The sequence below is a fragment of the Burkholderia sp. AcTa6-5 genome, assembly GCF_017815075.1.
Lineage (GTDB): Bacteria > Pseudomonadota > Gammaproteobacteria > Burkholderiales > Burkholderiaceae > Burkholderia > Burkholderia sola.
The window spans coordinates 114,839-171,103 of the sequence record NZ_JAGIQE010000011.1 but is presented as its reverse complement, the minus strand read 5'-3'; the positions used below and the strand labels follow the sequence as shown (position 1 = coordinate 171,103).

Genomic DNA, 56,265 nt, shown 5'->3' with positions numbered 1-56,265 from the left:
CTCCAACAGCGGGCCGCGCGCGACGCCGAGACGCTGCTCGCCAGCCTGCGGCCGCCGAAGCTCGACGGCAAGTCGGGCTGAGCGCCACGCGCCGGACCCTATAATGGCCGCCCGTTTCCCCGCACGCATGCCGATGATGACCGACGCACCGCATTCTTCCTCGTCCGCCGAACCGCTCGAACTGGGCGGCGAGCTGTGGCTGCGCGCCGGCGAACAGACGCTCGGCGGCGCGACGCGCATCGCGCTGCTCGCGGCGATCGGCGACACCGGTTCGATCACGCGTGCGGCGAAGGCGGTGGGCCTCAGCTACAAGGCCGCGTGGGACGCGGTCGACACGATGAACAATCTCGCCGGCGAACCGCTCGTCGCGCGTTCGACCGGCGGCAAGGGTGGCGGCGGCACCACGCTGACGCCGCGCGCGACGTCGCTGATCGCCGCGTTCCGCGCGATCGAGCGCGAGCATCGCCGTTTCATCGAGGCCGCGAGCGCGGCCGTTGCCGGCTTCGACGTCGACTGGGCGCTGATCGGGCGGATCGGGATGAAGACGAGCGCGCGCAACCAGTTGTTCGGCAAGGTCGCATCGATCGTGCGCGGCACCGTCAACGACGAGGTCACGCTTGCGCTGCCGGGCGGGCAAGCCGTCGTCGCCGTGCTGACGCACGAAAGCGCCGAGGCGCTCGGGTTGCGGGAAGGCGCGGACGCGTGCGCGCTGGTGAAGGCGTCGTGGGTCGTGCTCGCGGTCGACGAGGGCGGACCCGACCTGAAGGTATCCGCGCGCAACCGGCTGCGCGGCGGCGTCGAAGCCGTCACGGCGGGCGCGGTCAACAGCGAGGTGACGCTGGCGCTCGACGGCGGCGGGACGCTGACGGCCGTCGTAACCAACGACAGCGTCGATGCGTTGCAGCTCGACGCCGGTCGGCGCGCGATCGCGCTGTTCAAGGCGTCGAGCGTGATTCTGGCGGTGACGGGCTGACCCGCGCGGTAGCGCGGCTCGCGTTGGCCGGCGGCCGTCGTGCGGGGCGGGGCGAAGCCGGTGCAGCATGCGTGCGCATCGCACCGGCTTCGTTTCCGCGTTCAGCATGTGCCGCGACGCGGCTGCTCCCAGGCTCCAACATGGCGACCGGCGCCACGCTCACGACCACGGCGTCGCGCGCTCAGGTGACGCGCGTCGGCCACTCGGCATGCGGCGAACTCGCCTGCACGCGTCCTTCGCTCAACTGCACGACCTGATCGCCGAACGCGGCGACGTCGTCGGGGTCGTGCGAGATCAGCACCATCGGGATGTCGAGCCGCGCCTGCAGCTCGGCGAGCTCGTGGCGCATGCGCTGGCGCATCGCGCCGTCGAGCGCCGCGAACGGTTCGTCGAGCAGCAGGATGCGCGGCTGCGCGACCAGCGCACGGGCGAGCGCCACGCGCTGCTTCTGCCCGCCCGACAGTTGCGACGGATATTGCCCCGCGAGCGATTCGAGATCGAACGCGCGCAGCCAGTACGCGACCTCCGGCGGCGCCGTCTTCGCGCGCGGGTTGCGCAGGCCGGCCGTGAGCCCGAACGCGATGTTCTGCCGCACGTTCAGATGCGGGAACAGCGCGTAGTCCTGGAACAGGTACGCGACACGGCGTTCGCGGGTCGGCACGTCGATGCGGCGCGCGGCGTCGAACAGCGGCTCGCCGTTCAGCGTGATCGCGCCTGCGTCGGGCGTCAGCAGCCCGGCGATCGCCTGCAGCGTCATGCTCTTGCCCGCGCCCGACGGCCCGAACAGCACGACGCGCTGCGTCGTCGCCGTGAACGACACGTCGAGCGTGAAGCGGCGCTCGGCGTTCGCGTAGGTCTTGCGGATATCGACGACGACGCTCATGCGGGCCTCCGCCGAAGCGGGCCGGCTGCCGGACGACAGACGTGATACGGGCAGCGCAGGTGCTTCATCAGAATTTGCTCCGAGAAACCCCGTCCTTCAGGACGGGGAGGAGAGGCGTGCTGTTGACAGGCAGCTTCTTCCACGGGTTAGGATCACCTGCATGATCCTTGTCTATCGCTACCGGGTGAAATCGCTCAACGGACTGCTTAACAAGCAGAGCCGCGCGGTGAACTACGTCTGGAACTTCTGCAACGACACGCAGAAGCACGCGCTCAAGTGGAGCAAGAAGTGGCCGACGGGATTCGATCTGAACGTGCTGACGACGGGGAGCAGCAAGGAACTCGGTATTCACTCCGGTACGGTCAACGCGACGTGCGAGCAATACGCGAAGTCGCGCAGCCAGCGCCGTCGGCCCTACCTGCGCTATCGCGGCAGGAAATCGCTGGGCTGGGTGCCGCTGAAGGGGCGTGACCTGAAGCGCGAGGGCGGCGCGTTCCGTTTCGCCGGCAACACCTTCCGCGTGTTCAACAGCCGACCGCTTCCCGAAGGCAAGATCAAGGATGGAACCAGCTTTGCGCAGGATGCACGCGGCAACTGGTTTCTCAACATCGTGATCGAGATGCCGGATGTTCCGGCCCGACCTATCCGTTCCGGCGTCGGCATCGATCTCGGCCTGAAAGACTTCGCCACACTTTCGACCGGCGAGAAGCTGCCTAACGATCGGTTCGGTCGATGCGCGGCCGAGAAACTCGCGAAAGCGCAGCGAGCACGAAAGCACAAGCGGCATATCGCGAAGCTGCACGCCAAGGTCGCGAATGCGCGTGCCGATTTCCAGCACAAGCTCGCGCTCGATCTGGTGCGGCGTTTCGATTACATCGCGGTCGGCAACGTGTTGGCCGCAAAACTCGCCAGAACCAGAATGGCGAAAAGCGTCTACGACGCATCCTGGTCGTCCTTCCGAAACAAGCTCCGCTACAAAGCGATCGCGCACGGCGCCACGTTCGAGGAAGTCGACGAAAGCGGTTCTACCCAGTCCTGTTCGTCGTGCGGGTCGCAAGCCAGCACGACGCGGCCGAAAGGTATCGCGGGACTGCGAATAAGAGAATGGGCCTGCAGTGGATGTGGTGTCGTGCATGATCGTGATATCAACGCTGCGCTGAACATTTTCCGATGCGGACGTGCATCGCCAGGTGTGGGAATCCTCTCCCTTTAGGCGGAGGAGGACGTCAAGTCAACTGGCTCCGCCGGGCGCGCGACGGCACGAGCCAGCCGGTCGCGAGCAGCACGAGCACGCAGGTGATCGACGTCACCAGCACGAGGAAGTTGGCCGTGTTGTCGTCGCCGGCCTGCACGGCCGCGTAGATCGCGACCGACAGCGTCTGCGTGCGGCCGGGCAGGTTGCCGGCGATCATCAGCGTCGCGCCGAATTCGCCGAGCGCGCGCGCGAACGCGAGCAGCGCCCCGGCGAGAATCCCGCGCGTAGCGAGCGGCAGCGTGACGCGGAAGAACACCGCGGCTTCGCCGAGCCCGAGCGTGCGCGCGGCGCGCTCGAGATGCGGATCGACGCCCTCGAACGCCGCGCGCGCCGATTTCAGGATCAGCGGAAACGCGACGACCATCGACGCGATCACCGCGCCTTGCCACGTGAACACCAGTTCGATGCCGAACGTGTCGAGCCACGCGCCGAACACGCCGCGCCGGCCGAGCAGCACGAGCAGGTAATAGCCGAGCACCGTCGGCGGCAGCACGAGCGGCAGCGTCAGCACGGAATCGACGACGTCGCGCAGCGGCGAGCGCCAGCGCGCGAGCATGAACGCGGCCGCGACGCCGAGCACGATGTCGAGCGCGGTCGCCCAGCCGGCAACCTTCAGCGACAGCAGTAGCGGGACCCAGGCGTCTTGCATCGCGATTCGCTCACTTGGCGGGCTTGAAGCCGAACGTCGACAGCACGGCCTGGCCCTGCGGCGACGCGACGAAATCGATGAACGACTGCGCCTGCGCGGCGTGGCGGCTGTCCTTGACCACGGCGATCGGGTAGGTGATGGCCGTCTGGGTCGGCACCGTCAGCGCGATTTTCACGCGGCCCGGCATGATCGCCGCGTCGGTGCCGAACACGAAGCCTGCGTCGACCTCGCCGCGCGCGACGTAGTCGAGGCTCTGGCGCACGTTGGCGGCCAGCACGCCCTTCGCGCTGACCGCATCCCACACCCCGGCCGCGCGCAGCGCGCCCTCGGTGTAGCGGCCGACCGGTACCGACGCCGGGTCGCCGTACGCGATGCGCTTCACGCCCGGCGCGGTCAGGTCGTTCAGCGACGTCGGCGCGGCCGCGCGGCTGTCCGCCGGCACGATCAGCACGAGCGAGTTCGCCGCGAAATCGCGGCGCGTGCCGGGCACGATCACCTTCTCGTTCACCGCCCGATCCATCGCCTTCTGGTCGGCCGACGCGAACACGTCGGCCGGCGCGCCCTTGGCGATCTGCTGCATCAGCACGTCCGATGCGCCGAAGTTGAACAGCACCCTGGTGTCCGGATGCTGCTTCTCGTACGCGTCGCCGACGGCCTTGAACGCGTTCGTCAGGCTGGCGGCCGCCGACACGACCAGTTCGTCGGCGGCGCAAGCGGGCGCGCTGAGCGCGATCCCGGCGGCGAGCGTGGCGATCGGCAGTAAGCGAAGCAGGACGCGGCGAAGCGGACGGACGGTTGAGCGCATGGGAGTTCGTCGTGAATGGGTGGAAACCGTCATCGTAATATAGGGCGGGTTATAACGCTCGACATACTGCTCATGCGGCGGTGCGCATGAAATGATCAGACGTGAAGATCAGACGTGAAAACGGGCGGTGAAAACGGGCGGCCGGGCGGCCGGTCACGCGTGAAGCACAGGCGGCGCCGATTCGGTGCGCTGCAGCGACGACGGCTGCGACGCGGGATGGTAGTTCGGATTGGCCTTCCAGCGCGCGCGGACGAACGGGCGCTCGTGGCCCGACAGTTCCAGCGCGACCTTGGTGACCCAGCGATGCGACGGCACCGTGAGGCCGTGGAGCGCGACGGTGACGAGCGCGAGGCTCGCGACGACCGCCGGCACCGACCAGCGGTGCGGCGCCGCGCGCCACGAGCCGGCGATGAACGCGAGCGCGGCGATCGCGCCGACGATGCAGCCGGTGATCGATTCGGACGGCGAATGCGCGTCGAGCGCGACCCGCGACACGCCGACCGCGACGCCGGCCGCCAGCCCGAGCGCGATGCCGGCGATTCGCACCGGCGTGCGCGTGCGGATCAGCGCGAGGAAAATTGCGACCGGATACACCGACGTCGACAGCATCGCATGGCCGCTGAACCCGGTGAAATCCCACGCGCGGATGCCGATGCCCCAGCCGAGGAACGCGATCTTCGTGAGCGCCACCACGCCGATCGCGGCCGCGAGCACGCCGAGCCACGCGGCCGCGCGCTGCCACGAGTAGCCGAGCGCGAGCCAGACGGCTATCGTGATCGCGAGCGGCAACGTCAGGCCGGCGCCGCCGAACGCGGTGATCATGATCCACAGGTGAGCGGGCAGGTCGAACATCGGGAAGGGGACGAACGAAGGCGGGACAATGCTTAAATCAACGCGCGAGCCGGGAAGAACGACTACAACGGATACAAGCGACCAAACCCCAGTATAGCGCCGCGTCCGCATGAGGCCCGTTTTTTGCGCTGCCGGGCACGCTCGGCGAGCAGGAAAAATCCTGGAAACAATGTTATGGTGCATTGCACAAAGTCAAACGATGCATCCGTTGCGGCGCCTTCATCGCGCCCCTATTTTTCCTGACTGCGAGCCCGATCGATGACCAAAAGTCTGACCAAGGTGTGGCTGGGCGGCATGAAACGCATGCTGTCCCCGGTCGCCAAGCGCGCGGCGCGCGACGCGCAGCGCATCACGCGCGACGCACTCGAGGCCGCGGCCTCTCCCGCCGTGTCCGATCCGTCCCCGCCACGCGAATCGCGCGTGCGGCCGCGCGCGGCCGCGTGGGCGGCGGGCGAGTGGACGCGCGGCGAACATCCGATGGCGCCCGCGCTCGGCCGCCTCGTCCAGAATCTCGCGTACGGGCTTTACGTACCGCCCGGCCGCCGGCGTGGCGCGATGCCGCTCGTCGTGATGCTGCACGGGTGCCAGCAGTCGGCGGACGAATTCGCGCAGGGCACGCGAATGAACCTGCTGGCCGACAAGCACGGCTTCGCGGTGCTGTACCCGGAACAGTCGCCGCGCGCGCACGCGCATGGATGCTGGCACTGGTATGAAGACACCGACCGCGCGGGGCGCGGCGAGGCGGACACGGTGGCGGCGCTGGTCGACGCGCTGGTCGACGCGCACGGCTTCGACGCGTCGCGCGTCTACGTCGCGGGGCTGTCGGCCGGCGCGGGGCTTGCGTCGCTGCTTGCGCTGCACCACCCGGACCGTTTCGCGGCGGTCGCGTTGCACTCGGGCCCCGCGTTCGGCGAAGCGAATTCCGGCATCACCGCGATGGACGTGATGCGCCGCGGGCTGCGGCAGAACCCGGCCGCGGCGGTCGACGCGCTGGTCGATGCCGGTGCGTATCCGGGCATGCCCGCGCTGATCGTCCAGGGCGACGGCGATCATGTCGTCGCGCCGAAGAATGCCGATCAGCTGACCGTCCAGTTCATGCGCCTGAACGGGCTCGCCGACAGCCGGGGCGCGCTGCGCGGCGGCGAGCGCGTCGAGACGCGCAAAACGGGCGTCCAGATTACCGACGTGTGCCGCGACGGCGAGCCGGTCGTGCGGCTGTGCCACGTGAAAGGGCTCGATCACGCGTGGGCCGGCGGCGACGAAGCCGTGCCGTTTCACGCGGCGGTCGGCCCCGACGCCAGCGCGATGATCTGGGCTTTTTTCGAAGCCCATCGCCGCACTGTGGCGACCGAACGACGCACCGTTTGATCGACGCTGGTCAAAGACTAGGGTTTTCCCTATAATTCGGGAAAACCCTAGTCCAGAACCTTTGAACAGCGAGATCGACCATGTACCTGCTGAGCCACCTCTTCCTGATGCTGACCAAGAACGCTGAAAAGGCCGCGAAAGAGCGCGCCGACGCGTACCTGGCCGAAGCCACCGACATCTACGATCTCGAATTCCGCATGCGCAAGATCGATCGCGACGCGGCAATGAACCGTCCGTATTCGATCGGCGCGCGCTAAGCGGCGCACGCGGGCCTGCCGGCCCGCCATTTCGACGAATCGCGCAAAAGGGCGCGTGCGGCATGGAGCCGCACGCGCCCTTTTTGTACTCTACTGAAGCCGCAACCTGCGTCGCGTCAGACGACCGTCAGGCGCACCGGCACGTTGTTGCGCGTGGCGTTCGAATACGGGCACACGTGGTGCGCCTTGTCGACCAGCGTTTGCGCGTCGTTCTTGTCCAGCCCCGGCAGCGACACGCGCAGCTCGATGTCGAGCCCGAAGCCGCCTGCGTCGTTCGGGCCGATGCCCACTTCCGCGGTGACTTGCGTATCGGCCGGCAGCGTCTGCTTGTTCTGGCCCGCGACGAATTTCATCGCGCTCAGGAAACAGGCCGAGTAACCTGCGGCAAACAGTTGCTCCGGATTCGTGCCTTCCGCACCCGTGCCGCCGAGTTCGCGCGGCGCGGCCAGCTTCACTTCCAGCTTGTGGTCGGCGGATACCGCGCGGCCGTCGCGGCCGCCCGTGCTCGTGGCGCTGGTCTTGTACAGAATGTTCATCGTGCAGCTCCTGTCGGGAAGAGAGGGAGAAAGCGGTCCGGTTGGACGGGATGTCGCCGGCCATGACCAGAATATAGAACACAAATGATTAGTGTGCAAATCAAATTTTTAAAAAAACCGGCGGCGCCGGGTAGGTCGGTCCGAGTTTCAGCGTGCGAGCGTCAGCGTTCGTTGGCCACCGACAACGCGTCGCGCAACTGCTGGAGATCGGCGCGCAGCCTGATCAGGAAGTCGGGTGTCTGTTGCATCGCGCAAAAGAGGTCGGCGGGCACCGAGCGCGCGCGGTCCTTCAGCGCACGGCCTTCCGACGTCACGCGCACGTTGACGACGCGTTCGTCCGCCGCGCTGCGCACGCGCTCGACGTAGCCGAGCGCTTCCAGCCGCTTGAGCAGCGGCGTGACCGTGGCCGGATCGAGGTCGAGCCGCGCGGCGATGTCCTTTACGGCCAGGTCGTCGCGCTCCCACAGCACGAGCATCGCGAGATATTGGGGATAGGTCAGCGACAGCTTGTCGAGCAGCGGCTTGTACGCCTTCGTCATCGCGTGCGAAGTCGAGTAAAGCGCGAAGCAGAGTTGCTCGTCGAGCGTCTGGGGCAGGGAAGGCGGGCGATCCATGATTCGGGAAGCGCGTCGGATGCGCGAACGATTTGTACGCAAATTATTTTGCGCGCAAAAGATCGGGTTGAACAGAGGGGCCCGAAGCTTTGGATACCGGAAAAGGGAGAGATCAGAAGCGCGCGGGGCGACGACCCGGTGCTGGAAACAGCGCGGCGGCGCTGACGACGCGCGCCGGCCGGGAGAGGGTCAGCGGCCCGACATCGTCGTCGTCGCGCCCGGTTCCTGTACGCCGAAGCAGCCGCGATAGGTCGCGTAGAACGAGCAGTACAGCATCGTGACGATGATGATCGTCACCGGCATCATGATCGTCAGCGCGTACGCGCCGGCGCCGAGCGCCTGCAGCAGCAGCGACAGCGCGAGCGACGTGCCGAGCGCGACGGCGAACCACAGCACGCCGTACACGACGAACGCGCCGCGATTGCGCCAGCAACTGACGACGCTGAAGAACAGCGCCTTCGCGGGCGGAACGTCATGCCACGCGACCAGCACCGGCGCGAACCAGAACAGCATCGCGACCGGCAGATAGAGCAGCGTCGCGAAGAACAGCGCGCCCAGCGTGCCTTGCGCGGCGAGCGTCTCGGGCGTCGTGTTCGCTTCGTCGGCCGCGCCCATCATCACGTGGAACAGCGCGCCGCCGTCCACGAGCGACGACGCGGCGAACACCAGCACCATCGACGCGACGTAGATCACGCCGAGCACGAGCAGCCGCTGGGTCGCGACGGTGCCGTACGAGCGAAAGCCGTCGACGAGGATCGTCGGCATCACGGTCTTGCCGGCCACCGTGTCGCGGCACGCGGCCATGAAGCCGACCGCGATGCCGGGAATGAACACCAGCGGCAGCGCGGAGCCGATCACGGGCACCATCGACACCAGCGTGATCGCGAGCAGATACGTGAAGAACAGCGTGATGAACGCGAGCGGATTCCGGCGGAACAGCCAGATGCCTTGACGGAACCAGACATAGCCCGTTTTCGCGGGCACTTCAATCAGTTGCATGCGGTTTGGATCTCGGGAAGCGCGGGCGTATGCGCGATACGCTCACGCAGGATGCGTTCGAAATGGCCGGGGTCGTGCGGCTTGAGCATCTCGGCCGCGCGCGGCAGGTAGAAGTCGTACAGGCGCGACACCCAGAAGCGGTACGCGCCCGCGCGCAGCATGTCGCTCCAGTGGCGGCGTTCCTCGGCCGTGAACGGCCGGACCGTCTGGTACGCGCGCAGCAGCGCATCGGCGCGCGCGACGTCGAGCACGCCGGTCGCGAGGTCGACGCACCAGTCGTTGACGGTGACCGCGACGTCGAACAGCCACTTGTCGCAGCCTGCGAAATAGAAGTCGAAGAAGCCGCCGAGCCGCACGTCGTGGCCGGTGCCGGGCGCCGCGTGCGCGAACAGCACGTTGTCGCGGAACAGGTCGCAATGGCATGGGCCGGCCGGCAGCGCCGCATAGTCGTCCGACGCGAAGAAGCCGGCCTGGTGCGCGAGCTCGCCTTCGAGCAGCGTGCGTTGCGCGTCCGTGATGAACGGCACGATCGCCGGCACGTTCTCCTGCCACCACGGCAGGCTGCGCAGGTTCGGCTGGCTGCGCGGATAGTCGCGGCCCGCGAGGTGCAGGCGCGCGAGCATCTGCCCGACCTCGATGCAGTGTTCGACTCCGGGCGCGAGTTCGGCCGCGCCGTCGAGTTTCGTGACGATCGCGGCCGGCTTGCCGTGCAGCTCGCCGAACAACGCGCCGTCGTCACGCGGGACCGGGTCCGGCACCGGCACGCCGTGGGCGGCCAGGTGGCGCATCAGGTCGAGGTAGAACGGCAACTGCTGCGCCGTGAGCTTTTCGAAGATCGTGAGGACGTATTCGCCGCGCGTCGTCGTCAGGAAGAAATTGCTGTTTTCGATACCGGACGGAATGCCGCGGAACGCAAGCACGTCGCCCAGTTCGTAGTGGCGCATCCATTGCGCGAGATCGGAGTCGGAAACAGCGGTGAAAACGGCCATGCGGGATGCGTCAGGTCAGGGTGTCGGCACGCGGGCGGCGTGCGGCGCGACAGCGGGTGAAGGGGCGGGGCGGCGCGGTCGGGGCGCGGCGCCTCGGAATCAGTAGCGCAGGTTCAGCGACGGCAGGCGCGTGATCGGGATGCCCGCGTCGTGCGGCTTCGGCGACGTGTCGGGCGTCGAGCTCATCTGGTAGCGCGTGCCGAAGTTCGACTTCACGTCGATCTCGACCGGCTTGCCGCGGTCGCGGTACTCGGTGACTTCGGTGCCGTTCTTGCTCTTTTCGTGGAAGCTCGGCGTGCGGCGGATGTCGGCGAAGTCGACTTTCGACGTGACTTCGGCGCCCGGCCGGTTGATCTTGCGGAGATCGGGCAGGCCGGCGGCTTCGTTGGCCTCGGCCCGGGCCTGCGCAGCGGCGCCCGGCGCGTCGGCGTCAGGCGTGCCGCCGGCGGCATGAGCGACGCTGGCGGCGGCAAACGCGACGGCAGCGGCGACGAAAATGAGCGGCTTCATGATGAGTCTCCAGTGAACCTACCGATTTTAGCAAATACTGCGCGCCATCCGGCCCCGGCGTGCGCAGGGGCGGCCATAAGCGCGACCGGGTTCCGTGGTAATGTCGTCGGATCAGACGAGGTAATGACGATGAAGAACGATTTGAGCCGCCGGCACCGTGTGCTGTCGCCCGAAAGCCCGTCGATCGAGGCTTTCGACGATCCGATCGCTGCCGTCGCGCGGCTGTCCGCCATTTACGACACGAATACGGGCTTCTTGCGCGATGCATTTGCGCGCTATCGCCGCCACGAAGCGATTACCGAGCACGTGCGCGCGTGCTATCCGTTCGTGCGGATCCGCACCGACGTCAACACGCACGTCGATTCGCGCCGCTCGTACGGCTTCGTCGCGGGGCCGGGCGTATTCGAGACGACGGTCACGCGCCCCGATCTCTTCGCGAACTACTACCGCGAGCAACTGCGCCTGCTGGCGAAGAACCACCATGTCAAGATCGAGATCGGCGTGTCGTCGCAGCCGATTCCGATCCATTTCGCGTTTCCGGAAGGCATCCATCTCGAGGGCGAGCTCGATCGCGACCGCCTGCTCGCGATGCGCGACATCTTCGACACGCCCGACCTGTCGTATCTCGACGACCGCATCGTCAACGGCACGTTCGAGCCGGCGCCGGGCGAGCCGCATCCGCTCGCGCTGTTCACGGCCGCGCGCGTCGACTTCTCGCTGCATCGGCTGCGCCACTACACGGCGACGTCGCCCACGCATTTCCAGAACTACGTGCTCTACACGAACTACCAGTTCTACATCGACGAGTTCGTGAAGCTCGGCCGCACGATGATGACGGAAAGCGACGATCCCGAGGTGCGCGCGTACCGCAGCGAGTACAGCGCGTTCGTCGAGCCGGGCGACGTCGTCACGTACAACGCGAACCTCGGCGGCGAGCCGGCCGAGGGCACCGCGCCGCCGCGTCTGCCGCAGATGCCTGCGTATCACCTGAAGCGCGCGGACGGCAGCGGGATCACGATGGTCAACATCGGCGTCGGTCCGTCGAACGCGAAGACGATCACCGATCACATCGCGGTGCTGCGCCCGCACGCGTGGGTGATGCTCGGTCACTGCGCGGGGCTGCGCAACACGCAGCGTCTCGGCGACTACGTGCTCGCGCACGGTTACGTGCGGGAAGATCACGTGCTCGACGCCGACCTGCCGCTGTGGGTGCCGATCCCGGCGCTGGCCGAAGTGCAGCTCGCGCTCGAGCGCGGCGTGGCCGAGGTCACGCGGCTCGAGGGCGTGGAACTGAAGCGCGTGATGCGCACGGGCACGGTCGCGAGCGTCGACAACCGCAACTGGGAGCTGCGCGACCATCGGGAGCCCGTGCAGCGGCTGTCGCAGAGCCGCGCGATCGCGCTCGACATGGAAAGCGCGACGATCGCCGCGAACGGTTTCCGCTTCCGCGTGCCGTACGGCACGCTGCTGTGCGTGTCGGACAAGCCGCTGCACGGCGAGCTGAAGCTGCCGGGTATGGCCGACACGTTCTATCGCGGACAGGTCGACCAGCATCTGCAGATCGGGGTGAAGGCGATGGAGATCCTGCGCACGAACGGGCTCGACAAGCTGCATAGCCGGAAGCTGCGGAGCTTTGCGGAAGTGGCGTTCCAGTAACGCGCATGACTGGCAGGCGGGGCGATGTGCTGCCGGGCTTTACGGCGGCCGGCGCGCGCCTGCCCTGCGTCACCCATCCGGTCGCCGGGACACTCGTCGTGGCCGCAATGTGGCCTTCGTACTCGGACGCGACCATTTTCTCCAATTTGGAAGTTGTCCTATAGTTTTGTCCTTGTCATCGAGAATATGCTCTCCTGCGTGGCGTTCTCCGACGCCCGCACGAAGGAACGGCGAACAGCCGATCCAATTGATTCCTATAATATTGAGAGTAGACATATCCGATGAAAATCAAAATCCTGCTGGCTTCCCTGATGCTCACTGCTTCGCTATCGGCCATGGCTCAAGCGGTGATCGGTCCATCCAAGCCGCAGCCGCCTTGCGAAAGAGAAGCGGTGCTCGGCCCGTCCGATCCTTGCAAACCTGTCGCAGTGGTCGGCCCGAGCAAACCCAAACCGTGTTGGTGCTACATCGTTAAGTAAGCCGTGAAACAGGCGCGCCCATCCTTGGGTGCGCCTCGTTCGCAGGTTGAAGCGCGACAGGGAAGGGAACGCGTCGATGGCGCGACGGAGCGGCCTCTACTGCGCAAGCCCGGGGGAGACACCGGCAGCCTGGAGATTTCATCGTTCATCAGCCGTCGGCTTTTTCCCGTCATTGTGATCGCTACGGTCTCCGTTCTGAGCGGCGCCATGAAGGCGTGCCCGGCACGGAGGATCGATTGAAGGCGGTGACGGTATTCGTCTGCGTCGCCGTCGGCGGCGTCAGTTGGGTGCGTTGAACTGCATGTGCTCCAGTGGCGCGGGCCGCACGTTCCGTTGTCTTCGCGCAGCGCACGCCTTCAACCGGGTCAGCTCCCCGCATCGCCGTTACCACTGCACCGGTTCGACCGTTCGATTGAACGCGACCTCGAGCAACGCGTTTTCAGCGTCGTCGAGCGTCAGATCGAGCGCCGCGAGCGCATCGTCCAAGTGATGCGGCTTCGACAGCCCGACGATCGGCGCGGTGACGCCGGGCCGGTGCAGCGCCCACGCCAGGGCAATCCGCGCGGGCGGTAGCCCATGCGCCTGCGCCACCTGCCTGACCGCATCGACGGTCGCCGCGACCGCGTCGCGCCCGTCGTACCAGGACACCATTTGCCGGTCGGTTGCGGCCCGCGTCGTCGCCGCATCACGCGAGCCGGCCAGTAGCCCGCGGCCGAGCGGGGACCACGGCGTGTAGGCCATCCCTTCTGCGATGCAAAGCGGCAGCATGTCGCGCTCGTCGTCGCGGCAGATCAGGCTGTACTGGCTCTGCATCGACACGAATCGGGCGAGTCCGTGATGCCGTTGAAACGCGAGCATCTTCATGAATTGCCATGCATGCATCGACGACGCGCCGAGGTAGCGGACCTTGCCGCTCCTCACGAGGGTATCGAGCGCATCGAGCGTTTCTTCGATCGGCGTGTCCGGATCGAACCGGTGGATCACGTAGAGATCGACGTAATCCGTCCCGAGGCGCTGCAGCGACGCATCGATGCTGGCGAGCAGATGCTTGCGCGACAGCCCGCGCGCATTCGGCCCGTCGCCGGTCGGAAAGAACGCCTTGGTTGCGATCACCACGTCGTCGCGCGTCGCGAAATCGCGCAGCGCGCGCCCGAGAATGCGCTCGCTCTCGCCGCCCGAGTAGATGTCGGCCGTGTCGAAGAAATTCACCCCCGCATCGAGTGCCGTGCGAATGAAAGGGCGAGCCACCTCTTCGGTCGCGACCCACGGGCGCCATGACGGGTCGCCGTAGGTCATGCAGCCCAGGCACAGCGTCGACACCTTCAGCCCGGACGCTCCCAGTCTCACGTATTCCATCGGTTCTTCCTCCGTGGCAGTGCCGGTCAGCGCATGCCGCCGATCGTGTAGCCGCCGTCGACCAGGAGCGATTCGCCCGTCACGAAGCGCGCTTCGTCGCTGCAAAGCCAGACGGCCGCGTCGGCCACGTCTTCGGGCGTGCCGATCCGCCGGGCGGGCGTGAATGCGGCGAACGGGCGGAACATCTCGTCGTCGCCGAAACGGCGCGCCATCGGCGTATCGATGATGCCGGGGTTCACGTTGTTGATCCGGATGCCGTGCGGGCCGCCTTCGAGCGCCACCGCGCGCACCAGCGCATCGAGCGCGCCCTTGCTGGCCGAATAGGTCGACGAGCCGGCAAGCGCGCCTTTCGCGAGCCACGACGACGTATTGACGATCGCACCGCCGCCGTGCGCGAGCATTGCCTCCATTTCGTATTTGATCGACAGCCACGTACCCTTGAGATTGGTGGCGATCACCGTGTCGAAGTCGGCCTCGGTCTGTTCCACGATCGGCGCGAACGCCCCTTCCGTACCCGCATTGTTGAATGCCGCATGCAATGCGCCGTAGCGTCCGATCGTTGCGTCGACGAGCGCACGCACGCCATCGGCGGAGGCGACGTCGATGGTTATCGCGAAGGCTTCGCCGCCGCGCCCGGTAATCGCGCGCACGGTTTCGTCGAGCGGCGCCGCGCGCCGTCCGGCAACGACGACGCGGGCGCCTTCACGCGCGAATGCGAGCGCGGCCGCCCGGCCGATGCCGGTGCCGCCGCCGGTGACGAGCGCGACGCGTCCGTCGAGCCGGGGCCGCGTCGCGGCGGAAGAGGTTGACAGGCTCCGTGAATCGGACATGACGAGTTGCTCCATGTGAAGGGAAACGAGCCGGCCGACTGGCCGGGGGCAGGGTCGAGGTGCTTAGTCCTGGCGGTCGGGCACCGTCAGGGGCGCGCCAGGCGTACCGGCGTAGAACACGATCAGTTCGGCGCGCTCGTCGCCGGTCTCGCCGCGATGGGCGCCGTCGATCATTTCCGGCACCACGTCGCCGGGACCGAGCGCCAGCCGCTTGCCGTCGCTGCGGCGCACGGCGGTGAGGTGGCCCGACAGCACGTAGCCGATGTTGATCGACGGATGCGTATGCCACGGCAATACCGCGTGCGGCGGAATCGTGTAGCGTACGACCGTGATTTCCGGTTGTCCTGACGGATAGGTGCGATATCGCGAGCCGTCCCACGCATGCGTGGTTCGCAGCAGTACCGTCTCGGTCACGCGGCTGCCCGCGTCCGCTTCCTGTGCGATTGCTCGCGGCGAACCGGCGACGATCAATGCGGCCGCGAAGACGGTTCGCGAAACGACTGAAAATGAAAATGTGTTCATGGCGACGGGCCGTTTGGCCCCGGGTATCCAGACAGCGCCATTGTGCGAAGCAGGGTGCCGCGCGAATAGCACCTGACCGGTTGAAACCGATTCAACCGATCGGACAGGCGTTACGATGCCAGGGACGATCGCCCGGGCGTTCCGGGCTTGACGGGAGCTGCGAATGGATCGGTTGAAGGCGCTGACGGTATTCGTCCGTATCGCGGCCGCGGGCGGTATCAGCGCGGGCGCCCGCGAGCTGGGCATGACGCCGCAAGCGGCCAGCAAGCAGGTCGCGGCGCTGGAAGCGCTGTTGAACGTGCGGCTGCTCCAGCGCTCGACGCGCGGGATCGTGCTGACGCTCGAGGGTGAGCGTTTGCTTGCACAGTGCCGCGGCGCTGTCGGGGAACTGGAGAGCGCGCTGCGCATGCTCGACGACGATCGGGCGCACGCGGCCGGCACGATCCGTGTTGCGGCGCCGTATTCGCTGGCTCGGCGCTTTCTCGCGCCACTGCTCGGCGAATTCTGCGACCGGCAGCCGGGCGTCACGGCCGAGCTGATCGTCAGCGACGACATGGCCGACATCGTCGAGCAGCGGATCGACATCGCCGTGCGGACCGGCAATCTGCCCGACAGCGGGCTCGTTGCACGACGCATCGCCGATCTGCAATTGATCGTCTGCGCGGCGCCCGCGTATCTGCGTCGACACGGCGAGCCGCAGACGATCGACGCGCTGCGCGATCATCGTTGCACCGCGTTCCTGTATCCGCGCACCGGCAAGCCGTTTCCGTGGGAATTCCTGGTTGATGGTCGGGTCGACACACGACAGATCGCCCCGTTCATCGCGACCAACGACATCGATGCGGAACTCGACACGGTACTGAGCGGCGCCGCGATCGGCCAGTTCTTCGGCTATTCGGTTCACGCGCACATTCGCGAGGGGCGTCTCGTGCCGCTGCTGATCCGGCACGTGACCTGCCGTTACGGCCTGCACCTGTGCATGCCGCAGCGCATGCATCTGCCGCGGAGGAGCCGTTTGCTGATGGATTTCCTCGCCGCCCGGCTTGGCGCGCATCCGGATCTCGCACCGCTTTCGTTTGCGGAGGTGTCGGCATGACACACGCGTGATCGCGGGCGAGCCTCCGTGCGGCTGCGCGTCGTCGCTCCGCGCTCGCCCATCTTCAAGAGCCCCGGCTGGCAATGACAGTCGTCATGGTCGCGATCGGCGCGTTCGTCGGGCCGTGCGACGTCGTCACGGCCAATGCGAACCCTGGTGGCGAGTCGGGCGAGGTCGCCGCGCCGTTGCGTGCGCCGCAGATGCCCGCATCACCTGAAGCCGGGTTCGGGCATCGGGAGGCGGTACGCGCTCGCCGAGCATCAGTTCGCGAGCTCGGCGGTGCGAGCGAGCGACAGGTCTTGATGCGTCTCGCGCATCGCGGCGAGTGCGGCTTCGAGCATCGCGATCGCATCCGTGCGCCGCTTGATCGCCAGCCGCTGTTCTCCGAGCGCCCGCAGCGGTGCGCCGCCGAAATAGTCCATGATGTCGGGCAGGCGGCGCACGACGCCGCGGCTGCCCCAACAGCCGTCGTCGATTTCCGATGGAAAGACCCACACACGCGCCGCGATGGTGGCGATCGGCACGCCTTCCGCGCGAGCCACAGCGGCGGTCACGTCCGCAATCAGCCCAGCACGCGCGGCGTCCGTGTACTGCCCTTCCGGCACGGTCGGCACGATCCGATAGATCGGCGCGGGCGCGACCGCCCCGGCGCGATACACGGCCGCCGGCCGATGGACGAAGATCCATGTCACGTCCCGCACGCGCGGATTGTCGGGATCGAGTCCCTCGTGGCGGATCAGCGTGTCCGTCAGTTCTTCCATCAGTTGTGCTTCGGCATCCGGTGCGAGCGCGCCTTCGGGAATGTATACGTCGATCATCGGCATGATGGTGTCCTGGTTCGGTGGAGAGGGTGCCGCTCCGAGGCGGGGCGACGTGAATCCAGTGTACGAACCTCATGCTGACGCGCAGAGTGGCGAAACTGCCATTCGACGATGCCATTTCCGCCATCGTTTCCGATGCCGGTTGCGCGAGGTTAGGGCGTGAAGCGACGGCGATATTCGCCGGGGGAGATGCCGGTCTCGCGCTTGAACAATTGCCGAAAGCCGCTGATGTCCGCGTAGCCGACGCGCTCGCAGACCGTGTCGATCGCGAGCTTCGTTTCCGCGAGCAGCCGCTTCGCGACTTCGATCCTGAGTGTCTGCAGATACCTGAGCGGCGGCGCGCCCACGGCGTCTCTGAAGCGGCGGTGGAGCGAGCGTTCGCTCATCGCGACGTGATCGCTCAGCCGGGCGAGGCTGAAGGGTTCCCGCAGGTGCTTTTCCATCCAGCGCTGGGCGCGCGCGATGGTTGGATCGTCGTGCCCGCGATGGCCCATCCGGTCGAGGTCGATGAACGAATCCTGCGAGACGCGGTTCATGTCGATCAGCATGAGCCTGGCGACCGACGCGGCAAGGCGCGCATTCGCCAGTTTGTCGATGAGTCGCAGCGCGAGATTCTGGTACGAGGTGACGGCGCCGCCGCACAGGATGCCGTCCTGCTCGGTCAGGATGTCCGACGCACGCAGCGCTACGTCCGGATAGCGTGCGCGGAAGCTCGATGCTTTCGACCAGTGCGTCGTGGCAAGGCGGCCGTCGAGCAGGCCGGCCTCCGCGAGCAGGAATGTGCCGGTGCAGTACGTCGCGATCAGCGTGCCGCGTGCGTGTTGCCGGCGCAGCGCGTCGAACAGTGGCGCGAGCGTTGCGGGCCGATCGAGCAGCCGCTCGAGATCCGCGACGAACGGGCTGGTCAGCCAGATCGCGTCGGCGGGACTGCTGCCGTCGATCGCGCCATCGACCGGGATGATCAGGCCGGAGGTCGTTCGCACCGGCCGTCCGCCAATCGATTCGACGCGCCAGCGAAACGGTGCGCTCGTGCGGCCCTGCGAAGTCGTCGAGGCGAGATGGTTGGCCGCCGCGAGCATGTCAGTCGGCGCGGCGACGCCGGATGCAAGGGCCTGATCGACGACCCAGATTCGGATGAGCGGCATGAGTGGCGGAAATGGCCTCGGAGAAGGGCGATACTACCACCCGGTGCCGAGCGATTTCGCGGGTCGTCAGGCCGTCGATTCATGCGGTCGGCGCTCGACGATCAAAAGGCCGCCCGGCGCCGAAGCGCCCGGGCGGCCTTGCGTGCATCGAGCGACCGCGCCGTGCCGGTCAGCACTCGCCTTTCTTCGCATGTCCCGGCGGGCAGTGATAGCCGCGGCGATCGTCACGGCCGCGATAGCGCTGGTGATCCTCCCACTCGCGGCGTTCCCAGTAGCGGCGGCCGTCCCAGTAGCGGTCGCCATGCCAGCCGATAATGATCGCGGGCGCCGGGGCGACCACGACGGGCGCGGGCGCGACGACGACCGGTGCGGGCGTGCCGATGTTGACGTCGACGTTGACGGCGTGGGCGAGGCCGGACAGCGAAAGGCCGAGGCCGGCGAAGGCAAGGGCGATCAGCGAGCGTTGCATGTTCTTTTCCGTGAGGTCGTTATAAGAGGCCGGCGCGACACGATGGAAGCGAGGGGGACCGTTCCACCGGGGGGAACGCCGCGCCGACACAATGCAGTGTGCTGGTACGCGACGAAAAAGGCGAGGCGTGTTTGTTACGGCGGATTGGCGGCCGGCAGGCGCATGGGAGCGGATACCACGCCGAACCGTTTGACAATGGCGGGCTGCGGGCAGGGCGGGCCGCGCTGTGTCGCACGGCGCCGGCTGCGCGAATTTGACATTCGGCGGCGCGCGGCTGCGGCGCGGGATTAACAGCGCGTTACAAAGTGACACACGGCAGGTGGCGGGATCGCCACGCGTGCCGTGCGGGAAGCCGTCCGCCGTCCGCCGGCCGTCGGGCCGGTGGACGTCACGGATGGATTACAGATAGAACATCCGGTCTTCTTCGGGGCGCGGCGGATGGCCGTCTTCGTCCGAACCTTCTTCCTCGCCGCTGTCCTCGTAGAACGCGAGCACCGCGTCGAGCACCTGGTCGGGGTCGTCGATCACCTGCATCAGATCCATGTCTTCCGGATTGATCAGGCCCATCGGAATCAGTTGATCGCGGAACCATTGCAGCAGCCCCTTCCAGAACTCGCTGCCGACGAGGATGATCGGCACGAGGCGCGATTTTTTCGTCTGGATCAGCGTGAGCACTTCGGACAGCTCGTCGAGCGTGCCGAAGCCGCCTGGCATCACGATCACCGCATCCGAATTCTTCACGAACGTGACCTTGCGCGTGAAGAAGTGGCGGAAGCGCAGCGAGATGTCCTGATAGTGGTTGCCGGCCTGCTCGTGCGGCAGCTCGATGTTCAGGCCGACCGACGGCGCCTTGCCGGCGTGCGCACCCTTGTTCGCGGCTTCCATGATGCCGGGGCCGCCGCCGGAGATCACCGCGAAGCCGGCGTCCGACAGCTTGCGCGCGATCTGCGCGGCGAGCTTGTAGTGCGGCGTGTCGGGTTTGAGGCGGGCAGAACCGTAGATGCTGACAGCCGGGCGGATCTCCGACAGGTACTCGGTCGCCTCGATAAACTCTGCCATAATCGTGAACATCTGCCACGATGCGCGCGCCTTCTTGGCCGTCGCGCGCTCTTGATCTGCGAGCGAACGCAGACTCGGAATCACTTTTCTCTTGTTCATAATGCCTGAAGAACGAAATCTGGAAGGTAAGACCCTGCTATTGGTTGACGGTTCGAGCTATCTGTATCGGGCTTACCATGCGATGCCTGATTTGCGTGGCCCTGGCGGGGAGCCGACCGGAGCGCTCTACGGAATCATCAACATGCTGCGCCGTATGCGCAAGGAAGTCAGTGCAGAGTATAGCGCTTGCGTGTTCGATGCAAAGGGCAAGACGTTCCGCGACGACCTTTATGCCGACTATAAGGCAAACCGTCCGTCGATGCCGCCCGACCTCGCGTTGCAGGTCGAGCCGATCCACGGCGCGGTGCGCGCGCTCGGCTGGCCGCTGCTGATGGTCGAAGGCGTCGAGGCCGACGACGTGATCGGCACGCTCGCGCGCGAAGCCGAACGGCACGGGATGAACGTGATCGTGTCGACGGGCGACAAGGATCTCGCGCAGCTCGTGACCGACCGCGTCACGCTCGTCAACACGATGACCAACGAGACGCTCGACCGCGACGGTGTGCTCGCGAAGTTCGGCGTGCCGCCCGAGCGCATCATCGACTACCTCGCGCTGATCGGCGACACCGTCGACAACGTGCCGGGCGTCGAGAAATGCGGGCCGAAGACGGCCGTGAAATGGCTGTCGCAATACGACAGCCTCGATGGCGTCATCGAACACGCGGCCGACATCAAGGGCGTGGTTGGCGACAACCTGCGCCGCGCGCTCGACTTCCTGCCGCTCGGCCGCAAGCTCGTGACGGTCGACACCGCGTGCGATCTCGCACCGCATCTCGACTCGATCGAAGCGTCGCTGAAGAGCGACGGCGAGGCGCGCGACCTGCTGCGCGACATCTTCGCGCGCTACGGCTTCAAGACCTGGCTGCGCGAAGTCGAGAGCGCACCGGCCGAAGGCGGCGGCGCCGACGCGCCGGAAGGCGAGCCGGCTCCGGTGATCGCAGCCGACGTCGTGCGCGAATACGACACGATCCAGACTTGGGAACAGTTCGATGCGTGGTTCGCGAAGATCGACGCGGCCGCGCTGACCGCGTTCGACACCGAGACGACCGCGCTCGATCCGATGCTCGCGCGGCTCGTCGGCCTGTCGTTCTCGATCGAGCCGGGCAAGGCGGCCTACCTGCCGGTCGCGCACCGCGGCCCCGACATGCCCGAGCAGCTTCCGCTCGACGAAGTGCTCGCGCGCCTGAAGCCGTGGCTCGAATCGGCCGATCGCAAGAAGGTCGGCCAGCACCTGAAGTACGACGCACAGGTGCTCGCGAACTACGACATCGCGCTGAACGGCATCGAGCACGACACGCTGCTCGAATCGTACGTACTCGAATCGCACCGCACGCACGACATGGACAGCCTCGCGCTGCGGCATCTCGGCGTCAAGACGATCAAGTACGAGGACGTGGCCGGCAAGGGCGCGAAGCAAATCGGTTTCGACGAAGTGGCGCTTGAGCAGGCCGCCGCGTATGCAGCCGAAGATGCGGACATCACGCTGCAGCTTCACCAGGCGCTGTATCCGCAGGTCGCGCGCGAGCCGGGCCTCGAGCGCGTGTACCGCGAGATCGAGATGCCGGTGTCGCTCGTGCTGCGCAAGATGGAGCGCACCGGCGTGCTGATCGACGACGTACTGCTGCAGGCGCAAAGCACCGAAATCGCGACGCGCCTGATCGAACTCGAGGGCGAGGCGTACGAACTGGCGGGCGGCGAATTCAATCTCGGCTCGCCGAAGCAGATCGGGCAGATCTTCTTCGAGAAGCTGCAGTTGCCGGTCGTGAAGAAGACGCCGAGCGGCGCGCCGTCGACCGACGAGGAAGTGCTGCAGAAGCTCGCCGAGGACTACCCGTTGCCGAAGCTGCTGCTCGAGCATCGCGGGCTGTCGAAGCTGAAGTCGACCTATACCGACAAGCTGCCGCGGATGGTGAACCCCAGCACCGGCCGCGTGCACACGAATTATGCGCAGGCAGTCGCGGTGACGGGCCGCCTTGCGTCGAACGACCCCAATCTTCAGAACATTCCGGTGCGCACGGCCGAAGGCCGGCGCATCCGCGAGGCGTTCATCGCGTCGCCGGGCCACCGGATCGTGTCGGCCGACTATTCGCAGATCGAACTGCGGATCATGGCGCACATCTCGGGCGACGCGTCGCTGCTGCGCGCGTTCTCGCAAGGCGAGGACATCCACCGCGCGACGGCCGCCGAGGTGTTCGGCGTGACGCCGCTGGAGGTCAATTCCGACCAGCGCCGGATTGCGAAGGTGATCAACTTCGGGCTCATCTACGGGATGAGCGCGTTCGGGCTCGCATCGAATCTCGGCATCACGCGCGACGCGGCGAAGCTCTATATCGACCGCTATTTCACGCGCTATCCGGGCGTCGCGCAGTACATGGAAGACACGCGCGCGATCGCGAAGGAGAAGGGCTACGTCGAAACCGTGTTCGGTCGCCGCCTGTGGCTGCCGGAGATCAACGGCGGCAACGGTCCGCGCCGCCAGGCGGCCGAGCGCGCGGCCATCAATGCACCGATGCAGGGCACGGCGGCCGACCTGATCAAGCTGTCGATGATCGCGGTGGACGACTGGCTCACGCGCGACCGGCTTGCGTCGCGGATGATCATGCAGGTGCACGATGAACTGGTGCTCGAGGTGCCCGACAGCGAGCTGTCGCTCGTGCGCGAGAAACTGCCGGAAATGATGTGCGGCGTCGCGAAGCTGAAGGTGCCGCTGGTCGCCGAAGTGGGCGCCGGCGCGAACTGGGAAGAGGCACACTGACGCACCCCGTGCGATTCCCCGCTTCCCGCGGCATATTGTTGCAGGGATGCCAAATATCGAGATGGTTTGCTTGTGGTCAACGCGCAAGCTCCCGGACAATGCATGTCAGTCATGTCATTGACGCGGGGCGGCGCGCTCCGCGTGCCGGATCGGTCGCATCGTAGTGCTTTGAACTGCACATCGATGATGTCCGAACCGGTTAATCCACCGGGCGGCGCGCGTGCATCGCGTTTGCTTCATCCGGCGGCAGCCGTTTCGACTCGCAAAGGGGGAATCAGATGCATCGGATCATCATCGTAGGCGGAGGCGCGGGCGGCCTGGAACTGGCGACGCGGCTCGGCGACCGTTACGGTGCGCGCGGCAATCGTCCCGCGCGTGCGCTCGTCACGCTCGTCGACCGCAATCCGACTCACATCTGGAAACCGCTGCTGCACGAGGTCGCGGCCGGCAGCATGGACCCGTTCACGCAGGAACTCGAATATGCGGCGCAGGCGCGCTGGCACGGCTTCGAGTTCCAGCAGGGCGAGTTGACCGGGCTCGACCGCGCGGCGAAGCGCGTGACGCTGTCGCCGCTCAACGACAGCGACGGCGAGGAACTGTTGCCGGCGCGCGAGCTGGAATACGACACGCTCGTGATCGCGATCGGCAGCACGACCCACTTCTTTGGCGTGCAGGGCGCGCCGGAAAACGCGATCGCACTCGACACGGTCGGGGAGGCCGAACGCTTCCGCAAGCGGCTGATCGCGGCATGCATGCGCGCCGAGCACCAGGCACCGGCGCCCACCGTGCCCGGCGAGTCGGCCGAGCCGCGTATCCAGGTCGTGATCGTCGGCGGCGGCGCGACGGGCGTCGAGCTGTCCGCGGAGCTGCGCAATACCGCGCAGGTGCTGTCCGTGTACGGGCTGCACAAGCTCGATCCGCGCCATGACGTCGGCATCGTGCTGATCGAGTCGGGGCCGCGGATCCTGCCGGCACTGCAGGAGCGCGTGTCGACGGCGACGGCCGAACTGCTCGAAAAGCTCGGCGTGCGGCTGATGCTCGGCGAGCGCGTGACCGAGGTGGCGCCCGGGCTCGTGCATACCGCGAGCGGCAAGGCGGTGCGCGCGGACCTGACGGTCTGGGCGGCCGGCATCAAGGCGCCGTCCGTGCTGTCGCACCTCGACGGCCTTCAGGTCAACAAGCTCGGTCAGCTCGACGTGCGCCGCACACTGCAGACCTTCACCGACGACAACGTGTTCGCACTCGGCGATTGTGCGGCCTGTGCATGGCCGGGCAACGAACGCAACGTGCCGCCGCGCGCGCAGGCGGCGCACCAACAGGCGAGTTTCCTGCTCAAGGCGATCGGTTGCCGGCTCGAAGGGCGCCCGCAGCCGGAGTTCACGTATCGCGATTTCGGTTCGCTCGTATCGCTCGGTCACTTCAGCGCGGTCGGCAACCTGATGGGCGGGCTGATCGGCGGCAACATGCTGATCGAAGGGCTGTTCGCACGCTTCATGTACATGTCGCTGTACCGGCTGCACATCGCGGCGCTGCACGGTTATCCGCGGATGATGCTCGACACGGTCGCGCACTGGCTGCGGCGCACGACGCTGCCGCGCGTCAAGCTGCACTGATCGCGTCGTCGCGCGGAGCGGGCGGGGAATGCGCATGTCGTGCGTGTTCGCCGCCCGTTTTTCTTTTCGATTCGCGAGGATTCGGTCGCGCGCCGAAGCGCGAGACGTGCCGCCGCGCGTCGTAATCGAGTCTTACACATCCGACAGTTGACGCGACAACGGATTATTGGGCATCTTGTCCGGGTTTTCGTTTGCGGCGGGGTGCCAACCGCCGCGACTTCCGCGCCGCGCGCCGGTGCGATGCCCCGTCATGCCGTATCCGCGATCGTGACGGCGGCGCCCAATCGAGGAGTGCATTCATGTTGAAACCCGAAGTCGACAGCCTGGTCCCCCACGTCCCGTTTTCGCGCCGCAAGTTCATGCAGGCTGCGCTCGGCGGCACCTTCGCGGCGGCCGTGCTGCCCGTGTCGGCGCAGACGGTCACGACCGACAGCGCCGGGCTGGACGTCGACACCATCGAGATCCGCTCGGGCGATGCGAGTATTCCGGCGTATCGCGCCCAGCCGATCGACAAGACGAACCTGCCGGTCGTGATCGTGATCCACGAGATCTTCGGCGTCCACGCGCATATCGCCGACGTGTGCCGGCGCTTCGCGAAGCTCGGCTATCTCGCGATCGCGCCCGACCTGTTCGCCAGGCAGGGCAATGCGGCGAAGTATCCGACGATGAAGGAGCTGTACGACCACATCATCAGCAAGGTGCCGGACCGGCAGGTGACGGAGGATCTCGATGCGACCGCCGCATGGGCCGGCAAGAACGGCGGCGACCTGTCGCGTCTCGGCGTGACGGGGTTCTGCTGGGGTGGCCGCCAGGCATGGCTGTATGCGGAACACAATCCGCACGTGTTGGCCGCCGTCGCGTGGTACGGGTTCGTCGAAGGCAAGACCGACGAGATGACGCCGTTCAATCCGGTCGACCATGCGTCGTTGCTGAAGGTGCCGGTGCTCGGGCTGTATGGCGAGAAGGATCAGAACATCACGCAGGCGTCGCTCGCGGACATGCGCAAGGCGATCCAGGCGAGCGACTCGAAGCGCGCGCGCGAATCGGAGATCGTCGTGTATCCGGATGCCGGTCACGCGTTCTTCGCCGACTACCGGCCGAGTTACGTGAAGGGCGATGCCGAGGACGGCTGGAAGCGCGCGATCGAATGGTTCCACAAGTACGGCGTGATGTAAGCGACGAGCGGCGGCAATGGCCGCCGCATCATCGTCGTCGCGCCGCGCGGGTGCTCAAGGATTCGGGCCGGTCGCGATCGGCCGCGACGGATCGGCGCTCCATTCGCTCCACGAGCCCGGGTACAGCGACGCGCCGTGCAGGCCGGCCACTTCCAGCGCCAGCGCGTTGTGGCATGCGGTGACGCCGGAGCCGCATTGCAGGATCACGCGGTTCGGCTCGGTGCCGGCCAGCACGGTGGTGAATGCCTCGCGCAATTCATGGCCGGTCTTGAAGCGGCCGTCGGCGGTCAGGTTGTCCTTGAAGAAGCGGTTGCGCGCGCCCGGAATGTGCCCGCCCACCCGATCGATCGTTTCGTTTTCGCCGCGATAGCGATCCGGTGCGCGGGCATCGATCACGACGCGCGCGGGCGACGACACGTTCGCGAGCACGGCCGCCGCATCGACGGTCGATTCGAGCGGCGTGGCCGAGCGGAAGTCGCCGGCGGCCGGGTGCGGCACGTCGGTCGCCAGCGGCTGGCCGGCCGCTTCCCAGGCCTGCAGGCCGCCATCGAGCACGGCGACCGAATCGTGGCCGAGCCAGCGCAGCAGCCACCACAGGCGCGCCGCATAGGCGCCGCCTTGCGCGTCGTACGCGACGACCTGCTGACCCTGCTTGAGGCCGCGGCTGGCGAGCAGCGTCGCGAGCGCGTCGCGGGTCGGCAGCGGATGGCGGCCGTTGGTGCCCGTCTTGCGGCCTGACAGGTCGCGATCGAGATGAAGATAGTGCGCGCCGGGGAGGTGACCGGCCGCGTAGGCGGCTTCGCCGGCGCCGGGATCGGCGAGATCGAAGCGGCAGTCGAACAGCGCGACGCTGCCGGGCGCCGCGGCCAGGCGCTCGGCGAGATTGGCGGCGGAGATGAGCGTGGTGTAATGAGTGTGTGGCATGACGACTCCCTGGAGTGCAAATGGCCTGACACTCCAAGTCTAAACAAAAAAAGACGGGCCGAAGCCCGTCTTTTCGTCTGCCGGATGCCGCGCGGCGTCAACGCGCCGCAGCCGCTGTCAGAGGCCGCCGAGGTGGCGGCGCAGGAACTCGTGGAAGTGCTGCATCCCGTCTTCCATCGGGCTCTGGTACGGGCCGACCTGCGACTCGCCACGGGCCATCAGCGCACGGCGGCCCGCGTCCATCCGCATCGCGATCTCGTCGTCCTCGACGGCCGTTTCCATATAGGCGGCACGCTCGGCCTCGACGAATTCGCGTTCGAACAGCGCGATTTCCTCGGGGTAATAGAACTCGACGATGTTGGTCGTCTTCTGCGGCCCGCGCGGAATCAGCCACGACACGACCAGCACGTGCGGATACCACTCGATCATCAGGCCCGGGTAGTAGACCATCCAGATCGCGCCGAACTCCGGCGGCACGCCGTTGCGGAACTTCAGCACCTGCTCGTGCCATTTCTGGTAAGTCGTGCTGCCCGGTTTCGCGAGGGCGTTGTGCACGCCGACCGTCTGCACGCTGTACCAGTCGCCGAACTCCCATTTGAGATCGTCGCACGACACGAAGCTGCCGAGGCCGGGGTGGAACGGGACGACGTGGTAATCCTCGAGGTAGACCTCGATGAACGTCTTCCAGTTGTAGTCGCACTCGTGCACTTCGACGTGATCGAACTGGTACTCGGCGAAGTCGAAGTGATGCTTCGTGCCGAGGTTCGCGAGATCGCGCGCGACGTTGCGGCCCTCGGCCTCGAACAGCAGCCCCTGCCAGTTCTGCAGCGGGCTCTTGCCGAGGTTCAGGCACGGCTTGTCGGGGAAGTGCGGCGCGCCGAGCAACTGGCCTTCGAGGTCGTACGTCCAGCGGTGCAGCGGACACACGATGTTCTGCGCATGGCCGCGCCCGTTGAGCATGATCGCCTGCCGGTGGCGGCACACGTTCGACAGCAGCTCGATCTGGTTCGTCTGGTTGCGGACCAGCACGCGGCCTTCCTTCTCGGACGGCAGCGCAAAATAGTCTCCCGCCTCGGGCACCATCAACTCGTGCCCGACGTAACGAGGACCTTTCTTGAAGAGGGTTTCGATCTCGCGCTCGAGTAGCGCCTCATCGAAATATGCAGTGACTGGAAGCTGGCTGTGGGCCGACTTCAACTGAAGCGCATCGCTCAGATTGGACATTCCCACTCCCGGTGTTAGCGTGAAAGCAGTGAACAACCCAACCATCGAAAAATCGATTTAGGGAAACGGACAATTATACCCGGTTCGCCCCGCAAGGCTAGGATTAAGTGCCTGATTTGTGTCAATTTTTTGTCGGGCGACCGTCCCAAGGCGCACACTGTGCGTCGTAGATGGGGCCGGAATTGTGCGCGGGCGCCCACGACGGCAGGTCGGAAAATTCTCTTTTGCCGTAGAATGTCCGACTTGTTTTGAAATTTGACACCTCGTCCATGGCGAAAACCGCATCCCCAGGCGCCACGCCGCCCGGCAACGGCACCGAACCGTTGCCGGACAATTACGAGATGGCGCTCGCGGAACTCGAGACGCTGGTTGCCCGGATGGAAGGCGGCGCGTTGAGCCTCGAGGATTCGCTGGCGGCGTATCGCCGCGGTGCGACCCTCGTTGCGTTTTGCCAACAGCAGCTCGAGAAAGTGGAGCAGCAGGTTCGCGTGCTCGACGGCGCGACGCTGAAGCCGCTTTCGTCCGGAACGGCCGCCACGGACGGCGAAGACGACGATCTATGACATTCGAACAATGGATGCGGTCCGTGCTTGACCGTGTCGAGGACGCACTCGGCCACTATCTGCCGACTGAAACCGCGACGCCCGCGAAACTTCACGAGGCGATGCGCTATGCGGTCCTCGGTGGCGGCAAACGCGTTCGCCCGCTGCTGTGCCATGCAGCAGGCGAACTGACCGGCGCGACCGAAGCGGCGCGCAACGCGGCGGCGGCGGCGCTGGAGATGATCCACGTCTACTCGCTCGTGCACGACGACATGCCGTGCATGGACGACGACGCGCTGCGTCGCGGCAAGCCGACCGTGCACGTACAGTACGACGAACCGACGGCGCTGCTGGTCGGCGACGCGCTGCAGTCGCAGGCGTTCGTCGCGCTGACCGACGCCGATGCGCTGTCGCCGGTGCAGCAAGCGGCGCTGGTGCGCGAGCTGGCGCTCGCGAGCGGCTCGATCGGCATGGCCGGCGGGCAGGCGATCGACCTGGCGAGCGTCGGCCTGAAGCTGACGCGCGAACAGCTCGAGACGATGCACCGGATGAAGACGGGCGCTTTGCTGCGCGCGGCCGTGCGGATGGGCGCGCTGGCCGGCGAGACGCCGTCGGCGGAAACGATGGCCGCGCTGGATGTTTACGCGGGCGCCGTGGGCCTGGCCTTTCAGGTCGTCGACGACATTCTCGACGTCACGACCGATTCGGCGACGCTCGGCAAGACGGCCGGCAAGGACGCGGCGAACGACAAGCCGACCTATGTATCGATCCTCGGTCTCGAGGCGTCGCGCGAGCTGGCAGCGCAGCTGCGCGCCGAAGCGCACGACGCGCTGAAACCGTTCGGCGCACGCGCACAGCGTCTCGCCGAACTTGCCGACCTGGTAGTGAACCGGGTCAGCTGACGCGAAAGCCCGCCGCCGCGCACACGCTACGGTGCGTGCAAAAGAATGCGGGCGCGTTTGATTTCCTACAATGGAACGACGATGTACGACTTGCTGAAAACCATCGACGACCCGGCGGATTTGCGCCGCCTCGATCGTCGCCAACTGCAACCGCTCGCGGATGAACTGCGCGCGTTCGTGCTCGACAGCGTGTCGAAGACGGGCGGCCATTTGTCGTCCAACCTCGGGACGGTCGAGCTGACGATCGCGTTGCACTACGTGTTCAACACGCCGAACGATCGCATCGTCTGGGACGTGGGTCACCAGACCTACCCGCACAAGATCCTGACGGGCCGCCGCGACCAGATGCACTCGCTGCGTCAGCAGGACGGCATCTCGGGTTTCCCGCGCCGTTCGGAGTCGGAATACGACACGTTCGGCACCGCGCACTCGAGCACGTCGATCTCGGCCGCGCTCGGGATGGCGATCGGCAGCCAGCTGAATGGCGACGACCGCTTCTCGATCGCCGTGATCGGCGACGGCGCGATGACGGCCGGCATGGCGTTCGAGGCGATGAACAACGCGGGCGTGTCGGAAGATGCGAAAGTGCTCGTGATCCTGAACGACAACGACATGTCGATCTCGCCGCCGGTCGGCGCGCTGAATCGCCATCTCGCGCGCCTGATGTCGGGCCGCTTCTATGCGGCCGCGCGCGCGGGCGTCGAGCGCGTGCTGAGCGTGGCGCCGCCGGTGCTCGAACTCGCGCGCAAGCTCGAGGAGCACGCGAAGGGCATGGTCGTGCCGGCCACGCTGTTCGAGGAATTCGGCTTCAACTACATCGGCCCGATCGACGGTCACGATCTCGATTCGCTGATCCCGACGCTGCAGAACATCCGCGAACTGCGCGGCCCGCAGTTCCTGCACGTGGTGACGAAGAAAGGCCAGGGCTACAAGCTCGCCGAAGCCGATCCCGTGCTCTATCACGGCCCCGGCAAGTTCAATCCGGCCGAAGGCATCAAGCCGTCGACCACGCCTGCGAAGAAGACGTACACGCAGGTGTTCGGCGAGTGGCTGTGCGACGAAGCCGAGCGCGATACGCGCGTGGTCGGCATCACGCCCGCGATGCGCGAAGGCTCGGGCATGGTCGAATTCGAGAAGCGCTTCAAGGATCGCTACTACGACGTCGGCATCGCCGAGCAGCATGCGGTGACGTTCGCCGGCGGTCTTGCGACCGAAGGGCTGAAGCCCGTCGTCGCGATCTACTCGACGTTCCTGCAACGTGCGTACGACCAGCTGATCCACGACGTCGCGCTGCAGAACCTGCCGGTCGTGTTCGCGATCGACCGCGCGGGCCTCGTCGGCGCGGACGGCGCGACGCATGCGGGCGCGTACGATCTCGCGTTCATGCGCTGCATCCCGAACATGACGATCATGGCCGCATCCGACGAGAACGAATGCCGCCAGATGCTGCACACGGCGCTGCAGCAGCCGAACCCGACCGCGGTGCGCTATCCGCGCGGCGCGGGCACGGGCGTGGCGACGGTGAAGGAATTCACCGAGATCCCGCTCGGCAAGGGCGAAGTGCGGCGCCGCACGTCGCAGCCGGAAGGCAAGCGCGTCGCGATCCTCGCGTTCGGCACGATGGTGGCGCCGTCGCTCGCCGCTGCCGAGGAGCTCGATGCAACGGTCGCGAACATGCGCTTCGTGAAGCCGATCGACGCGGCGCTCGTGCGCGAGCTCGCCGAAACGCACGACTACGTCGTCACGGTCGAGGAAGGCTGCGTGATGGGTGGCGCGGGCTCGGCCTGCGTCGAAGCCCTGATGGAGAGTGGGGTTATCCGACCCGTACTACAATTGGGCCTCCCTGACCTGTTCATCGATCATGGCGACCCCGCGAAGCTGCTGTCGCAATGCGGCCTCGACGGCGCGGGCATCGCGAAATCGATTCGCGAACGCTTTCTGAATCCGGCGGCCGATGTCGCCGGTCAGGCGAAGCGCGTCGCGTAAGCTGACGCCGCCCGCGGGCGGCGTCGGTGCGACTGGCGCAACCGGTCTTCATTGATGCGGAAAACATGGGCCTGCGGGCCCATGTTGCTTTTCCGGCCGCCGCATGATGCGGCGTGCGCGTCGTCGGACGCGCGGCTTACAAGGATTGAACAAATGAACCAGATGAATCCCGCCTTCGTGATGCCCGACGTGCAGAGCACGGTGGATATCCGTCAGATCCCGATTCAGCGCGTGGGCGTGAAGGCGGTTCGGCATCCGTTGACGGTGCGTACCGAAAGCGGCGACGTGCAACCGACGGTCGGTGTCTGGAACCTCGACGTCCGTCTGCCGGCCGATCAGAAGGGCACGCACATGTCGCGCTTCGTCGCGCTGCTCGAAGAGAATCGCGCGCCGCTGACGGTCGAGCGCTTCCGCGCGATGCTCGCATCGATGCTCGTGAAGCTCGAAGCCGAGGCCGGCCGCATCGAAGTCACGTTCCCGTACTTCGTGAACAAGACGGCGCCGGTGTCCGGCGTGCAGAGCCTGCTCGACTATGAAGTGACGCTCACGGGCGAAAGCCGCAACGGCGACACGCGCGTGTTCCTGAAGGTGCTCGTGCCGGTGACGAGCCTGTGCCCGTGCTCGAAGAAGATCTCGCAGTACGGCGCGCACAACCAGCGCTCGCACGTGACGATCGATGCGGAGCTGGCCGCCGATCTGCCGGTCGAGGCGCTGATCCGCATCGCGGAAGAGGAAGCGTCGTGCGAACTGTGGGGGCTGCTGAAGCGTCCGGACGAGAAGTTCGTCACCGAGCGTGCCTACGAGAACCCGAAGTTCGTCGAGGATCTCGTGCGTGACGTCGCGCAACGTCTCGATGCGGACGAGCGCGTGATCGCGTACGTGCTCGAAGCCGAGAACTTCGAGTCGATCCACAATCACAGCGCGTATGCGCTGATCGAGCGCGACAAGCGGTTGACCGCATAACGCCGCGGCGTTATGTCGCGCCAATGACGAAGGCCGCTCGAAACCGAGCGGCCTTTTCGTTTTCCTGCCTGGGGCGTCGCGTGGCGCGATTCAGCTTGCGAGCGACGCGAGATCCCAGCGCGGCTTCACCGTGAATGCGTAATCGGCATTCGCCTGTTCAGGCCAGCGGCCGAGCCGCAGCGCACCCGCGAGCGCGATCATCGCGCCGTTGTCGGTGCACAGTGCGAGATCGGGGTAGTGCACGTCGAAGCCGCGCTTGGCCGCGGCCGCCGACAGGGCGGCGCGCAACTGGCGGTTCGCGCCGACGCCGCCCGCGACCACGAGGCGCTTGAGCTTCGTCCGCTTCAGCGCGGCGAGCGACTTCGCGACGAGCACGTCGACGGCCGCATCGACGAAGCCGCGCGCAAGATCGGCCTTCGCGCGTTCGAGTGCTTCGCCGTCGAGCTTCGCCGCTTCGAATTTCTTCATCTGCGTGAGCACGGCCGTCTTCAGGCCGCTGAAGCTGAAGTCGAGATCACCCGAATGCAGCATCGGGCGCGGCAGCACGACCGCGCCCGGCGTGCCCGTTTCGGCGAGCTTCGATACTTCGGGGCCGCCCGGGTAGCCGAGGCCGATCAGTTTCGCGGTCTTGTCGAACGCTTCGCCGGCCGCGTCGTCGAGCGTTTCGCCGAGCGTCTCGTACACGCCGACGTCGGTCACGCGCATCAACTGCGTGTGGCCGCCGGAAACCAGCAGCGCGACGAACGGGAACGGCGGCGGCGCGTCGACCAGCAACGGCGACAGCAGGTGGCCTTCGAGATGATGGATGCCGACGGTCGGCTTGTTCCACGCGAGCGCGAGCGCATTCGCGATGCTCGCGCCGACCAGCAGCGCGCCCGCGAGGCCGGGGCCCTGCGTGAACGCGATCGCGTCGATGTCGTCGCGGCGCGTGCCGCTTTGCGCCATCACTTCCTCGAGCAGCGGCAGCGCGCGGCGGATGTGGTCGCGCGATGCGAGCTCGGGCACGACGCCGCCGTATTCGCGATGCATCGCGATCTGCGAATGGAGCGCGTGCGCGAGCAGGCCGCGCTGCGTGTCGTAGAGCGCGAGGCCGGTTTCGTCGCAGGAGCTTTCGATGCCGAGAACGAGCATGGGTGAGGGCAGGGCGCGCCGGTTCGGACGCGCCGCGGGTAGGTCAACGTAACCCGAAATTATAGCAGGCAGGGGCTGGCCGCCGCCGTGCGCGGCCCGGGCCCGAGGCCGGGCAGGTACAATCCGCGCCATGGAAACCTATGACATCGCCGTGATCGGCGCGGGCGCCGCCGGCATGATGAGCGCCGCGGTCGCCGGCCAGCTCGGCCGCCGCGTCGTGCTGATCGATCACGCGCCGCGGCTCGCCGAGAAAATCCGTATCTCGGGCGGCGGCCGCTGCAACTTCACGAACCTGTACGCTGGCCCCGACAACTACCTGTCGTCGAATCCGCATTTCGCGCGCTCGGCGCTGGCGCGCTATACGCCGCGCGACTTCCTCGGGCTGCTCAAGCGCCATCACGTGACCTGGCACGAAAAGCACAAGGGCCAGCTCTTTTGCGACCACGGCAGCGACGCGATCATCGACGTGCTGAAGCACGAGTGCGACGCGGGCGGCATCGCGTGGCGCCGGCCCGTCGTCGTCGACGCGGTGCGCCATGCGCCGGCCGACGGCTTTACGCTCGACACGCAGCAGGCCGGCCCGATCGGCGCACGCGCACTGATCGTCGCGACCGGCGGCCTGTCGATCCCGAAGGTCGGCGCGACCGACTTCGGCTACCGGCTCGCGAAGCAGTTCGGCCACAAGCTCGTCGATACGCGGCCCGCGCTCGTGCCGCTGACGTTCGCGCCGCAGGACTGGGCGCCGTTCGCGCCGCTGTCCGGCGTATCGCTCGAAGTGCGCGTATCGACCGGCGACAAAAAGCGCGGCGGCGAATTCGTCGAGGACCTGCTGCTGACCCATCGCGGGCTGTCCGGGCCCGGCATCCTGCAGATCTCGAGCTACTGGCAGCCCGGCGATCCGATCCGCGTCGACCTGCTGCCGCAGCGCGACACGGTGGCCGACCTGCTCGACGCGAAACGCACGTCGAAGCGCCAGATCGGTTCGCTGCTCGCCGACTGGGTGCCGTCGCGCCTCGCGCATGCGTGGCTCGACACGCATCGCGTCGCGGCCGACGCGCGGCTCGCGGACCTGCCCGACAAGACGCTGCGCCAGATCGGCGACGCGCTGTCCGGCTGGACGCTGACGCCGAACGGCACCGAGGGCTACAAGAAGGCCGAAGTGACGAAGGGCGGGGTCGATACGCGCGACCTGTCGTCGGCGACGATGATGAGCGCGCGCGTGCCCGGGCTGTTCTTCGTCGGCGAGGCGGTGGACGTGACGGGCTGGCTCGGCGGCTACAACTTCCAGTGGGCGTGGGCGTCCGGCACGGCGGCCGGGCAGGCCGCGGCCGAGTATGCGCGAGGCGCCTGACGCGCCGGCCGGCACGGTTCTGGCGGGGGTGGGGTCCGTGCCTTTGACCCATCGCTCTGCTATACTCGGTAGTCTTTCCCTGCAAACCTTTATTCGTGTCGGATCATGACGATCATTCGCGTTAAAGAGAACGAGCCGTTCGAAGTTGCAATGCGTCGCTTCAAGCGCACGATCGAGAAGAATGGTCTGTTGACCGAGCTTCGTGCGCGTGAGTTTTACGAGAAGCCGACCGCAGAACGCAAGCGCAAGAAGGCCGCTGCGGTGAAGCGTCATTACAAGCGTATTCGCAGCCAGACACTGCCGAAGAAGCTGTACTGAACGATTGGGCGCCGCGCGGTTCACTGAGCGGCGCACCGGCGACTCCGTGCGATCGGGTCCGGTCGCGCAGCCGATCAGGCGGCGAGTCGCCGATGCCGGATTCGAGCAACCCGCTTGAGACACTGTCCCAAGCGGGTTTTTGTGTTGACGCCCATTTGCGGGCGTCGGTTTCACGTTTCCATCCCGGGTGAAAGATGAGTTTGAAAGAGCAGATCAGCGAAGACATGAAGGCCGCGATGCGCGCGAAGGAAAGCGAGCGCCTGGCAACGATTCGCCTGCTGATGGCCGCGATCAAGCAGCGCGAAGTCGATGACCGGGTCACGCTCGACGACGCGGGCATCACGGCCGTGATCGACAAGATGATCAAGCAGCGCAAGGATTCGATCAGCCAGTTCCAGGCGGCCGGCCGCGACGATCTGGTTGCGAAGGAGCAGGCCGAGCTGGCCGTGCTGGGCGGCTACATGCCCGCGCAACTGTCGGACGCCGAAGTGGCGGCCGAGGTCCAGGCGGCGGTCGCGCAAACCGGCGCAGCCGGCCCGCAGGACATGGGCAAGGTGATGGGCGTGCTGAAGGGCAAGCTCGCCGGCCGTGCCGACATGACGGCCGTTTCCGCGCAGGTCAAGGCCGCGCTCACGAAGTAAAACCCGTTCCCGGCGCGCCCAGCGATGCGTGCGCCGGGCGTCGTATTGTCTTTTTTCGCTCGATCCCACGGTGATTCCGCATTCGTTCCTGCAGGATTTGCTGAACCGCGTCGATATCGTCGACGTGGTGGGCCGGTACGTGCAGCTCAAGAAGGGCGGCGCCAACTTCATGGGGCTGTGCCCGTTCCATAACGAGAAGAGTCCGTCGTTTACCGTCAGCCCGACCAAGCAGTTCTATCACTGCTTCGGTTGCGGTGCGCACGGCACGGCGATCGGCTTCCTGATGGAACACGCGGGGCTCACGTTCCCGGAAGCCGTGCAGGAACTCGCGCAATCCGTCGGGCTGACCGTGCCGCACGAGCCGTCGATGCGCGGCGGTGGGGGCGGAGGCGGGGGCGGCGACTATCCGGCGCCCGTGTCGAAATCGGTGGCGACCGCGCTGTCCGACGCGATGACCGCGGCGTGCGACTACTACCGCAAGCAGTTGCGCGGCGCGACCGTCGCGATCCAGTACCTGAAGAACCGGGGCCTGACCGGCGAGATCGCCGCGCGCTTCGGTCTCGGCTATGCGCCGGACGGCTGGCAGAACCTCGAAGCCGCGTTCCCCGACTATCGCGACGAGTCGCTCGTCGAGGCGGGGCTCGTGATCGTCAGCGAGAAAACCGACGCGCAGGGCGTCGCGCGCCGCTACGACCGGTTCCGCGAGCGGATCATGTTCCCGATCCGCAACGTGAAGGGGCAGGTGATCGGTTTCGGCGGCCGCGTGCTCGGCAGCGGCGAGCCGAAGTACCTGAACTCGCCGGAAACGCCGCTGTTCAACAAGGGCAGCGAGCTGTACGGGCTGTTCGAGGCGCGGCTCGCGATTCGCGAGCGCAAGTACGTGCTGGTCGTCGAAGGCTACATGGACGTCGTCGCGCTCGCGCAGCTCGGCTTTCCGAACGCGGTCGCGACGCTCGGCACCGCGTGCACGCCGATTCACGTGCAGAAGCTGCTGCGACAGACCGACACCGTCATTTTCAGTTTCGACGGCGATTCGGCCGGGCGGCGCGCGGCCCGGCGCGCGCTCGAGGCGTGCCTGCCGCATGCGGGCGACAACCGGACGATCCGGTTCCTTTTTCTGCCGACCGAGCACGATCCGGACAGCTACGTGCGCGAGTTCGGCGCGGACGCGTTCTCCGAGCAGGTCGAACGCGCAATGCCGCTGTCGCAATTTCTGTTGAACGAAGCCATTGCCGGCAAGGCGCTCGATCAGCCGGAAGGCCGCGCGAAGGCCCTGTTCGATGCGAAGCCGCTGTTGCAGGCGCTGCCCGCGAACGCGTTGCGCGCGCAGATCATGCACATGTTCGCCGATCGCCTCGATATCCCGTTCGAGGAGGTCGCGGCGCTGTCGGACGTCGATACGCGTATCGCGGCGCCGCCGCGTCAGGCGCCCGCGCGCAGCGAGCGGCGTCGCGTGACGGACAGCGAAAAGCGCGCGCTGCGCACGCTGGTGATGCATCCGCGCATCGCATCGCAGCTCGACGACGAACAGATTGCGACCCTGCGCGCGCTGCCGCGCATCGGCGAATTGTTCGCGGAAGTCGTCGATCATGCGCGTGCGCTGGGCGACGGCGCGGAGTTCCGGCTGCTGTCGGATGTCCTGAGGACGTCCTCGAATGGGGCGACTTACGAGGAAATCTTCCGCGAAATTCTGGACTATGATGAAAACGTCCGCGATTTGCTGTTACAGAATCCGGAAGACGAGACGGTGCCCGAACGGCAGCGTGAGCAGGAGCGGATTGCGGGGGAGGAGCTGCAGGCAGCTGTACTCAAGATGCGCTACGACGCCTGCTGCGACCGGCTGGACAGGCTGGCGCGGCAATCCACCTTCACCCCCGAGGAACTGGCCGAATTGACGGAATTGAACCAGCAGCGAACCGACATGAAACGTCGGCTCGGGCTGTAGGCGGCCGGGGCGCTTAGAGAGGGCTCCCCAGCGTGCTATAATATAAGGTTTCCAGCGGTTTGTTTTCCAAGCAGAGGCGAGAATCGCGATGGCAAAGACGACAGGCGGAAAGAAAGCAACGGGCAAGGGCTCGACGGAGCCGACCAAAAAGGTCACAGCGGCCAAGTCTGCTTCTTCCACCAGGACAACGTCTTCAGCCACGTCAGCCCCTGCAGGAAAGAAAACCGCGGCCGGCACTGCTCAGGCTGCGCCGGCGCCGGCAGCCAGAACACGGGCTGCCGCCAGACCCGACTCCGGGCCGGCCAAGCCGGCGGCGAAGCGGGCAAGTGCGAAAAGCGCAAGGGACACGACTGCCGACGCGGACGAAACGGCAGTACGTACTACTCATGCACCCACGGTTCAACCGGCTGTCGTCCAGCAGCCGCGAGTCGATATAGCCGGTACGGCGAACTCCATGACCAAAAAGCTGAACGAAGTATCCGTCGAAGACGACGCAAATCAGAGCGACGAGCAGCCCGCAGCCGCGGCTGCACCGGGCAAGTCCAAGGTGCGCGATCGTCGCGCCAAGGAAAAGGCGCTGCTGAAGGAAGCGTTCGCGACGAGCACGCCGGGCACGGCCGAGGAGCTCGAAGAGCGCCGCGTGAAACTGCGCGCGCTGATCAAGCTCGGCAAGGAGCGCGGCTTCCTCACGTACGCCGAAATCAACGACCACCTGCCGGACAACTTCACCGAGACCGAAGCCCTCGAGGGCATCATCGGCACGTTCAACGACATGGGCGTGGCGGTTTACGAGCAGGCGCCGGACGCGGAGACGCTGCTCCTGAACGACAACGCGCCCGCCGCGTCGTCGGACGATGAAGTCGAGGAGGAAGCGGAAGTCGCGCTGTCCACCGTCGATTCGGAATTCGGCCGCACGACCGATCCGGTCCGGATGTACATGCGCGAGATGGGCACGGTCGAACTGCTCACGCGCGAAGGCGAAATCGAGATCGCGAAGCGGATCGAGGACGGCCTGCGCCACATGGTGATGGCCATCTCCGCGTGCCCGACGACGATCGCCGACATCCTCGCGATGGCCGAACGCGTCGCGAACGAAGAGATCCGCGTCGACGAGCTCGTCGACGGCCTGCTCGATCCGAATGCTTCGGACTCCGCCGATACGGACGGCTTCTCCGCGAAGGAAGCGGAAGCCATCGAGAACGAGGATGAGGAAGCCGAAGAGGAAGAGGAAGAAGAGGAAGAGGAGGAAGACGACGGCGCCGCGCAGGCATCGGCGAACGCCGCCCAACTCGAAGCCCTCAAGCGTGCGTCGCTCGAGAAGTTCTCGCAGATCAGCGAGTGGTTCGACAAGATGCGCCGCGCGTTCGAGAAGGAAGGCTACAAGTCGAAGGCCTACCTGAAGGCGCAGGAAACGATCCAGACCGAACTGATGACGATCCGCTTCACCGCGCGTACCGTCGAGCGTCTGTGCGACACGCTGCGTGCGCAAGTGGACGAAGTGCGTCAGGTCGAGCGTCAGATCCTGCACATCGTCGTCGACAAGTGCGGCATGCCGCGTTCGGAATTCATCGCACGCTTCCCGGGCAACGAGACGGATCTCGACTGGGCGGAGAAGATCACCGCGGAAGGCCATTCGTACAGCGCGGTGCTGTCGCGTAACGTCCCGGCGATCCGCGAACAGCAGCAGCGCCTGCTCGACCTGCAGGCGCGCGTCGTGCTGCCGCTGAAGGACCTGAAGGAAACCAACCGCCAGATGGCGGCCGGCGAACTGAAGGCACGTCAGGCGAAGCGCGAAATGACCGAGGCGAACCTGCGTCTCGTGATCTCGATCGCGAAGAAGTACACGAACCGCGGCCTGCAGTTCCTCGACCTGATCCAGGAAGGCAACATCGGCCTGATGAAGGCAGTGGACAAGTTCGAATACCGTCGCGGCTACAAGTTCTCGACCTATGCGACGTGGTGGATCCGTCAGGCCATCACGCGCTCGATCGCGGACCAGGCGCGCACGATCCGTATTCCGGTTCACATGATCGAAACGATCAACAAGATGAACCGCATCTCGCGGCAGATCCTGCAGGAAACCGGTCTCGAGCCGGATCCGGCCACGCTCGCCGAGAAGATGGAGATGCCGGAAGACAAGATCCGCAAGATCATGAAGATCGCGAAGGAGCCGATCTCGATGGAAACGCCGATCGGCGACGACGACGATTCCCATCTCGGTGACTTCATCGAGGACACCAACACGGTCGCGCCGGCGGATGCTGCGCTGCATGCCAGCATGCGCGACGTCGTGAAGGACGTGCTCGATTCGCTGACGCCGCGCGAGGCGAAGGTGCTGCGGATGCGTTTCGGTATCGAGATGAGCACCGATCACACGCTCGAGGAAGTCGGCAAGCAGTTCGACGTCACGCGCGAGCGGATCCGTCAGATCGAGGCCAAGGCGCTGCGCAAGCTGCGTCACCCGAGCCGTTCCGACAAGCTGAAGTCGTTCCTCGAAGGGAACTGATTTCCAGCGTCTCTGCCACGAACGCCGCCGGTGTCCGCATGATGCCGGTGGCGTTTGTTCCCTCTGTCGTCTTTGTTGTTACAATGCCGGCCCGGCCTCGTTGCCGGGGTGGCGTGTAGCACGCTTTGCTTCTCGTCTGGGCCCCTAGCTCATGCTTGGTTAGAGCAGCGAACTCATAATTCGTTGGTGCCGGGTTCGACTCCCGGGGGGCCCACCAGATTCGCTTCCACGGTTGTCCGGGGGAAGCCGCGAAACCCGCGATGCCGCACGGCGTCGCGGGTTTTTCTTTTGGGGCGCGGGACGCATGTGTCGACCGTATTGAACGCGTTCGCGCCGGCGCCGCCTGTCGCATCTTCGCCACCGCGGAAACACGGAAAGCGTGCGGCCCCGATATCAATCGAAGTATGCTGTGGCGCGATCCGGTCGCACGCTGCTCCGTCGCGCGCGCACCGATGACCCGCGCCGCGCTCCGTCCGGCAGCCAGAACAAACACAATCCGACTTCGCCCGACAGTGGGGGCGGCCAACATGATCATGCTGCGTTCGTGGGGTGCGATTCTGTCGTTGTTGATGCTTGTCGCGTGCGCGAGCCTGCCGCCGCAGGCCGACCGTGCGCCGACGCATGCATTCACCGATACCGACGATACGCGCCTCGGCGCGGCATTTCGCCAGCAGGCTGCCGCGCATCCGGGGCAGGACGCGTTTCATTTGCTGACCGATCCGGTCGACGCGCTGGACGCGCGCGTGCTGCTCGCCGACCGCGCCGATCGCTCGCTGGACCTTCAGTACTACATCTGGCACGACGACCTGACCGGCCACGAACTGGCCGATGCGGTCATGCGCGCGGCCGATCGCGGCGTGCGCGTGCGCGCGCTGCTCGACGATCTCGGCACCAACGCGGACGACCGCAAGCTGCTCGAGATCAGCGCGCATCCGAACATCGAGATCCGGCTGTTCAATCCAGTGGCCACGCGCCGGTTCAAGAAGATCGGCACCGTATTCGAGTTCTCGCGCGTCAACCGGCGCATGCACAACAAGGCGATGATCGCGGACAACCAGGCGGCGATCGTCGGCGGTCGCAATATCGGCGATGAATATTTCGGCGCATCGTCGATGCTGGAATTCGGCGATCTCGACGTCGTCGTTCACGGCCCGGTCGTGAAGGACATCTCGACCGAATTCGATACGTTCTGGAATTCGCCGTATGCGTATCCGGTCGATACGCTGGTCGGGCACGATGCGGCGCCGGGCGGGCTCGACCGCGAGCGCGAACGGTTGCGCGACTACCTGAGGGCGATGGAAGACAATCCGTACGTGCTCGAGGCCCGGCAGCGGCTCGACCGGATCGTTCACGGGCAAGGCACCGAATTGTCGTGGGGGCACGCGACGGTGCTGTACGACGATCCGTCGAAGATCGCGCACCCGCCGAAGGACCGCGACGGGCACCTGATGCCGCAGTTGCGTGCGCTCGCGTTGCAGCCGCAGCACGACCTGCTGATCGTGTCGCCGTATTTCGTGCCGGGCAAGGATGCCGTAGAACGGCTGCGCGCGCTCGTGGCGCGCGGCGTGCGCGTGACGGTGCTGACCAATTCGCTCGCGTCGACCGACGTGGCGGCCGTGCATGCCGGCTACCGCCGCTATCGAAGCGATCTGGTGAACGCGGGCGTGCGGCTTTACGAGCGCCGGCCATCGGGCGACAAGAGCATTTCGAAGCAGGTCATCATCGGCTCGTCGCGTGCGTCGCTGCATGCGAAGACCTACGTGTTCGATCACACGAGCATTTTCATCGGGTCGATGAATCTCGATCCACGCTCGCTGAACCTCAATACGGAGATCGGCCTTTACTGCGAGAGCCCGGTGATCGCATCCCAGGTGGCCAACGATCTGGAAGCGCGGCTTGACCAGATCGCATGGCGCGTGGAAGCGAGAACCGACGCGGCTGGCAAAGGGCGGCTCACGTGGGTTCAGACGGACGCGGACGGGAAGGTCGCCGAAATCGACCACGAGCCGGAGGTATCCGCCGGGCGGCGGATGGAAGTGTGGTTCCTCGGGCTGTTTCCGATCGAATCGCAACTGTGAGCGATGCTCAGCGCCGCGCGCGGCGGTGCTCGTCGATGACGGCTGCGAACTGCATCGCGGCTGTCTCGATCGTCGCGTCGCTCAGCCCTGAATAGCCGAGCACGAAGCCGTTGTAGCGGCGGCCGTTGCCGCGGCGGCCGTCGCCGATGCAGTAGCTGCTCAGTGGTTGCAGCAGCAAACCATGGGCGGCGGCAGTGCGCGCGACGTCGGTATCGTGCAGCGGCATCGCGAGATCCGCGGAAAGATGCATGCCGCCCGGGCTTTCCCGCACGCTCAGCGACGTGCCGAGATGGCGGGCGAGCGCCGCTTCGAGGCTGTTGCGCCGGTCCGCATAGCGCGCCCGCATCTTCCGCAGATGCCGCGCAAATAGGCCGGTATCGATGAATTCAGCCATCGCCAGCTGGTCGGCCGGGTGGCCGCGATGGACGAGTTCGCGCAGCGTTCGGGTGAAGCGTTCGACCAGCACCGGCGGCACCACCATGAAACCGAGCCGCAGCGCCGGAAACATCGTCTTGCTGAACGTGCCGAGATAGCACACCGGCGCGTCCGCCTGTAGGCCCTGGATCGCGGGCAGCGGCTGGCCGCCGTGACGGAACTCGCTGTCGTAGTCGTCCTCGATGATCCACGCGCCGCATGCACGGGCATGCTCGACGAGCGCCGCGCGACGCCGGGGGCTCATCAGCGTGCCGAGCGGGTACTGGTGCGACGGTGTCGTATAGATCAGCCGGGGCGGGTGGGTGCGCCACTGCGCGTCGGTTGGCGCCATGCCCTCGCGATCGACCTCGATCGGCACGGGAGTCAGGCCGGTCGAGCGGAACGCAGTCCTCGCGCCGTTGTAGCAAGGGTTCTCGAGCCAGCCGTATTCGCCGGGATTCGCCAGCATCCGCGCGCACAGTTCGAGGCTGCCCTGCGTGCCGTCGGTGATGAATACCTGCGCCATGTCGCAGCGCACGCCGCGCGACACGCGAATGTACGCGGCCACCGCGCGCCGCAGTTCGGGCAGTCCTTCGACCGGACCGTACGCCAGCCGGGCGGGCGTGATGGTCTTCCATGCGCGCTCGATGCAACGGCGCCACTGGGCAACCGGGAATTCGTCGAGGGAAGGCAGGCCGGGAACGAACGGCAACATGCGTTCGGGCTCGGGATCGGCGTTCTCCAACCCTTGCACGCGCGCCGACAGGTGAACCGGCGCAGGGCCGTCTTCCTGTCCGGCGCCCGGGCGGCCGCATCCGTCCCATCGCGTGATCGTGCCGTTGCGCGTGGCCGCCACGAAGCCTTCCTCGGCAAGACGCTCGTACGCATAGACCGCGGAATTGCGCGCGATGCCCAGCTCGGCCGCGAGCACGCGGGTCGACGCGAGCCGCGTGCCGGGCGGAAGCTGCCCGTCCAGCAGCATGTCGCGCAGGCTCCGGTAGAGCGCTTCCTGCTGGCTATGGGTTGTCGCGCCGTCCTGTCTGGCAAGCGATGAGATGAGCAGCGCGAGATCCATGGGCTGGTTCCAGAAATTTTCCTTGTGCTGGTTCTTTCGAAGACGCGTCGCGCGTCGTATCGTTCATGCTTGCGCGGCGCAGGCCGGTTCGCACACATGGCTGGCGATCGGCGCAACTCGCGGTGTGCGCGTATTTTGCTCGATTCGGCGCGCGGCTGTCGATGGGCGGGGCAACCACGCGCTGAGACACGGATACGGCACGATGCCGATACAATTCATTTCGCAGTACAGATATATATGAGCAACCAGACCACTCTCTCTTCCACGCCGCGCACGACCATTCGCCGTCTGCCTGAACTGGCGAGTCGCGATCGCACGATGCTCTACCGCATCGTGGACGACGCGTACGTCTGTCACATCGCGTTCGGCGACGGGCAGAACACGCACTGCATCCCGACCGCACACTGGAGGACGGGCGATGCGCTCTATATCCACGGGTCCAACGGCAGCCGAATGATCAAGGCGCTGTCGGTCGGCGCGCAGGCTTGCGTCGCGATGACGCTGCTGGACGGTCTCGTGCTGGCCAGGTCCGCCTTCAACCATTCGATGAATTATCGATCGGCGGTGATCTACGGGCCGTTCGACGTGGTCGAAGGCAGTGAGGAAAAACTCGCCGCGCTGGATGCGTTGATGGACAAGATCGCGCCGGGCCGCAAGCATGAAGCGCGGCCGGGCAATTCGAAGGAAATCAATGCGACCAGCGTGCTGCGGATTTCGATGGCGGAAGCGGCCGTGAAAATCAGCGATTCGCTGCCGTCCGACAAGGAAGAGGATCTCGGGCTGGCGGTGTGGGCCGGGATCCTGCCGCTGAAGACGATACGCGGCGCGCCGGTGCATGCGGGCGGCACCGTGCCGGTGCCGGATTATGTCCGGGACTGGGCCGATTGAGCGGCGCGGCGGGGCTCGCATCGGAGAGGCGAGATGACGCCGCATGCAGAAAACCCGCGATGGCTTCGCAGCCTTCGCGGGTCGTCAGACGCGGTTGCGTACGATACGTCGCGCTTGCGCAACCGCAACGGTCAGCGACTCATCAGCGCGCGAAATCCGACGTGCTCTGGATGAACGCGTTCAGCTTCGAGATGTTCACGCTGCCGAAGCCCGTCGTCGCATCCCAGCCGGCCTTCGCCTTGTAGCCGTAGGTGCCGCTGCCGTTGTTGCCGGACGTGACGTCGTGCAGCAGCGCCGCGTTGGTCGGGAAGTACTTGTAGATGCTCGACGCGGGGAACCCGAGCGCATTGTTGTTGGCCGACTGCAGCCGCGCCCAGATGCCCGTGAAGATCGGCGCGGCGAGGCTCGTGCCGCCTTCGTTGTTCAGGTACCCCGAGCCCCACAGCGTGTCGGACGTCTGACCGTTCACGACGAGAATCGCACCCGTGCGCAGGTCGGCGTCGAAGCCGACGTCGGGCAGCGCACGCTTGGTCGAGCCGGTGAGGGTCGACGATTGCCACGTCGGCGCGGCCTCGTACTTGCTGTACCCGCCGCCCGTCGACCACACGGTGCCCGACTGCCAGCTCGGATCGTTCCAGACGATTTCGCTGTTGTACGCATTGGTCGACGTATTCGTGAACAGCGTCGTGCCGCCGACCGCGATCACGTACGGCGACGTGGCCGGCTCGCTCACCGTGTAGGTCGAGCGCGACGGCTTGCCGCTCGCGCATTCGTACGCGCCGTGATCGCCGGCGGACACCGAGAAGGTCTGCCCTTGCGCGACCGCCTGCTTGAAGATGGTGTCGTCGGTCGCCTGCGAGCCGGTACTGTACGCGGACGATTCGCACACGCCGAGCGATACGTTGATCACCTTCGCGACGTTGTCGGTCACGGCCTTGTTGTACGCGGCGGTGATCGCGGTGAGCGTCATCGACGGCGCGACGTAGAACACGACCTGCTTCACGCTGCCGCCGGCCGTGCCGACGATCGACTGGCTGTCGAGGTTCCACTCGACGGTGCCGTCGGTGTCGGTGTACGAGCTGCCGGCCGGGCCCGTCTTCACGATGCTGCTGCTGATCGTGCCGAGGCCGTTGTTCGCGGCGAACGTATTGAGGTCGCTCACCGTTTGCGACAGATCGCCTTCGGAGATGATGCCGACCGTGGTCTGCGAAGCCGTCGGCGTGCCGTCGCCGCCGTAGATCGACGAGAACTCGGTAGGGTTGTGCGGCACCGCCGACGCGCCGGCCGGGATCGTCAGGTTGCTGGTGTTGCCTTGTGGCGTGCCGCCCGCGCCCGTATGCACGAGCTCGACGTTCTGCAGGCCGAGCACCGCGCCGACGACGTTGCCGATCGCGTTCGGCACTTGCGCGGCGTCGGTGTTCGCATAGACGCTGCGGCCGTTGCGCGTGAAGCGCTTGAGGGTCGTGCGGAATGCGGACTGGACGGTCCCCGCGGTGCCGGACGCGGAGATCAGCAGCCGGTTCGGCGCGACCACGATATTCACGAAGCCGGCCTTGCGCAGGTGGGCGACGACGGACGCGACCTGCTGGTCGGTCGGTGCGTATTGCGCGGCGAATTGCGCAGGCGTGAGGAACTGCCGGTAGTGCGGCGAGCCGGGCGTGTGCAGGTCGCGCAGGTATTGGTCGAGCTGGGCTTCGTTGCGCAGGTTCAGCCCGAGCACGATGTCCACCGATTCGCCGGGCGCCATGTCGATAGCCGACGCGGCAGCGGCTGCCGTGCTCGCGGCGGGCGCGCCGGCCGTGCCGGCTTCGTTCTGCTGCACGAGCGGCAGGAACCCTTTGGTGCGCGTTTCCGTCCAGCCGGCCGCAGGCGCGGCATGGGCGGTCGCCATGCCGAACGAAGCGGCGGCGGCCGCGGCGGCGAGTGCGAGATTGACGGCGCGAATGTGCTTTTGTTTCTTGTTTGCAACCTGATTCATTTGAATTACCCCTCCGGTTGAACAACGAACGGCACGAACAACAACGGTCGACAGCGGTGCGGGTCATGCACTGCCGTTTTCTGTCGCATACGGGCGGATGGCACGGACGCGACAGGGCCTTTCGCCCGATCCGGAAAGCGGGTTTTCTCCGGAGGCGAAATACGGAAAACGCGGTAACGGGAAGGCTGCGCCGCAGGGCGGGGCAGTCGCGCCGGAGTCGGCGCGGGCGGGATTGCTAGAGCAACAGCTTCGTTGTCCTGCTCATTTGATTCGGTCCTTCGGCCCGCTGCCGGATGGCAGCCGTCCAGTGAAATGCATCGGGATACTGCACGCGCCGGCGGACGAACGAATCATTCGGCGGCGCGTACTTCGGTGCAGCGGAAGCGAAAAAATGTGGAGCGGAATCGATTGCGTGGCGGGCAATCCGTCGGATTGCTTGCATCGGACGGTATCAAGAACGAAAGCGCGATGTCAAACTTTTTCTGATTATATGAAACAAAATTAAATCGAATAAGGCGCAATGATTTTGAAAGATCGGCGGCATTTTGTAATGTTCGAAACCGGTAACGCAGGTAATGCCGAAAGCGACTCGCCGATCCTTTCCGATGCGTGTTGAAACGGCCGTTCGTTATCGAGGAAATGTTCGAATCGCCGGCGCCTGTCGTTCGGCTACCTGAAGGTCTTCGACGCACCGGAACAGCGCGTCGACATGCTGAAGCAGCGCGTCGTGAGAGGCAGCGTGCGCATCGGTGGCGAGCACCTTGATGGCGTCGAGCCGGGTTTGGAGTTCAGTGAGCTGGGTGCGCGTGACGCGGTTGCGGCCGGCGACGGGGGCTGCCGCATCAGGTGGATTCGTCGATTGCATTGGATGAGTCATCTCATTGAAGTGCTCGATGAAGCGCGCGAGGTCGGCCGGGCAGCCGTCGCGGGAAGCCGTGCGCGCCGACCGATCGCCGGCCACGATCACTGCGCGCCCCGCAGCCGGTAGCCGACGCCGCGCATCACTTCCGGCATGCCCGGTGCGCCGGCCTGTTCGAGTTTCTTGCGCAGCCTGCAGATGTGGCTGTCGACCGTGCGTTCCAGCGCGCTCACGTCGGCCATGCACGCATCGAGCAACTCGCCGCGCGTGAACACGCGGCTCGGCGATCTCGCCATGTGCGCGAGCAGCCGGAACTCCGTCAGCGTCAGCGTGATCGGCACCTCGGTGTCAGCCGTGCGCACGCGGGCCAGATAGCTGTCGGTATCGATCTCCAGGTCGCCGACGCGCAGCATGCGCAGGGCCGGCGGCGCGGCGGACCGGCGCAGGATCGCGCGCAACCGCGCGACGACCTCGGCCGGGTTGAACGGCTTGACGATGTAGTCGTCCGCGCCGGCGTGCAGCGCCTGCAGCCGGTCGAGGTCGCGATCGAACGCGGTGACGACGACGACGGGCGTGTTGTCGCGCCGCCGCAGCTCGGCGAGCACGTCCCAGCCGTTTTTCTGCGGCATCTTCACGTCGAGCAGGATCAGGTCGGGCTTCAGGTGCGGCTGCATGTCGAGCACCGCTTGGCCGTCGGCGACGCGGCAGGTGCGAAAGCCGTCGCGTTTCAGGTACGCATCGAGGATGTCCGAGATGTCGGGCTCGTCTTCTGCAATCAGTATCAGGGAATTCGTCATGGAGTGTGCCGTGCGATGTCGAACAATCGGGGCGGCCCATTGCCGGGCGCGGGGCGCGCCGTTCTGCCACGCTGCTGCGCGGGCGGAGCGGCGCCGTTCGTTCAGTTCTGCACCACGTGCTTCGACGGTGCGACGTCCTGGTCCGTCAGGCCGCCGCCGAGGGCCTTGTACAGCGCAACGGCATTGCCGAGCTCGCTGCGGCGCAGGTCGAGCAGTGCCTGCCGTGCCGCATAGAGCTGCCGCTGCGAATCGAGCAACTCCAGCCGCCCCTCGACACCGGCGCGATAGCGCAGGTTCGACAGGTCGGTGCGGCGCTCGGCCGAGCCGACCACGCGCGTCTGCGCGTCGATCTGGCGGCCGAAGGTTTCGCGTCCGGCGATGCCGTCGGCCACTTCGCGGAACGCGGCCTGGATCGCGCGTTCGTATTCGGCGACCGCGCCGGACTTGCGCACTTCCGCGAGGCGCAGCTCGGCACGCAGCCGGCCGCCCTGGAAGATCGGCACCGTGACCTGCGGCGCGAAGCTCCATACGCGCTGCCCGCCGTCGAACAGGCTGCCCATCGCGGGGCTGAGGAAGCCGATCGACGACGTCAGCGACAGGCGCGGGAAGAACGCGGCGCGCGCGGCGCCGATGTCCGCATTCGCGGCGACGAGGTTTTGTTCGGCCTGCTGGATATCCGGGCGACGGAACAGCAGTTCGGACGGCAGGCCGGCCGGCAATTGCGTCATCACCGGTTGCTGCTGAAGCGGCAGCGGCTCGGGCAGATCCTTCGGCAGTTCGGCGCCGACCAGCACGCGCAGCGCATTGCGCGCCTGCTCGACGGCGCGCGTGCGCGCTTCGAGATCGGCCGTCGCGCTCGCGACCTGGCCCTCGGCCTGCGCGATGTCGACGCCGCTCGCCTGATGCGCTTCCTTCAGGCGGCGCGCGAGATCGAGCGACTGCTGCCAGTCGGCGAGCGTGCGCTCGGACAACTGGCGTTGCTCGTACGCGAGGCGTTCCGCGAAGTACGCGTCGGCCACGCCGCCGACGAGCGAGATCTGCACCGCGCGGCGGCCGTGATCGGTCGCGAGGTAGCGTGCGAACGCGGCATCCGACTGCGACTTCACGCGGCCGAACAGGTCGATCTCGAACGCGCTGATGCCGACGTTCACGCCGTACTGGTTCTGCGTCGTGCCGAACAGCGGCGGATTCGACTGCGTGTCGTCCGACGTACGCTGGCGCGTGAAGTTCGCGCCGGCGCCGATCGACGGCAGCCGCGCGGCGCGCTGGATGCCGTACTGCGCCTCGGCGGCCTCGACGTTCAGCGCCGCCACGCGCAGGTCGCGGTTGTTGTCGAGCGCGAGCTCGATCAGGCGCTGCAGGCGGCGGTCGCCGAACATCGTGCGCCAGCCGAGGTCGGCGGCATTCGCGTCGAGATCGGCGGCCGCGGCGGCGGTGTAGGCCGTCGGCACCGGCATCGAGGGTTTGACGAGCGTCGGCGCGAGCGAGCAGGCCGACAGCGCGAGGACGAGGGGAAGAATAAGCAATCGCATGGCATCAACCTTCCTGTCCGTGAGTCGGGGCGGCCGGCTGCTTGCGGGACGCACGCCATGCGCCGATGCGCTCCTGGATGCTCATCACGAACACAAAGAAAACAGGGACGAAGAAAATGGCCAGGACCGTCGCGGTCACCATGCCGCCGAACACGCCGGTGCCGATCGCATGCTGCGTCTCGGCGCTGGCGCCGGTCGCGATCATCAGCGGCACGACGCCGAGGCCGAACGCGAGCGAGGTCATCAAGATCGGGCGCAGGCGCAGCTTCGACGCCTGCACGGCTGCCTCGATCAATCCCTTGCCTTCCTCGCGCAACTGCTTCGCGAACTCGACGATCAGGATCGCGTTTTTCGCGGACAAACCGATCACGGTGATCATCCCGACCTTGAAGAACACGTCGTTCGGCAAGCCGCGCAGCAGCACCGCGCCGATCGCGCCGATCAGGCCGAGCGGCACCACCAGCATCACCGACAGCGGAATCGACCAGCTTTCGTACAGCGCGGCGAGCACCAGGAACACGACGATCATCGACAGCACCATCAGCATCGGCGCCTGCGACGCCGACTGGCGTTCCTGCAGCGACTGGCCGGTCCACTCGACCGCGAAGCCCGGCGGCAGTTGCGCGGCGAGCCGTTCCATCTCGGCCATCGCCGCGCCGCTCGACTGGCCGGGGGCGGCGGTGCCCGAGATCCGTGCGGACGGATAGCCCTTGAAGCGCACCATCTGCAGCGGCGTGTCGGCCCACACGGGGCGCACCACCTCGGACAGCGGCACCATGCCGCCGGCCGCGTTGCGCACGTACAGCTTCATCACGTTGTCGATCTGCATGCGCGCCGGCGCGTCGGCCTGGATGATCACCTGCTGCATGCGGCCTGCGTTCGGGAAGTCGTTCACGTAGGTCGAGCCCATCGCGGTCGACAGCGTGTCGCTGAGCGTCGTGAACGACACGCCGAGCGCCTGCGCCTTCGCGCGGTCGATCTCGAGGCGGATGCTCGTGCCGGCCGGCAGGCTGTCCGGGTACACGCCGGTCACGACCTTGCTTTGCGCGGCGAGTTCGAGCAGCTTGACTTCCGCTGCCTTGAGCGCGGCCGTGCCCTGGTTCGCGCGGTCTTCCAGGCGCATCGAGAAGCCCGAGCTGTTGCCGAGCTCGTCGATCGCCGGCGGCAGCAGGCTCATCACCGTGCCTTCGGTCACGCCGGCCATCGCCTGCTGCGCGAGCATGCCTTCCTCGAGCGTCGATGCGCCGCCGCGGTTCTTCCAGTCCTTCATCACGGACCAGTTGATCGCCGCGTTCGGACCCTGGCCCGAGAAGCCGTAGCCGATCACGGAAATGCTCGACTGGATTGCCGGACGCGAAGCAAGATGCTTCTCCAGCGTGTTGACCACGTCATGCGTGCGCTCGGCGGTAGCGTCCGCGGGCAGCAGAAAGCTGGTGATGAAGTAGCCCTGGTCCTCGTCCGGCAGGAACGACGACGGCAGGCTGCGGAAACCGAACACCAGTGCGCCCGCGATTGCGACGAACACGAGCATCACGCGGCCGGTGCGGCCGACCAGGCGGCCGACGCGCGTCTCGTACCAGGTCGTCAGGCGATCGAAGCGGCGGTTGAACCAGCCGAAGAAGCCGCGCTTTTCGTGATGGCCCGGTGCGAGCGGCTGGAGCATCGTCGCGCACAGGGCCGGCGTGAGCGTCAGCGCCAGCAGCGCGGAGAACAGGATCGACACGGCCATCGACAGCGTGAACTGCTTGTAGATCACGCCGACCGAGCCGCTCGCCATCGCCATCGGCAGGAACACCGCGGTCAGCACCAGCGTGATGCCGATGATCGCGCCGGTGATTTCCTTCATCGCCTTCGACGTCGCGTCCTTTGGCGACAGCCCTTCCTCGGCCATCAGGCGCTCGACGTTCTCGACGACGACGATCGCATCGTCGACGACGATGCCGATCGCGAGCACCATGCCGAACATCGTCAGCACGTTGATCGAGAAGCCGGTCAGCAGCATCACCGCAAAGGTGCCGAGCATCGCGACCGGCGCGACGATGGCCGGGATCAGCGTATAGCGCACGTTCTGCAGGAACAGGTACATCACGAGGAACACGAGCACCATCGCCTCGAACAGCGTGGCCAGCACCTTCTCGATCGAGATCTTCACGAACGGCGACGTGTCGAGCGGGATCGAATAGCTCATGCCAGACGGCATCGACTTGCTCAGTTCAGCCATGCGCGTGCGGATCGCGTCTGCGGTCTTCACCGCGTTGGCGCCCGGTGCGAGCTGGACGCCGGCGAGGGTGGCCGGCTTGTTGTTCTCGCGGCTCACGAACATGTAGTTTTGCGAACCAAGTTCGACGCGCGCGACGTCGCCGAGCACGACCTTCGAGCCGTCCGCGTTCGCGCGCAGCACGACCTTCGCGAATTCCTCCGGCGTCGTGAGCTGACCTTGCGCGGTCAGCGGCACGGTCACGCGCTGGCCCGGCAGCGCGGGCAGCGCGCCGAGGCTGCCCGGCGCGATCTGCACGTTCTGCTGGCCGATCGCGGTCGTCAGGTCGTTCATCGACAGGCCGAAATTGATCAGCTTCTGCGGATCGACCCAGATGCGCATCGCGCGCTCGGAGCCGAATTGCAGCACACGCCCGACGCCGTCGATGCGCCGCAACTCCTCGGACACGCTGCGCGCCATGTAGTCGGCGAGCGCGCCTTCGTCGAAGCGGCCGCTGTCGGAGCGCAGGCCGATCAGCATCAGGAAGCCGGACGATGCGGATTCGACGATCAGCCCGTTCTGGCGCACCGCGGCAGGCAGGCGCGGCTCGATCGACTTGATCTTGTTCTGCACGTCGACCTGCGCCATCTCAGGATTAGTGCCGGGCTTGAACGTGACGGTGATCTGCGCGCCGCCGGACGTGTCGGCCGACGATTCGAAGTACAGCAGGTTCTTGACGCCGGACAGTTCGCGCTCGATGAGGCTCAGCACGCCGTCGTTCATCGTCTGCGGCGTGGCGCCGGGATAGGTTGCGGTGATCGTGACGGACGGCGGCGCGACCGACGGATAGCGCGCGACCGGCAATTGCGGGATCGCGATCAGCCCCGTCAGGATGATGAAGAGCGCGATCACCCACGCAAACACCGGGCGTCGGATAAAGAATTCAGCCATGGCTGGAGGCTCCTCGTGACTCAGTGCACGGACGCGGTGGCGGCCGCGTCAGGCGACTTCCAGTCGGTCGCGGCCGCCGGCGCGCCGTCGGTCAGGCGTTCCATGCCTTCGACGACGATCTTCTGGCCGGCCTGCAGGCCCGACTTGATGCGGTAGCTGCGGTTCGTCAGTTCGCCGACCTCGACCGCCTTCAGGTGCGCGATGCCCTTTGTGTCGAGCACCCACACCTGCGGCTTGCCGCCGGCGCGCACGATGGCCTGTTGCGGCACCATCACCGCGTTCGCGTAGTGCGCGCGCGGAATCCGGGCACGCACGTACATGCCCGGCAGCAACTGGCGCTTCGGGTTGTCGACCAGCACGCGCAGCAGCACGTCGCCGGTGCCCGGATCGACGTTGACGCCCGAGAACAGCATGCGGCCCTTCACGTCGTAGCGGGTGTCGTCGTCGCGCAGCACGTCGACCGGCAGGCCGTTGCGGTCCGACGCTTGCGGCTGTGACGCGAGCGCGCCGCGCAGCGCTTCGAGCGACTCGGCCGGCTGGCGCACGTCCACGTACACCTGGTCGATCTGCTGGATGCGCGCCATCGGCTGGCTGTCGCCGCTCGACACCAGCGCGCCTTCGGTCACGAGCGCCTGGTCGATGCGGCCGGCGATCGGCGCTTCCACGGTCGCGAACTTCAGGTCGAGCTGGCGGCGCGCGAGCGTCGCGCGGGCCTGCGCGACGTCGGCCGCGGCCTGGTCGCGTTGCGATACGGCGTCGTCGTACACTTGGCGGCTGATCGCATCGGCCTCGACGAGCGGCTTGAAGCGTGCGGTCTGCACCTTCGCGCGTTCGAGCGCGGCCTGTGCCCGCTGCAGCGACGCGGCGGCGGTATCCGTCTCGGCCTTGAACGGCGCCGGATTGATCTGGAACAGCGGCTGGCCCACGCGCACTTCGGTGCCTTGTTCGAACAGCCTGCGCTGCACGATGCCGCTCACCTGCGGCCGGATCTCGGCCACCCGCACGGCCGCGACGCGGCCCGGCAGGTCTTCGGTCACGTCGACGCGCATGGCGGTCACGGTCATGGCCGCGACCGGAGTGGCCGGTGCTGCGGCCTGCTGCTCGGCCGGCCCGCAACCCGCCAGCATCGCCGCCGCCAGCGCGCATACGGCGCCGTGGCAGCATCGTTTCTGATTCTTCATAGCGACTCCAGGAAGCGCAGGCAGCCCACTGCCTGCTTTGACGGGGCGGAGTGTGCTTGGATTAGTTGGGGGCTTTGATGCGGAAAGATGGAGATTCGATGGAGGCGGCGAAAGGCGCCGAAAGGAGGGGGAGCCGAAGCGGAACGCCCGGACGAACAGGGGGCGGCGCGGTGTTCATGCGCGCGGTGTTTCGGCTCGATGCGCGCGTCGGCTCGCGTTGGTGTTTAAAGATCGAGCCGGCAGGGCGGCCGGGCGGACTGGCCGACGAGGCGGTGCGTCTGCGCTGGCTGGCGACGACGGGACCGCTGGGCGCACACGTGCGCGACAGGGCCGGGCATCGCGTGATGGCGACGCGGATGGAGGTCAGCGAATGGGTCGCGCCATTTGACGCGTAGTCGCGCTACTGTTTTGCGCCGGCCTTCCGCAGTGCGTCCGCGGCATACGTGTTGTCGTGCGTCAGCGCGAGCTGAAGCAGCGACTGGCCGCGCCGGTCGACATGGTTCGGATTCGCGCCATGCGCGACGAGCAGCGGAATCAGCTCGAAGCGGTTGAACAGCGTCGCGAACCCCAGCGCGGTTTCGCCGGCGCCGTTCGTCTGGTCGATCGGGCAGCGCGTGTCGATCAGGCGCCGCGCGATGTCGGGTTCGTTCTTGAACAGCGCACCCATTAGTGCGGTGTTGCCGTGACGATCGCCGGCGCACGCATCGGCGCCGACCGACAACAGGTAGTCGAGCGCCGCGGGCTGGCCGTCGTACGACGCGAGGATCACGGCCGTGTAGCCGTGGCTGTCGGTGGCGTTGACCGGATAGCCGGCGTCGTGCAACGCGCGCAGGATATCGACGCGGCCGACGCGCGCCGCGTCGAACCAGTCGTCGTCATAGCGGCGCAGCGCGGCAGGGTCGGCCTTGCCGTATGCCGGCCGGTCGGGCAGGTGCGCGCAGCCGGCGAGCGCGGCCAGCGCGAGCGCCGCCGCGGCCGCGCGGATCGTGTGGGGGAAGCGTTCGGATCGCATGAGAGTGTCCTGATGAAGTGGCCGGGCCGACGTGGGCGGCGCGAGCGCACACGTCGGCAGCGACCGGAGCCGCGAGGGATCAGTTGTCGCTCAGCTTCGCCGCGAGCGACTGCACTTGCTGGACGTTCGCGTGAACGGCCTGCGCGAGACGCGTGCCGTAGTCGGCGTCGGCCTTGTAGAAGTACGACAGCATCGCGTACTGGTTCTGCGCGTTCTTCACCTGACCGAGATCGCCGGACAGTGCGGTGACGAGGTCGTTCTTGTCCTGCTGCGACAGGCTGCGGTAGTACTCGCCCGCCTGACGGAACGGCAGCTTCTTGCGGATCGCTTCCTGCTGCGTCGTGCCGCTGAGCGCCATGCGGACCGACTTGTACTGCGGATCCTGCGCGAGTTCGTTCAGCGTCGACGGTTCGTAATTGACCTCGCCCTTGCGGTCGCCGGCATTCATCTTGCCGTCCTGGTTGTTGTTGACGACCGGCACGACCGGGCGGTTGATCGGCAGATCCATGTAGTTCGCGCCGAGCCGGTACAGCTGCGTGTCGGCGTACGCGAACAGGCGATCCTGCAGCATCCGGTCTTCGGACGGTTCGATCCCCGGCACGAGCCGCGACGGCGCGAACGCCGATTCCTCGGTCGACTGGAAGTAGTTGTCGGGCACGCGGTTGAGCGTCATCGTGCCGATCTTGCGTTCAGGTACGCCGGTCCACACCTTCGTGTCGTCGAGTGCGTCGAAGTCGAAGCGGTTCAGGTCTTTCGGCGTGAGCACCTGCACGTACAGGTCCCACTTCGGGAAATCGCCCTGTTTCAGCGCGCCGTACAGATCGTTCGTCATCAGGTTCCAGTCGCGACCGATCGATGCGGCGATTTCTTGCGGGCGCAGGCCGTGCACGCCTTGCTGGCTCTTCCAGTGGAACTTCACGTAATGCACGTCGCCTTGCGCATTGACGAACTTGAACGCATGCACCGCGAAGCCGTCCATGCGGCGATACGAATCGGGCATGCCTTCGTCCGTGTACAGCCGCGTCAGCATGTGGGTCGCTTCGGGCGTGTGCGCGAAGAAGTCGAACGCGAGGTTCGGGTCCTGCACGCCGGTCACGGCGCTCGG

51 protein-coding genes and 1 tRNA gene (2 of these 52 only partly in view) are annotated in these 56,265 nt (G+C 66.6%); 24 read left to right on the top strand and 28 right to left on the bottom strand.

Annotated elements, in window-relative coordinates:
- Positions 1 to 81, top strand: partial view of a CHAD domain-containing protein gene (locus J8I33_RS17070; RefSeq protein WP_209938263.1) — the final stretch only. Its footprint begins 1,569 nt before the window's first position; the window shows 81 of its 1,650 coding nt (coding positions 1,570-1,650); its start codon lies beyond the left edge, outside the window; it ends in the stop codon at positions 79 to 81.
- A 55-nt stretch (positions 82 to 136) separates the two neighbouring features.
- Complete coding sequence (locus J8I33_RS17065) at positions 137 to 973, top strand: TOBE domain-containing protein (protein ID WP_050018282.1); 837 nt, start codon at positions 137 to 139, stop codon at positions 971 to 973.
- Between the two features lie 181 nt (positions 974 to 1,154).
- Here J8I33_RS17065 and J8I33_RS17060 read toward each other — a convergent pair whose 3' ends face one another.
- Positions 1,155 to 1,856: an ATP-binding cassette domain-containing protein gene (locus J8I33_RS17060; protein ID WP_050018279.1), complete on the bottom strand. Its 702-nt coding sequence runs from the start codon at positions 1,854 to 1,856 to the stop codon at positions 1,155 to 1,157.
- A 160-nt stretch (positions 1,857 to 2,016) separates the two neighbouring features.
- Between J8I33_RS17060 and J8I33_RS17055 the strand changes: the two genes are divergently transcribed.
- On the top strand, positions 2,017 to 3,069 hold the full coding sequence (locus tag J8I33_RS17055; protein ID WP_209938261.1) for an RNA-guided endonuclease TnpB family protein: 1,053 nt from the start codon (positions 2,017 to 2,019) through the stop codon (positions 3,067 to 3,069).
- A 13-nt stretch (positions 3,070 to 3,082) separates the two neighbouring features.
- Here the strand turns inward: J8I33_RS17055 and modB are convergent, their stop codons facing one another.
- From modB to J8I33_RS17040, 3 genes are all read right to left on the bottom strand, one after another.
- Positions 3,083 to 3,760: a molybdate ABC transporter permease subunit gene (gene modB / locus J8I33_RS17050; protein WP_124593249.1), complete on the bottom strand. Its 678-nt coding sequence runs from the start codon at positions 3,758 to 3,760 to the stop codon at positions 3,083 to 3,085.
- 10 nt (positions 3,761 to 3,770) lie between these two features.
- Entirely contained in the window at positions 3,771 to 4,565 is a 795-nt protein-coding gene (gene modA, locus J8I33_RS17045) for a molybdate ABC transporter substrate-binding protein (RefSeq protein WP_209938255.1), read from the bottom strand.
- Between the two features lie 153 nt (positions 4,566 to 4,718).
- Complete coding sequence (locus tag J8I33_RS17040) at positions 4,719 to 5,417, bottom strand: phosphatase PAP2 family protein (protein ID WP_050011356.1); 699 nt, start codon at positions 5,415 to 5,417, stop codon at positions 4,719 to 4,721.
- Between the two features lie 258 nt (positions 5,418 to 5,675).
- On the opposite strand from J8I33_RS17040, the gene J8I33_RS17035 reads away from it, so the two are divergent.
- The gene (locus tag J8I33_RS17035; protein WP_209938254.1) at positions 5,676 to 6,785 is read left to right on the top strand and encodes a PHB depolymerase family esterase; all 1,110 of its coding nucleotides are present in this window, start codon (positions 5,676 to 5,678) and stop codon (positions 6,783 to 6,785) included.
- 80 nt (positions 6,786 to 6,865) lie between these two features.
- A complete protein-coding gene (locus J8I33_RS17030) occupies positions 6,866 to 7,042 on the top strand; it encodes a DUF3563 family protein (RefSeq protein ID WP_069618521.1) in 177 nt (58 codons plus the stop codon).
- A 116-nt stretch (positions 7,043 to 7,158) separates the two neighbouring features.
- Here J8I33_RS17030 and J8I33_RS17025 read toward each other — a convergent pair whose 3' ends face one another.
- The 5 genes from J8I33_RS17025 to J8I33_RS17005 all read right to left on the bottom strand — a co-directional run bounded on the left by J8I33_RS17025 (position 7,159) and on the right by J8I33_RS17005 (position 10,690).
- Positions 7,159 to 7,578 carry an organic hydroperoxide resistance protein gene (locus tag J8I33_RS17025; RefSeq protein ID WP_050011354.1) on the bottom strand — a complete coding sequence of 140 codons (420 nt, stop codon included), beginning with the start codon at positions 7,576 to 7,578 and terminating at the stop codon, positions 7,159 to 7,161.
- A gap of 161 nt (positions 7,579 to 7,739) precedes the next feature.
- Positions 7,740 to 8,192 carry a MarR family transcriptional regulator gene (locus J8I33_RS17020; RefSeq protein WP_050011353.1) on the bottom strand — a complete coding sequence of 151 codons (453 nt, stop codon included), beginning with the start codon at positions 8,190 to 8,192 and terminating at the stop codon, positions 7,740 to 7,742.
- Between the two features lie 189 nt (positions 8,193 to 8,381).
- Positions 8,382 to 9,191: a BPSS1780 family membrane protein gene (locus tag J8I33_RS17015; RefSeq protein ID WP_050011352.1), complete on the bottom strand. Its 810-nt coding sequence runs from the start codon at positions 9,189 to 9,191 to the stop codon at positions 8,382 to 8,384.
- Positions 9,182 to 10,180, bottom strand: coding sequence for a homoserine kinase (locus J8I33_RS17010; RefSeq protein ID WP_050011351.1), 999 nt, complete (start codon positions 10,178 to 10,180; stop codon positions 9,182 to 9,184). Before J8I33_RS17010 ends, J8I33_RS17015 begins: the two co-directional genes overlap by 10 nt.
- A 99-nt stretch (positions 10,181 to 10,279) precedes the next feature.
- Positions 10,280 to 10,690 carry a hypothetical protein gene (locus J8I33_RS17005; protein WP_209924755.1) on the bottom strand — a complete coding sequence of 137 codons (411 nt, stop codon included), beginning with the start codon at positions 10,688 to 10,690 and terminating at the stop codon, positions 10,280 to 10,282.
- A 129-nt stretch (positions 10,691 to 10,819) separates the two neighbouring features.
- Between J8I33_RS17005 and J8I33_RS17000 the strand changes: the two genes are divergently transcribed.
- On the top strand, positions 10,820 to 12,346 hold the full coding sequence (locus J8I33_RS17000) for an AMP nucleosidase (protein WP_050011350.1): 1,527 nt from the start codon (positions 10,820 to 10,822) through the stop codon (positions 12,344 to 12,346).
- A gap of 281 nt (positions 12,347 to 12,627) precedes the next feature.
- Positions 12,628 to 12,825, top strand: a complete 198-nt coding sequence (locus tag J8I33_RS16995) for a hypothetical protein (RefSeq protein WP_124593245.1) — start codon at positions 12,628 to 12,630, stop codon at positions 12,823 to 12,825.
- A gap of 384 nt (positions 12,826 to 13,209) precedes the next feature.
- On the opposite strand, the gene J8I33_RS16990 is transcribed toward J8I33_RS16995, so the two are convergent.
- The 3 genes from J8I33_RS16990 to J8I33_RS16980 form a co-directional block, all read right to left on the bottom strand.
- Positions 13,210 to 14,181, bottom strand: coding sequence for an aldo/keto reductase (locus J8I33_RS16990; RefSeq protein WP_124593244.1), 972 nt, complete (start codon positions 14,179 to 14,181; stop codon positions 13,210 to 13,212).
- 26 nt (positions 14,182 to 14,207) lie between these two features.
- Positions 14,208 to 15,011 (bottom strand): glucose 1-dehydrogenase, encoded by an 804-nt coding sequence (locus J8I33_RS16985; RefSeq protein ID WP_050011348.1) that lies wholly within the window; start codon positions 15,009 to 15,011, stop codon positions 14,208 to 14,210.
- 63 nt (positions 15,012 to 15,074) lie between these two features.
- The gene (locus J8I33_RS16980) at positions 15,075 to 15,425 is read right to left on the bottom strand and encodes a cupin domain-containing protein (protein ID WP_239468960.1); all 351 of its coding nucleotides are present in this window, start codon (positions 15,423 to 15,425) and stop codon (positions 15,075 to 15,077) included.
- Positions 15,426 to 15,696: 271 nt separating this feature from the next.
- On the opposite strand from J8I33_RS16980, the gene J8I33_RS16975 reads away from it, so the two are divergent.
- The gene (locus J8I33_RS16975; protein WP_050011346.1) at positions 15,697 to 16,629 is read left to right on the top strand and encodes a LysR family transcriptional regulator; all 933 of its coding nucleotides are present in this window, start codon (positions 15,697 to 15,699) and stop codon (positions 16,627 to 16,629) included.
- Between the two features lie 260 nt (positions 16,630 to 16,889).
- On the opposite strand, the gene J8I33_RS16970 is transcribed toward J8I33_RS16975, so the two are convergent.
- The 4 genes from J8I33_RS16970 to J8I33_RS16955 form a co-directional block, all read right to left on the bottom strand.
- Positions 16,890 to 17,453, bottom strand: a complete 564-nt coding sequence (locus tag J8I33_RS16970) for a Tautomerase enzyme (protein ID WP_209938252.1) — start codon at positions 17,451 to 17,453, stop codon at positions 16,890 to 16,892.
- A 149-nt stretch (positions 17,454 to 17,602) separates the two neighbouring features.
- Positions 17,603 to 18,595, bottom strand: a complete 993-nt coding sequence (locus J8I33_RS16965) for a helix-turn-helix domain-containing protein (protein ID WP_050011344.1) — start codon at positions 18,593 to 18,595, stop codon at positions 17,603 to 17,605.
- Between the two features lie 169 nt (positions 18,596 to 18,764).
- A complete protein-coding gene (locus J8I33_RS16960) occupies positions 18,765 to 19,064 on the bottom strand; it encodes a hypothetical protein (RefSeq protein ID WP_124593241.1) in 300 nt (99 codons plus the stop codon).
- Between the two features lie 399 nt (positions 19,065 to 19,463).
- Positions 19,464 to 20,222, bottom strand: coding sequence for a TIGR00730 family Rossman fold protein (locus J8I33_RS16955; RefSeq protein ID WP_050011342.1), 759 nt, complete (start codon positions 20,220 to 20,222; stop codon positions 19,464 to 19,466).
- 1 nt (position 20,223) lies between these two features.
- On the opposite strand from J8I33_RS16955, the gene polA reads away from it, so the two are divergent.
- The 3 genes from polA to J8I33_RS16940 all read left to right on the top strand — a co-directional run bounded on the left by polA (position 20,224) and on the right by J8I33_RS16940 (position 25,765).
- The gene (polA, locus tag J8I33_RS16950) at positions 20,224 to 22,977 is read left to right on the top strand and encodes a DNA polymerase I (protein ID WP_050011341.1); all 2,754 of its coding nucleotides are present in this window, start codon (positions 20,224 to 20,226) and stop codon (positions 22,975 to 22,977) included.
- 278 nt (positions 22,978 to 23,255) lie between these two features.
- Complete coding sequence (locus J8I33_RS16945) at positions 23,256 to 24,590, top strand: NAD(P)/FAD-dependent oxidoreductase (RefSeq protein WP_050011340.1); 1,335 nt, start codon at positions 23,256 to 23,258, stop codon at positions 24,588 to 24,590.
- A gap of 299 nt (positions 24,591 to 24,889) precedes the next feature.
- Positions 24,890 to 25,765: a dienelactone hydrolase family protein gene (locus tag J8I33_RS16940; protein WP_050011339.1), complete on the top strand. Its 876-nt coding sequence runs from the start codon at positions 24,890 to 24,892 to the stop codon at positions 25,763 to 25,765.
- Between the two features lie 54 nt (positions 25,766 to 25,819).
- Here J8I33_RS16940 and J8I33_RS16935 read toward each other — a convergent pair whose 3' ends face one another.
- A complete protein-coding gene (locus tag J8I33_RS16935) occupies positions 25,820 to 26,689 on the bottom strand; it encodes a sulfurtransferase (RefSeq protein ID WP_209938250.1) in 870 nt (289 codons plus the stop codon).
- 117 nt (positions 26,690 to 26,806) lie between these two features.
- Positions 26,807 to 27,913 carry an aromatic ring-hydroxylating dioxygenase subunit alpha gene (locus tag J8I33_RS16930; RefSeq protein WP_050011337.1) on the bottom strand — a complete coding sequence of 369 codons (1,107 nt, stop codon included), beginning with the start codon at positions 27,911 to 27,913 and terminating at the stop codon, positions 26,807 to 26,809.
- Between the two features lie 269 nt (positions 27,914 to 28,182).
- Between J8I33_RS16930 and J8I33_RS16925 the strand changes: the two genes are divergently transcribed.
- From J8I33_RS16925 to folE2, 4 genes are all read left to right on the top strand, one after another.
- A complete protein-coding gene (locus J8I33_RS16925; protein WP_006479428.1) occupies positions 28,183 to 28,476 on the top strand; it encodes an exodeoxyribonuclease VII small subunit in 294 nt (97 codons plus the stop codon).
- Positions 28,473 to 29,357, top strand: coding sequence for a polyprenyl synthetase family protein (locus tag J8I33_RS16920; protein WP_209938248.1), 885 nt, complete (start codon positions 28,473 to 28,475; stop codon positions 29,355 to 29,357). The genes J8I33_RS16925 and J8I33_RS16920 overlap by 4 nt, the downstream gene beginning before the upstream one ends.
- 81 nt (positions 29,358 to 29,438) lie before the next feature.
- A complete protein-coding gene (gene dxs, locus J8I33_RS16915) occupies positions 29,439 to 31,343 on the top strand; it encodes a 1-deoxy-D-xylulose-5-phosphate synthase (protein WP_050011335.1) in 1,905 nt (634 codons plus the stop codon).
- 153 nt (positions 31,344 to 31,496) lie between these two features.
- The gene (folE2, locus tag J8I33_RS16910) at positions 31,497 to 32,306 is read left to right on the top strand and encodes a GTP cyclohydrolase FolE2 (RefSeq protein ID WP_124553981.1); all 810 of its coding nucleotides are present in this window, start codon (positions 31,497 to 31,499) and stop codon (positions 32,304 to 32,306) included.
- A gap of 90 nt (positions 32,307 to 32,396) precedes the next feature.
- Here the strand turns inward: folE2 and tsaD are convergent, their stop codons facing one another.
- Positions 32,397 to 33,437, bottom strand: a complete 1,041-nt coding sequence (gene tsaD / locus J8I33_RS16905; RefSeq protein ID WP_050011333.1) for a tRNA (adenosine(37)-N6)-threonylcarbamoyltransferase complex transferase subunit TsaD — start codon at positions 33,435 to 33,437, stop codon at positions 32,397 to 32,399.
- 121 nt (positions 33,438 to 33,558) lie between these two features.
- Between tsaD and J8I33_RS16900 the strand changes: the two genes are divergently transcribed.
- From J8I33_RS16900 to J8I33_RS16870, 7 genes are all read left to right on the top strand, one after another.
- Positions 33,559 to 34,788, top strand: a complete 1,230-nt coding sequence (locus J8I33_RS16900) for an NAD(P)/FAD-dependent oxidoreductase (RefSeq protein WP_348636018.1) — start codon at positions 33,559 to 33,561, stop codon at positions 34,786 to 34,788.
- 105 nt (positions 34,789 to 34,893) lie between these two features.
- A complete protein-coding gene (gene rpsU / locus J8I33_RS16895; protein WP_006479415.1) occupies positions 34,894 to 35,106 on the top strand; it encodes a 30S ribosomal protein S21 in 213 nt (70 codons plus the stop codon).
- 194 nt (positions 35,107 to 35,300) lie between these two features.
- On the top strand, positions 35,301 to 35,747 hold the full coding sequence (locus J8I33_RS16890; RefSeq protein ID WP_050011331.1) for a GatB/YqeY domain-containing protein: 447 nt from the start codon (positions 35,301 to 35,303) through the stop codon (positions 35,745 to 35,747).
- A gap of 70 nt (positions 35,748 to 35,817) precedes the next feature.
- On the top strand, positions 35,818 to 37,692 hold the full coding sequence (gene dnaG / locus J8I33_RS16885; protein ID WP_124553982.1) for a DNA primase: 1,875 nt from the start codon (positions 35,818 to 35,820) through the stop codon (positions 37,690 to 37,692).
- Positions 37,693 to 37,780: 88 nt separating this feature from the next.
- Entirely contained in the window at positions 37,781 to 40,198 is a 2,418-nt protein-coding gene (rpoD, locus tag J8I33_RS16880; protein ID WP_080334133.1) for an RNA polymerase sigma factor RpoD, read from the top strand.
- A 138-nt stretch (positions 40,199 to 40,336) separates the two neighbouring features.
- Positions 40,337 to 40,415, top strand: a tRNA-Ile gene (locus tag J8I33_RS16875).
- A gap of 310 nt (positions 40,416 to 40,725) precedes the next feature.
- Positions 40,726 to 42,276, top strand: coding sequence for a phospholipase D family protein (locus J8I33_RS16870; protein WP_209938316.1), 1,551 nt, complete (start codon positions 40,726 to 40,728; stop codon positions 42,274 to 42,276).
- 7 nt (positions 42,277 to 42,283) lie between these two features.
- Here the strand turns inward: J8I33_RS16870 and J8I33_RS16865 are convergent, their stop codons facing one another.
- Complete coding sequence (locus J8I33_RS16865) at positions 42,284 to 43,765, bottom strand: PLP-dependent aminotransferase family protein (protein ID WP_209938241.1); 1,482 nt, start codon at positions 43,763 to 43,765, stop codon at positions 42,284 to 42,286.
- A 237-nt stretch (positions 43,766 to 44,002) separates the two neighbouring features.
- Here J8I33_RS16865 and J8I33_RS16860 point away from each other — a divergent pair, with 237 nt between their 5' ends.
- Positions 44,003 to 44,653, top strand: a complete 651-nt coding sequence (locus J8I33_RS16860; RefSeq protein ID WP_089489141.1) for a pyridoxamine 5'-phosphate oxidase family protein — start codon at positions 44,003 to 44,005, stop codon at positions 44,651 to 44,653.
- A gap of 142 nt (positions 44,654 to 44,795) precedes the next feature.
- On the opposite strand, the gene J8I33_RS16855 is transcribed toward J8I33_RS16860, so the two are convergent.
- The 6 genes from J8I33_RS16855 to J8I33_RS16830 form a co-directional block, all read right to left on the bottom strand.
- The gene (locus J8I33_RS16855; RefSeq protein ID WP_209938235.1) at positions 44,796 to 46,631 is read right to left on the bottom strand and encodes a S53 family peptidase; all 1,836 of its coding nucleotides are present in this window, start codon (positions 46,629 to 46,631) and stop codon (positions 44,796 to 44,798) included.
- Positions 46,632 to 47,259: 628 nt separating this feature from the next.
- The gene (locus J8I33_RS16850; RefSeq protein WP_245172133.1) at positions 47,260 to 47,598 is read right to left on the bottom strand and encodes a hypothetical protein; all 339 of its coding nucleotides are present in this window, start codon (positions 47,596 to 47,598) and stop codon (positions 47,260 to 47,262) included.
- On the bottom strand, positions 47,595 to 48,287 hold the full coding sequence (locus J8I33_RS16845) for a response regulator (RefSeq protein WP_124630545.1): 693 nt from the start codon (positions 48,285 to 48,287) through the stop codon (positions 47,595 to 47,597). The genes J8I33_RS16850 and J8I33_RS16845 overlap by 4 nt, the downstream gene beginning before the upstream one ends.
- Positions 48,288 to 48,388: 101 nt before the next feature.
- Positions 48,389 to 49,819 (bottom strand): efflux transporter outer membrane subunit, encoded by a 1,431-nt coding sequence (locus J8I33_RS16840; protein WP_124593236.1) that lies wholly within the window; start codon positions 49,817 to 49,819, stop codon positions 48,389 to 48,391.
- A gap of 4 nt (positions 49,820 to 49,823) precedes the next feature.
- A complete protein-coding gene (locus tag J8I33_RS16835; protein WP_209938233.1) occupies positions 49,824 to 52,967 on the bottom strand; it encodes a multidrug efflux RND transporter permease subunit in 3,144 nt (1,047 codons plus the stop codon).
- A 20-nt stretch (positions 52,968 to 52,987) separates the two neighbouring features.
- Positions 52,988 to 54,148 (bottom strand): efflux RND transporter periplasmic adaptor subunit, encoded by a 1,161-nt coding sequence (locus J8I33_RS16830; RefSeq protein WP_209938231.1) that lies wholly within the window; start codon positions 54,146 to 54,148, stop codon positions 52,988 to 52,990.
- A gap of 98 nt (positions 54,149 to 54,246) precedes the next feature.
- On the opposite strand from J8I33_RS16830, the gene J8I33_RS16825 reads away from it, so the two are divergent.
- The gene (locus J8I33_RS16825) at positions 54,247 to 54,543 is read left to right on the top strand and encodes a hypothetical protein (protein ID WP_209938228.1); all 297 of its coding nucleotides are present in this window, start codon (positions 54,247 to 54,249) and stop codon (positions 54,541 to 54,543) included.
- Between the two features lie 5 nt (positions 54,544 to 54,548).
- Here J8I33_RS16825 and J8I33_RS16820 read toward each other — a convergent pair whose 3' ends face one another.
- Both J8I33_RS16820 and J8I33_RS16815 read right to left on the bottom strand, forming a co-directional pair.
- On the bottom strand, positions 54,549 to 55,160 hold the full coding sequence (locus J8I33_RS16820) for an ankyrin repeat domain-containing protein (protein WP_209938222.1): 612 nt from the start codon (positions 55,158 to 55,160) through the stop codon (positions 54,549 to 54,551).
- Positions 55,161 to 55,239: 79 nt separating this feature from the next.
- Positions 55,240 to 56,265 carry the 3' portion of a catalase gene (locus tag J8I33_RS16815; RefSeq protein WP_209938220.1) on the bottom strand. It continues 510 nt past the right edge of the window, so the window shows 1,026 of its 1,536 coding nt (coding positions 511-1,536); the start codon falls outside the window, past its right edge; it ends in the stop codon at positions 55,240 to 55,242.

Excerpts from the sequence above, each read along its gene's own strand:
- J8I33_RS17020 (WP_050011353.1), bottom strand. The coding sequence starts at position 8,192 with ATGGATCGCCCGCCTTCCCTGCCCCAGACGCTCGACGAGCAACTCTGC.
- J8I33_RS17030 (WP_069618521.1), top strand. The coding sequence starts at position 6,866 with ATGTACCTGCTGAGCCACCTCTTCCTGATGCTGACCAAGAACGCTGAA.
- J8I33_RS17065 (WP_050018282.1), top strand. The coding sequence starts at position 137 with ATGACCGACGCACCGCATTCTTCCTCGTCCGCCGAACCGCTCGAACTG.
- J8I33_RS16960 (WP_124593241.1), bottom strand. The coding sequence starts at position 19,064 with ATGCAACGCTCGCTGATCGCCCTTGCCTTCGCCGGCCTCGGCCTTTCG.
- J8I33_RS17010 (WP_050011351.1), bottom strand. The coding sequence starts at position 10,180 with ATGGCCGTTTTCACCGCTGTTTCCGACTCCGATCTCGCGCAATGGATG.
- J8I33_RS16840 (WP_124593236.1), bottom strand. The coding sequence starts at position 49,819 with ATGCGATTGCTTATTCTTCCCCTCGTCCTCGCGCTGTCGGCCTGCTCG.
- modA (WP_209938255.1), bottom strand. The coding sequence starts at position 4,565 with ATGCGCTCAACCGTCCGTCCGCTTCGCCGCGTCCTGCTTCGCTTACTG.
- J8I33_RS17015 (WP_050011352.1), bottom strand. The coding sequence starts at position 9,191 with ATGCAACTGATTGAAGTGCCCGCGAAAACGGGCTATGTCTGGTTCCGT.
- modB (WP_124593249.1), bottom strand. The coding sequence starts at position 3,760 with ATGCAAGACGCCTGGGTCCCGCTACTGCTGTCGCTGAAGGTTGCCGGC.
- J8I33_RS17040 (WP_050011356.1), bottom strand. The coding sequence starts at position 5,417 with ATGTTCGACCTGCCCGCTCACCTGTGGATCATGATCACCGCGTTCGGC.
- J8I33_RS16995 (WP_124593245.1), top strand. The coding sequence starts at position 12,628 with ATGAAAATCAAAATCCTGCTGGCTTCCCTGATGCTCACTGCTTCGCTA.
- J8I33_RS16870 (WP_209938316.1), top strand. The coding sequence starts at position 40,726 with ATGATCATGCTGCGTTCGTGGGGTGCGATTCTGTCGTTGTTGATGCTT.
- J8I33_RS17055 (WP_209938261.1), top strand. The coding sequence starts at position 2,017 with ATGATCCTTGTCTATCGCTACCGGGTGAAATCGCTCAACGGACTGCTT.
- dxs (WP_050011335.1), top strand. The coding sequence starts at position 29,439 with ATGTACGACTTGCTGAAAACCATCGACGACCCGGCGGATTTGCGCCGC.
- J8I33_RS16860 (WP_089489141.1), top strand. The coding sequence starts at position 44,003 with ATGAGCAACCAGACCACTCTCTCTTCCACGCCGCGCACGACCATTCGC.
- J8I33_RS16945 (WP_050011340.1), top strand. The coding sequence starts at position 23,256 with ATGCATCGGATCATCATCGTAGGCGGAGGCGCGGGCGGCCTGGAACTG.
- J8I33_RS16990 (WP_124593244.1), bottom strand. The coding sequence starts at position 14,181 with ATGGAATACGTGAGACTGGGAGCGTCCGGGCTGAAGGTGTCGACGCTG.
- J8I33_RS17060 (WP_050018279.1), bottom strand. The coding sequence starts at position 1,856 with ATGAGCGTCGTCGTCGATATCCGCAAGACCTACGCGAACGCCGAGCGC.
- J8I33_RS16825 (WP_209938228.1), top strand. The coding sequence starts at position 54,247 with ATGGAGGCGGCGAAAGGCGCCGAAAGGAGGGGGAGCCGAAGCGGAACG.
- J8I33_RS16965 (WP_050011344.1), bottom strand. The coding sequence starts at position 18,595 with ATGCCGCTCATCCGAATCTGGGTCGTCGATCAGGCCCTTGCATCCGGC.
- J8I33_RS17000 (WP_050011350.1), top strand. The coding sequence starts at position 10,820 with ATGAAGAACGATTTGAGCCGCCGGCACCGTGTGCTGTCGCCCGAAAGC.
- J8I33_RS16855 (WP_209938235.1), bottom strand. The coding sequence starts at position 46,631 with ATGAATCAGGTTGCAAACAAGAAACAAAAGCACATTCGCGCCGTCAAT.
- rpsU (WP_006479415.1), top strand. The coding sequence starts at position 34,894 with ATGACGATCATTCGCGTTAAAGAGAACGAGCCGTTCGAAGTTGCAATG.
- J8I33_RS16820 (WP_209938222.1), bottom strand. The coding sequence starts at position 55,160 with ATGCGATCCGAACGCTTCCCCCACACGATCCGCGCGGCCGCGGCGGCG.
- J8I33_RS16940 (WP_050011339.1), top strand. The coding sequence starts at position 24,890 with ATGTTGAAACCCGAAGTCGACAGCCTGGTCCCCCACGTCCCGTTTTCG.
- polA (WP_050011341.1), top strand. The coding sequence starts at position 20,224 with ATGCCTGAAGAACGAAATCTGGAAGGTAAGACCCTGCTATTGGTTGAC.
- J8I33_RS16985 (WP_050011348.1), bottom strand. The coding sequence starts at position 15,011 with ATGTCCGATTCACGGAGCCTGTCAACCTCTTCCGCCGCGACGCGGCCC.
- rpoD (WP_080334133.1), top strand. The coding sequence starts at position 37,781 with ATGGCAAAGACGACAGGCGGAAAGAAAGCAACGGGCAAGGGCTCGACG.
- J8I33_RS16890 (WP_050011331.1), top strand. The coding sequence starts at position 35,301 with ATGAGTTTGAAAGAGCAGATCAGCGAAGACATGAAGGCCGCGATGCGC.
- J8I33_RS16835 (WP_209938233.1), bottom strand. The coding sequence starts at position 52,967 with ATGGCTGAATTCTTTATCCGACGCCCGGTGTTTGCGTGGGTGATCGCG.
- J8I33_RS17025 (WP_050011354.1), bottom strand. The coding sequence starts at position 7,578 with ATGAACATTCTGTACAAGACCAGCGCCACGAGCACGGGCGGCCGCGAC.
- J8I33_RS16830 (WP_209938231.1), bottom strand. The coding sequence starts at position 54,148 with ATGAAGAATCAGAAACGATGCTGCCACGGCGCCGTATGCGCGCTGGCG.
- J8I33_RS16925 (WP_006479428.1), top strand. The coding sequence starts at position 28,183 with ATGGCGAAAACCGCATCCCCAGGCGCCACGCCGCCCGGCAACGGCACC.
- J8I33_RS17005 (WP_209924755.1), bottom strand. The coding sequence starts at position 10,690 with ATGAAGCCGCTCATTTTCGTCGCCGCTGCCGTCGCGTTTGCCGCCGCC.
- J8I33_RS16955 (WP_050011342.1), bottom strand. The coding sequence starts at position 20,222 with ATGAACAAGAGAAAAGTGATTCCGAGTCTGCGTTCGCTCGCAGATCAA.
- J8I33_RS16920 (WP_209938248.1), top strand. The coding sequence starts at position 28,473 with ATGACATTCGAACAATGGATGCGGTCCGTGCTTGACCGTGTCGAGGAC.
- J8I33_RS16845 (WP_124630545.1), bottom strand. The coding sequence starts at position 48,287 with ATGACGAATTCCCTGATACTGATTGCAGAAGACGAGCCCGACATCTCG.
- J8I33_RS16975 (WP_050011346.1), top strand. The coding sequence starts at position 15,697 with ATGGATCGGTTGAAGGCGCTGACGGTATTCGTCCGTATCGCGGCCGCG.
- tsaD (WP_050011333.1), bottom strand. The coding sequence starts at position 33,437 with ATGCTCGTTCTCGGCATCGAAAGCTCCTGCGACGAAACCGGCCTCGCG.
- J8I33_RS17035 (WP_209938254.1), top strand. The coding sequence starts at position 5,676 with ATGACCAAAAGTCTGACCAAGGTGTGGCTGGGCGGCATGAAACGCATG.
- J8I33_RS16970 (WP_209938252.1), bottom strand. The coding sequence starts at position 17,453 with ATGCCGATGATCGACGTATACATTCCCGAAGGCGCGCTCGCACCGGAT.
- J8I33_RS16935 (WP_209938250.1), bottom strand. The coding sequence starts at position 26,689 with ATGCCACACACTCATTACACCACGCTCATCTCCGCCGCCAATCTCGCC.
- J8I33_RS16865 (WP_209938241.1), bottom strand. The coding sequence starts at position 43,765 with ATGGATCTCGCGCTGCTCATCTCATCGCTTGCCAGACAGGACGGCGCG.
- folE2 (WP_124553981.1), top strand. The coding sequence starts at position 31,497 with ATGAACCAGATGAATCCCGCCTTCGTGATGCCCGACGTGCAGAGCACG.
- J8I33_RS16930 (WP_050011337.1), bottom strand. The coding sequence starts at position 27,913 with ATGTCCAATCTGAGCGATGCGCTTCAGTTGAAGTCGGCCCACAGCCAG.